Here is a 57671-nt window from a genome sequence, read left to right as displayed (position 1 = left end):
TTCGTCTTCAATCTGAATTTAAAGGTGATGATATTGCCTTTTTTAATCGACTGAAAAAAGCACAGCTATCCAATTATTGCGCCTATATTCACACAGGAGAGCACTCTATCTTATCTGCATCTCCTGAATTGTTTTTCCATTTAAAAGGAAATAAAATTACGACACGTCCGATGAAAGGTACTGTAAAAAGGGGACGTACCTATTCAGAGGACATTGAACAACGTGAATGGTTAAGAAATTCTGCAAAAGATCGATCTGAAAATGTCATGATCGTTGATTTATTACGCAATGATTTAGGGATGATTTCAGAACCAGGTACTGTGAAGGTAGAGCAGTTATTTACTATTGAACAATACCCTACTGTTCATCAAATGACTTCCACTATCACGTCCACGCTCTCTGAACATACGTCGATGATAGATATATTTAAAGCCCTTTTTCCTTGCGGTTCAATTACAGGAGCGCCAAAAATTAAAACGATGGAGATTATCTCGGAATTAGAAGAAGAACCACGGGAAATTTATTGCGGAGCGATTGGCTATATTACTCCAGATAAAGAAGCGATATTTAATGTTCCGATTAGGACGGTTTGGATAGATCAAAAAGAAGGCACTGCAACATATAGTGTCGGTGGAGGCATTACTTGGGATTCTACCTCAACAGGAGAGTACAATGAAGTTGTTGCTAAGGCAAGCTTTTTGAGAGAAGAGAGGAAAGAGTTTCAATTATTAGAAACGCTTCTTTTAGAAGAAGGTGAATTTTTCCTCCTTGAGGAGCATCTGCAAAGATTACGTTCTTCAGCCGCATTTTTTGGATACTCCTTTGCCTATGAAAACTTACGAGAAAATCTGGTAGAGTTGGCAAGTAGCAAATGTATTGGGAAGTGGCGAGTCCGGCTTCTTTTACAGGAAACTGGGGAATGGACAGTTGAGTTTTATCCTATTGAAGATACTGGCATGAAAAATCAGCAAGTGGTTGTTGCGGATGAATCTGTAGATAATGCTAACCCATTTTTATATCATAAAACAACCAATAGAAGTGTATATGCTTATTTTCAAAATAAATTTCCTAATGCCTTTGATGTCCTTTTATGGAATGAAAAAGGGGAAATTACGGAATTTACGAATGGAAATGTCGTCTTAGAGATTGAAGGAAAATGTTGGACACCGTCAGTAGAAAGCGGTTTGCTTGCGGGAACTTTTCGAAGGAAGTTATTAAGCGAGGGAATCATTGAGGAAAAAGTTCTCACAAGAGCTGACTTAAAGCTAGCTACGAAAATCTGGTTTATTAATAGTGTGAGAAAATGGGTGGAAGTCCAGCTTAATAAAGAATAGAGAGAAGACGAGGTCGCACACCTTGTCTTCTTTTATTTAGGTTCTTTTTAACAAACATTGTTGTTATTAAGTCATAGATAGGAGAATAAAGCCCTATTATGACTCGTTAAATGAGTACCCAGTAAGCGAAAAGTACCGCCCAAAAATAATATGTGTTCTAAAACCTCATTTACGAAGAAACCAACATCATTACGAAAACAGCGTTTATTTATAAAAAATAGGAGTAATAAAAAGAAACTCTACTAATATACTAGAGTGTAAATAGTAAATATTACGATTTAATAATGATAGATTTATTGATCGTGTTCGTACAAGAAATCGACAAGATATGCATTGAACTCTACTTTTTAACAAGGAGATGAAGCAATTGTTCAAGCCACAATCACTTTTACTAGACTTTACAGGTTTGATCGTAATCTGTTTTGTTGTTTATATGGTTATGTTTAGTCAGTTTGCCGGTGATGAAATGGCCACTCAAATTCCTAGTTCATTCCTACAGCTAAATACAATTTTTCTAAGTATCCTAATAGAAGCGATTCCTTTTGTCCTAATAGGAGTGCTCATCGCAGGTTTCATTCAAATTTTTATTACGGAGGAACATCTTCGAAAATGGATTCCAAAAAATAAGTGGCTAGCAATTGTTATGGGGTGTGTGGTGGGAGCATTGTTTCCTGCTTGTGAATGCGGGATTGTACCAATTATTAGAAGATTAGTAGAAAAAGGCGTTCCCATCTATGTAGCAACTGGTTTCTTGCTGACAGGACCACTCATTAATCCGATTGTCATTTTATCTACGTATATGGCATTTGGAAATGATCTGAAAATGGCTTTACTCCGTATGGGAGTTGGTTTTGTTGCTGCACTTATCATAGCGATAATCATTGCTTCGTTTTATAAATCAAACCAAGTTAAACATTCGTTAAATCGATTAGCAACAACCCATCATCATGCGAGCGGGAGTACATTCATACAACGTCTTGAAGGAATGATGAAGCACTCGATTGATGAATTTTTTGATATGGGGAAGTTTTTGATTATCGGGGCATTCATCGCTGCTTTTGTGCAGACGTATTTAACTTCAGATTCTTTATTATTGTTTGGAAATGGAGTAGTTGGATCGACAATTGTCATGATGGGACTCGCTTATTTTCTTTCTCTTTGTTCAGAAGCAGATGCTTTTATTGGGGCATCGTTTATGAATCTCTTCCCAGCAACATCGGTTCTAGCGTTTTTGATTTATGGTCCGATGATAGATTTGAAAAATACAATCATGTTATTAGCTGTGTTTAGGACAAAGTTTGTTCTCGTATTGCTACTTACGATAACAGCTGTTGTGTTCATATTAGTTAGCATAGTTGGAGTTTCATAGGAGGGAGAGAAATTGATTCGAATACATTTTCAACATTTCTTAAAAGCTGTTCTGTTAGCATCATTCGCATTATTTTTCATTAAACTTCATGTAACGGGCAATATTGCCAATTACATTAATCCAAAATATGATTTAATGAGTTTAATTGCAGCATGGGTTTTTATTATCCTTTTCTTCATACAATTGTTTCGTATTTGGGAAGGAGAACATGTCCATGAGCATTGTTCTCCGTCCTGTTCACACGACCATGATGGTGGAGGAATAGCTAGAAAAATAATCAATTATATGGTGATCGTTTTTCCTTTGATCACTGGTTTTGCCTTTTCACCAACGATCCTGAATGCCTCAATTGCAGCTAATAAAGGACCGGTTCTTCCTCACTTAAGTCATGGTGAAAATCATACTGAAGTCATTGATAATGAAAACTATATGGTGGAAGAGGAATATGAGCAAAAATTAGCCAGTTTGGGTGATTTGGAACAGATTGAAATGACAGCAGATATGTTTTCATCTTATCATGGTGAAATGCTCTCAAATCCAGAAGATTTTGTCGGGCGAAAAATCAGATTAAGTGGATTTGTATATAGAGAGCAAGGAATTGCAGAGAATCAACTGATTTTATCAAGATTTCTCATAACACATTGTATTGCTGATGCAAGTGTTTTAGGAATGTTGACGGAGTTCAGTCAAGTGCCTGATTTAAAAGAGGATACATGGTTAGAATTAGAAGGAATTCTTGATATGAAAATGCTCAATGGAGTCGTCATTCCGGTTATTCATGCTTCGAATTGGAAAGTAATCGATGAACCACAAGACCCATATGTTTACCCGGTTTTAGTAAAAATCTTATAATTCAAAATATGGATATGGTAAAATGAGATGATTGAGAGGAGGAGGAAATTTGCAAGTTAATCAGCAAATCAATCAATCTATTAAAATCGTCACGAAAAAGGAAATAACGGTCAGGAAAGTGCTGAATATTTATGGTTGTTTTTTATTTATAGGGATGATCGTAGCTATATACACGCACCCAATCTCTATGAATGAAAATGGGGAGTTTTATCTCGACGAGAAAATCGTCATGTCGCAAGCAAAACAAGTGGAATTTATTTTATTCTTGCTCGGTTGTGCAGTCCTGTACTTTTTTATCGTTAATCTTTGGCATCGTAAAAAGTAAAAGCTCGGCCACTGAACCGAGCTTTCACTTTTTACGATTTCTACATGTTCAAATATCGATACTTTGAATAGAGCAGAATCATTCCACAGATATAGTCATCTGCTGTCGCAACATTGCCTTCAAAGATTTCTCCATTGAAATCATCAAAGATATTCCCATTTTTTATGACTAGATCAACTGGTTCCTTACCTTAAGCAATGGAAGTTATTCCTTTTATTTGCTCTTTCATGATTGCGACCACCTTAGTATTCGGTTTTAGTCATGGTGTTTTTCCAAATGGAGAAAGGCAAAATGTTCTGCTCCAGTGGAATTTGCATCATAGAGATCGTTCTTTCTTCCATCGGAAGGGCAATCTGTTCATATATAAATTGATCATCGAAACCGACTTTAGCTGCATCTTCTTTCGTTCCGGCATAGTAAACGGCCTTTGGTCGTGCCCAATAGATGGCACCAATGCACATTGGGCAAGGCTCGCAGCTCGTATAAATTTCGCAATTATCTAGCTGAAAGGTATTCAATGCTTTACATGCAGCTCGAATGGCTTGTATTTCTGCATGGGCAGTTGGATCGTTCGATGAAGTAACCTCATTCCGGCCAATAGCAATAATCTTCCCATCTTTTACGATGATTGCCCCAAATGGACCACCGCCTTTAAATGTAACATTTTCTGCTGCAATCTGTACGGCTTTTTCCATTAAATGAACTTCACACACACAAATCATCCTCTCCCGAATGCCAGTTATTTAAAAGTATTTTTACTATTATTCTATATCATATGTTAGATTGCTATCATTTTGTAAGAAAATCTGTCATCCTTTTTCAAATGGTATTCATTGTAAGAAAATATAACATGGCAAAACTAAATACAGCTTAGTTTTCTTTCTTTTTCAAAAGATACAGAAATGTAATATAAAAAAATGAAACTATCCTTTTTTTGGATCGTCAGTATAAGTAGGGAATTTTATTCTTTATTAGTTTTTTTCGGGGGAGATAGAGAATGTCAAAAAAGTCAACCATACTATTCATCCTTTTATTTGCGGTAGGCGGTTTGCTACAAGGTTGCGGAAATACAAGCGCTCATACGCTGAGTAGTGATTTACTTTATACAGAAAAAATATTGCCTACTAATTTCTATTCCATGTCTGAGCAAGGGGTTTTGGTCTATAAGGTGACAAATCAATCAGATTTCGATGAGTTATGGAAGCATTTTCGCTTAACAAATGATCCGACGAATATAGATTGGAATGAACAAACAGCTATTTTTCTTGGAATCATTGAGTCGAGTAGCTGCCCATTGCAATTTAAGACTGCACAATTAAATGATCAAAAAACAGAAGTGATGGTGTATTTAGATGGAACTTCTGGGAAAGCATGTACAGATGACGCAACACCTAGAACGATGGTTATCGCCATGGATGCGGTAGAGATGGATAATGTTAGTGTTTTGAAAATTGAGGACTATTTTGGAATCAACCCAATTGTGGAATTTCATAATATGACCGTTTCGAATGAGGATATCTATTAATGGAAAAAGAAGCTATCTACAAAAAAAGGCTGTATCTAGCTTCTATAAGTATAAGTATTCTATATTAAGAAAATGTTTTAATGCTTGTTGAAGGTTGCCAAATGTTTTTGTTTGAAAATCTAGTCTAGTCCCCATTTTTACTATTTTTCTTACAACTTCCGGCCGCAAGCCTGTGATGACTGTATTGCATCCCATTAAGGAAGCGCCATCAACGATTTTCATTAAATTATCGATAATAGCATTTTCCATATCGGCGATTCCAGAGAGATCCATAATAAGTGTTTGAATATGTGCTACTCCAATTTCTGTAAGGACCTTTTCCTCAAGAATCGATGTTCTTAACGAATCAATTGATCCAATCAACGGTAAGATGCAGACATCTGCTGTGATCGGTATGATCGGGACAGATAATTTTTCTACTAATTCTCGATGAGCTGTTATCAATGAGTCTTTATATGTAGAATAACTGATGAAAAATGAATTCAAAAATTGATCAACTTGATTATTAATTTGTTGTTCTAATTCAAAGAAATCACTTAGTGCTTTTTTATGGCTCATCTTGTAATAAATTTGGATAAATCTCCATAATGTCCTTCGAATTGCTTGAATCCATTCTAATTTGAAATTTAAGTCAATAGAATGAGTTGCCCAAGCTATTCCTTCTTGTTTAGCAAATAATTTGAGTTTTTCTTTTTCATCATCAATAATATAAACGACTAGTTTATGGGCGTTATTAACAAGATCAATATTGCCGATCGCAAGGATCTCATTTATTTTTTCTTTCACATTAACGGCTTCAGTTAAGAGCTTATTTTCAAATTTTTTACTGTTAAGTTCAATGAATTCTTTTAGCTGATATGAATCCTCATAATGGTATTCCATCTTAAGCCCCCAATTTTTATCTATAATCTTAAGCTTTATTACCCAATATTGTCATCTATTAAACCAGTGAATAGATTGGAAATTGTGATTTTTTTTGTTCATTTACTAGATTTCTTCGTTAAACGCTTACAAAAAAGAAAGGACCAGTTTTACGAATGGTTCGTTGACTGGTCTTTTCATATCGTTAGTTATTTCCGAACGAGTGCCATGACTCCTTTATAGATAAGGAAAAGAGAAAATACGACGATAGCTAAAACTCCAATAATATCCGTAACTGGAGCGATACTTGCTAAGAAGGTATCATCAAGAGGCACTCTTAGTAGGGCAAACCCCGCTAAAATACTTGCAAGCATTAAAAGAATAAATCGATCCATGCTTTTTGACCTCCTCTCGATATATTTTATGAGGTCATTGTGTGAAGTGTGCTATTGCAAATAAAAGAATGTAAAAATAGGTTTTTATCTTTTCTTGAATAGGAGAAGCGATGTGAATTTTGCTTTAAAATAATTAAAAATTTTTTAATAATCTATCTCTTTTTGGGTGAAGTTATAGTATTGTAGTAGTACTACTTTAATCCTGTTTATTTGGAGGTGAATGACCAATGAAAGAAAAACCTAATTATTTTGATGGAAGCGCTCACAATTTGGGTGGTTCCGAAAATAAGTCACAAACCATTGAATTTACAGAAGAAGTGAGAGCAACTATTAGTGCAAATCCTTTTTCATTTGAAAATGATTCAGAGTAATTAAATCTTAATATATTTTGTCTACTTTATCCAAACTACAAGGGGAAGGTTAATATGACAAGGATATTGTATATTACGGCGCATCCTCAAGGGAAGTACCGATTGAATCGGTACTTCCCATTTTGATTTACGTTAAAACCCAATAGGTTGCTCCGTCCCGATCCCGATCCATAAACCCATATTCAATTAAGTAACGTCTTAATGTCACATAATCATGGAAAATTGTTTTTAGAATATCATTGATTTCTTTTTCTGTGTACTTCTTTGTTACTTCAAATCTTGTTAAAATTTGTTGAAGAATAATGAGCTTTCTTTTCTCTTTGCTTGGAAAAGTATCTAATGGTCCGTCCACTCCGTGTTTAAAATAAGTTGTAAGTACTTTGTTTCTCTCTTCTTCAGTAATGGCATAGCGCTCATCCACCATTTTTGCCCCCTTATGAAATGAAATAAATTCCTGCTCTTTCACCTTACTTTGTTCTAATAATTTCATTATCGCTAGGAATACTTTTGCTTGCTTTTCTTTTTCCTTTAATTTAAAGCGATGATTGCGAATCGTAGAAGGGCTACCACCCAATTTTTGAGCGATCTCTTTATCGGAAAAATCTTGAGCAAAATGATGTAGAATCTCCTTTTGGATATCTGAAAGACCTGTAAACCGTTTGTCAAGCCCTAACAAATAGGAGAACATTGATTGATGAGCAAGTTCAATATGTTGAGAAATCGCTTTTTTTGCTTCAAGATAGTTGTCATTATATGTGCAAGGATAGATGACGCCATTTTCGAATTTCTCGCCACATATGAGACAAATAAATTTATCTTCTTCTTTGTCTAATACATATCCTTTAGAAAGAGTTTCAACAGATGCAGACCACATTAATTCGGTTCCAATCATTTTAAACACAACCGTTTCTTGTTTGTAATTATGTAGATATTTTATTAATTTGTTTATATTTTGTCAAGGGCATCTGAAGTCGTGTTTATAGGGATATACAAATTTCTTTATAAATATAAATTTTTCTTCTTTAAATTGAGCAACATACAGTTGTAAGAATTGGATACAGAAGAGATATGCGATAAAAAAATGAGGTGGCTTTGTTGAGAAGAGATAAGTGGATATTATACTCCATTTGGCTTTTTGCTGTTGGTTTATTGATTGTCTTTGTTCCCAAAAATCGATTGAGGGAAGGATTTTTAGCCTTTTTTATTAAGCAGAGCTTAACATGGGTGTTCGGTTTATTAGTAGCGGAAAAAGGACTAATTAAGTATCCAGTCCGACTGTTCAAGAAAGCTAACAAGTCGAGTTTTTCATACGAATATTTTTTCTATCCAGCATCATGTGTCCTTTTTAATTTGTATTATCCAGAACAGAAAAAATTTTGGATAAAAGCAATCTATAACATTCTTTATACAGGTCTTCTTACTGGAATTGAAGTTTTAGCAGAGAAGTATACAAAATTAATTAAGTATGTTAAATGGAAATGGTATTGGAGTTTTCTTACGATTTGGCTAACCAATTATACATCTCATTTATTTTATCGCTGGTTTTTCAAAGTTGGACAAAAAAATTAAAATAACTAGGAGAAACCGACAGATATTGATATGATAATGAAAAATACGGTGAATTTTGAAAATTCACTTTGAGGGATACAGGGGGCTTAAATGAATCCATTTTGGAGTCCAGAACGGGTTTTAACTGAAAAAGAAGCTGGAGGGTTAATCACTCTACAGTTTCCAGAATTGGAAATTTATAAAATCGAAATATTTGCTGAAGGTTTTGATAATACGGCATTTCTTATCAATGATCAATTTGTTTTTCGATTTCCAAGAAGAGAAATGGCTGGGGAATTGATTAAGATGGAAAATCGCCTTTTACCAAAGATTGCTTCAATGCTGCCATTGCAAATTCCAAATCCACAATTCATTGGAAAACCTTACGACGATTATAGATGGGCCTTTAGTGGATATGAAATTCTAAAAGGAAAAGTTCCGTCTAAGTTAACACGAAAACAACGTGTTTTGTCAGCGAAGCCAATGGCACTGTTTTTGCGGAAACTTCATGATTTTCCGGTACAACAGGTTGTGGGACTTGGAATTCCTTATGATAAATTAGGAAGATTGGATATTCATAAGAGGAAACCGTTACTTGAGGAGAGAATCGATACGTTAAAATATAAAGGACAATTGGATAAGCATCAATGGAAAACAATAAAGCACTTTTTAATGACTTTTGATCATCGTTTATGTGATGAAACGAAAACGCTTGTACATGGAGATCTACATATTCGTAATATGCTTATAAATGATCGCGGGGAAATATCCGCAATTCTAGACTGGGGTGATGTACATATCGGTACCCCAGCCATTGATCTATCAATTGTCTATAGTTTTTTTCCATTAGAGGGTCGAGAACTGTTTTTTCAATTGTACGGAAATGTAAGTGAAAAGATAAAGAAATTAGCTCGATTTAAAGCAATATACTCGTATGTTCTACTTCTTTTGTATGCTCATGATCGGGAAGATAGGAAGCTCGCAGACGATTGTCTTTGCTCTTTAAATCTAGCATTGGAAGAGTGAGTTTTGATGATTAAGAGAAATGTGAAAAAGATACCTATTATCGGTTCAGTTGGAAGTGGGAAAACTACGCTAGCTCGAAAGTTGTCTGCGAAATTGAATATTCCATATTATGTTAGATAATGTCGTATGGAAAAGAAGTAAGACGGGTGATATTCGGAGAACAGAAAGAGATGAGTATTTTGAGCAAATATGTGAATTATAGAAGGGGTTCACAATGAGGAATGGGTCAATCCAAGCTTTAACCATGCTGATGTCATCATCTTTTTAGATCTTAATTACAAGGTTAGAGCATATCGGATTATTAAACGATTCATTCTACACAAGGCTCGGTTGGGAGAAGGCAAATTATAAGCCAACGTTTCGTATTTTCCTTAAAATGTTTCAATGGAATCGTCATTTTGAAATGATAGGGAAGGTCAATTTTCTACAGAAGTATGGGGAGTCTCATCGTAAAACTATTGTTATACACCAGCAACGAGATGTTAATAGATTGATAGAGGAAATAGTGAATTAGAAAGCGATAGGAGAGTGAATGTTAATGATAAATATTTTCCGTTTTAGCGGATTTGTTGCAGGGACGCTCTCAATTGGATTGTGGCTATCATTTAATTTTTTCAATCTATATTCTCATCAAACTAGTAGAGACACAGTCTGCATAACATTTGTCATGCTTGCTTTACCAGCTCTTTTAGCGTGTTTTTCAGCTGCTAAGAATAAGAATATAATGATGCTCGTTTCATTTATTTGGTCACTTCCAATGAGTCTCTATCTTCTTTTGACTCCAGGGGTATACTGTCTATTTGGTGTGACAAGTGTTGCTTATCTTGCAAGTTTTCTATTCATGCGAAGGAAATCATAATTGAACTTAAAGGAGAATCATAATGAATCATCAAACGTACGAGATCAAATCTTTAAATATAGGGAGAGTTGAGACATTAACCTATGGGAAGCGAACATTTGAGTCGGCTATTAGAAAACAATCAGTTACAGAAGCGATTTATTTAAGTAAAACAGGGCTGAGCGATGATGAACATGCATACGAACACCATGGGGGAGAGGACAAGGCACTTTGTCTGTATCCATATGATCATTATCCTTATTGGAGGGATATTGTCCATCATTTCAGTGAAACGGCATTATTTGGAGAAAATATAACAGTAGAAGGATTAACGGAAGAGAATGCGTGCATTGGTGATACATTTACTTTTGGTGAGGCGATCATCCAAGTATCAGAACCTCGTAATCCTTGTTATAAACTTGCTGCCAAATATGAAGTTCCAGATATGGTAGTGAGAATGAGAGATACTGGTTATACGGGATTCCTGTTCCGCGTATTAAAAGAGGGGTATGTAAAACCAGGTGAACCTTTAGTTTTGCTTGAACGTGACCCTGGAAAAGTTTCGGTAGCGCTGATAAATGATGTGAAATTTTTTGATCGATATAATAAAGAAAAGCTGGAAAAGGTGTTATCGGTAAGAGCTTTGTCTGAAAGTTTTAGAAACAGTTTCTTAAAACAATATGAATCCTATACAGTGAATGGTTTGCACGAAAACGATTGAGAAGAGATGAGAGGAACTGCTGTCATGTCAGTGTAAAACGTTAAGAAAGGTGGATAGAATGTAATTGAAAAGCCCAATTCAAAATAAGATTAATTTAGTATTTATTCCGGTATCGAATGTTGAACGAGCAAAAGAATGGTATGGCAAGATTTTAGGGATTGAAGAAGGTGATGAATTTTTTGATCATTTATTTGTGGTTAAAATGGATGGCACTGGGTTAATTTTGGATTCAATGCCTATGTGGCGTGATAAAAATGGAGAACTTCCACGATTAAATGTTCCAGTTATCCAATTTGCTTCAGATGATATTTATGGAGCTTATGAGTTTATGAAGGCTAATGGTGTTGAACTTGTCACCAAAATTGAAAATGAGCAATTCTTCGTATTTAAGGATCTAGATGGAAACATGCTAATGGTGTGTGGAAATTAGATATTTAGACATCTTTGAAGGAGGAGCAGACAGTGTGGAATTAGATGTGAAACGAACGAAGGACAATCAACTCGCTGTCTTTCATGATTTTGAGTTATCGTGTCGAACGAATGAAGAGGGATCTCCGTCAGATTATACGATGGAGGAACTGAAAGAGGATGGAGTCGGTAAATAGCAAAGTGGTCCTTGTTGTAGGAGATGGTGGATGGTCAGAAGGGTTTGAGAAAGCAGAGGATTTAGAGCGACTGCCAGAAAACTTTGGAGGAGAAGTTTGGACGAATCGTATTGACCGTATTGCGCCGATCTTAAAATAGCATGATTTCTTTAAAGGACCTTTTTCAGTGAGAAGGTCCTTTTTAGTATTTAAGAATAATACAAGTTTTACTGTACATATGGATGAATAAGGCTGTTCCTGCCCAATGCACAAAAAATAAGCTTCCATAAGGGGCTGAATACGTGTTGAGAAGAAACAGAAATATGCCCATCGTTTTGTTATTAGGAGTTTTCTTGGTTTTATTCCTTATTGTATTGGCGATAAAACATATAAAGGTGTATATCGTTTTTAGCTCGGGTCTAGGTCCATTTTTCGTGATTGGCATCATTATATTGTTAATGGTCGTGATATTTATGAAGGGGTTATAATTTTTTAGTAGTCAGAAATGAATCAACAATACGTGGACTAAAATTCCTAAAAAGAAAAGGGTTTAACGGTTCGATTATCGAATTTTAAAAAGGAGGAGGTGTTTGCACATGGATGAAAGATTTCCAATAGGAACTTTTAATTTTAGTGAAGAAATGACAGAGGAACGCGTTATAGAATGCATCAAGGAAATTGAAGAATTACCTCGCCTATTGAAAGAAGTCCTTCAGAATGTAAGGGAAGACCAGCTTAATACAACATATCGAAAAGGTGGGTGGACTGTAAGGCAAGTCGTTCACCATTTAGCAGATAGTCATATGAATGCATACATTCGCTTGAAATTAGCCCTTACAGAAGATAAACCAATGATTAAGCCATACAATCAAGATGGGTGGGCGAAATTATCTGATAGCAAAGAGCCGATCGAGGTATCCTTAAATCTGTTAGATTCCTTGCATCATCGATTAGTTGTATTACTTCGGAGTCTCTCCTTTGAAGAGTTTAATCGAGTGTTTATCCATCCAGAGCTAGGGGAAGTTACGATCGGCAAAAATATTGGAATGTATTCATGGCATGGGAGACATCATCTTGCCCATATCTCATCTGTTTGTAAACAAACGGTGTAATTGCAGTTGATTTTACTCATTTCCGGTTTTCCATTCGTTGAAGAAGTCATCTAAGTATTGTTCCATTAAGCGATGTCTTTCTTCAGCGAGCTGTTTTGCATAGCCTGTATTCATTTTTTCTTTGAGCGTTAAAAGCTTTTCATAAAAATGGTTTATGGCACTTGAGCGCCCTTTTCGATACTCTTCCTTTGTCATATTTATTCGGGGTTTGAGTTCTGGATCATAGATTAGTTCACCTTTGGAACCAGCATAGGCAAAGGTTCTTGCAATCCCAATCGCACCAATTGCGTCTAAACGATCTGCATCTTGGACGACTTGTCCTTCAAGCGAGGTCATTTTAGGTTGACCACCGCCTTTGAAAGACATTGTTGAAATGATTGAGATGATTCTTTGAATTGTAGATGCATCTGTTCCGATGGAATTTAACCAGGTGATGACTTTTTGAAGCCCTGCTTCTTCTGATTCATTCAATTTTTCGTCTGCAATATCATGGAGAAGAGCTGCCATTTCACAAATAAACTCATCAGCATGTTCTTCAATAGCAATTGTTCGAGCCATAAAGGTCACTCGAGCAATGTGATACCAGTCGTGCCCACTACTTTCATTATGTAGCTCATTGTATACATATTCTTTTGTAAATTTAATCATTTTTTCTTTATCCAAGTGATTCACCTTCTATAAATAAAATCTTCCTTTAAAAAGGATAGCATGTCTACTATCTCAATGCGAGTGACCAATATAGAGACAAGAACTAAGGAGGCAATATGGAACGAAAATACAATGATTTAATAGGAGAAATATTAGAACGGTCAGGTGAAAAGGATAATTATCAAGGGAAGTGGAAGGGAAAACCAATCCCGAAAGATTATTTAAGTATGGACACTTTTCAACACTTTCAAAAAATAGCGAAGGATTCAGGGTTCTTACCACCATGGCTTAAATTACAAAAGGAAATATCTGCTCTTGTTCAAGCATGTACAAAGGAAGCTGAGATTAAAGCGATCAATAAAAAAATAAAAGCGTATAATAAAGTCTGCCCTCTTCCGATGCAAAAGCCAACCATACGATTTGAGAGGATTGAAGAAGCAAAAAGAGAGTGGTGAAAGGATAAGTAAAGGACTTTTTGTGAAATAGAAAATATTTACAAACCTAGTCTGATGTTATAAAATGGAAATAACAAATATTGGATTAGGAGAATTTGTATGAGTAGTATCATCTATGCGTTCCTATGGCTTTTAGCTTTATGGAAATGGGGAGACTGGAGAAATTGGGAAAAATATTATGCTACAATTCTCTTTTTTATAATGGGGGATTTTATCTACTTATACTTACTATCAGATCACTTTCCCATGTGGAAGTATGATCCATTAACGATTGATAGTGGTTTTGGGTTTACAAGCTCACATATTTCATTAATAATCATGTACATAAAGTATCCGGCAACAATGCTCATTTACTTAGCAAATTTCCCTAAGAGCAATAAATTGAAACAGTTTTTATACTTTACAGGTTGGGTAGTCTTTTATTCAATAAATGAAGTCATCGATTTACATCTTAAATTTATAAAACATTTCAATGGTTGGAATATATGGTGGTCAGCACTATTTAACGTTGTTATGTTTTTCATTTTGTTGGTTCATTTCAAGAAGCCGCCAGTCGCATGGCTTCTGTCTATCTGCTTTATCTTATTTTTGTGGAATTGGTTCGAGGTTCCGTCAACCGTTTTTCGTTGATACGATTAAAGACTGGATGTCTCGCCGATGGTACAATTGGACGAGCCATCCGAATTATTTAATTGCTGAAGCTATTTCTTACCTTCGTGAAAATTTGGAAATGAAATAGAAACTCTTCTAGTCGTAATGATTGATCATCACCAATTTCATAAGTAAGCAAGAAATCCTCAAGTAATTCTTCTTCTGCATCAAATCCTTTTATCCAGAGTTTATAAGAAAGAGAATCACCTAATTTTCCTAGTGAACATCGTTGAAAGATCTCTTGTATATCATTCTTATTCATATACTCATCCTTTTTCAAGTTTACTATTGCTAGATTTGCCTTTTCATAAGAGCAATATTCAATGGTATATATAGGAAATATGTAAATACTGTGTAAAGTAATATGACAAAATAATGTTGTTTTTTACATTCTTAGGGCATAATCACTATATAGCGGGATTAATTTGGGAGGATTTGTTAGTGAAGATAGAGAACAATAAAAGAGAATTATTCAAAGATATTGAAATGCTAAGAACAAAAATGGTTATTTCTGGGCATCGTAAAGGCCTTTTAAATTCAGAAACAATAAAATTCAGTCAACAGCTGGATCAATTAATATATAAACAACAATGTTTAAAAAAATAACTAGAGGTTTCCAATGGACTCAGATTAACTGACAAATTGGAGGCCTCTTATTTTATGAAGACAAATAAGAACGCTTACATAATATGGAGTAAAAAATATAGTACTTTCGAATCATTTTTTAATATTATTTTGTTTGAAGTCGTAGTATGATGGTGTATACAACTAAATATTTTATATATAGAGAGAGATTAATATGGAGATAAATTGGAGGAGAATAACATGTTTAGACATCATAGGGGAAAAGCAGGAAAAAAGAAGAGTTGGCGAAATGAAGAACCTATTTCGGAGCGAATAATCGTTTCTCATCCACTCGTTAATCAAAAGGTGAAAATGCTCCAGTTAACGAAAGAAGATTTATATTTGATCGCATATGTGAAGCCTTTGGTGGAAGGCCATATTGAAACCCTCGTAGACGAATTTTATAAGACTATTTTACAAGTAGAAGAGTTAAAGCACATCATTGAAACTAATAGTAGTATTGAGCGATTAAGGAAGACGCTACATGTCCATCTTGTTGAACTATTTAACGGGATGATCGATGAACCATTTATTCAAAATCGTCTTGTCGTGGCGAAGGTGCACTATCGAATTGGTCTCAACCCGTCATGGTATATGGGGGCTTTTCAAAACTTGCAGCATTCATTATTTCATGTCATCTTTGAACATATGACAGAGAAAGACGAGTTCAAGAAGACTTGGGGTGCCATTACAAAATTATTGAGCTTAGAACAACAGTTAGTTCTCGAAGCATATAATCAAGAAAATGATCAAAAACTTGAGTCTACTTTTTTAGAAGGACAAAAGGATTTACAACAACGTATTTTAGAAGTGAGTGATGGTCTAATTACGGTTTCAGAAGAAACCAATGCTTCCGTAGAGTCACTCATATCAAGTAGTCATGATGTCAGTCAATTAGTTGTAGATAGCTATGATAAAGCGAAAAAGATACGCGAAGAGGTACAAGATGGTCAGGAGTTGCTCACTACACTTGTTAGTAGTATGAAAGAGATAGAAAATGATACGCAATCGATGAGAGAAACGGTCCAACAATTGGAAGACTCATCAGAAAAAATAAGCAAAGTGGTTGAAATCGTTCATGCGATTGCCGATCAAACGAATCTTTTAGCCTTAAATTCAGCCATTGAAGCAGCACGTGCAGGAGAACATGGAAAAGGCTTTGCTGTCGTCTCCCAAGAAGTTAAAAAACTGGCAGAGCAAACGAAAAATTCGATTGGAAACATCCAACAATTAGTGGTAGATTCCCAAACTTTTACGGGTAATGTAACGGAAGTGCTAACGAGAGTGGAAGCGACAGTCCAAAAAGGATCGCAGTCTTCTAATAATACAAATGAAACATTCCAAACGATCAGTCATTCCATCGAGGAAAATGAGAATAATCTCGGCATCATGGATGAACGGATGGAAGAACTCGTCAAAGTGATGGAAGAAATAGGTGAAGCGACTGAGTATGTCGCAGCATCTGCTGAGAAACTTAATCAAGTTTCGAAAATAGGATAAATAAAAAGGATTACAATTCATATAAAAAAGGATTGTAATCCTTTTTTTGTTATAGGAAATCATTGAATTCACAGTTGTGTCTAACTTTATGACTGAGTGGATCTATGTCTAGAGTAAGCTGCCATAACCTCACAAATTTGATGACCTCTCCCTATGATAAGTCAAGTGGAGAATGCTTGCACCGTAGGTTTCCTTTATCGAAAGAACTGGCTCTATGTGTTAATACGGCGATGATCAAGGCGCCCTAGGTTTTTCTTCTTTCAACATGAAACATACGCCAAAAAATAAAGGTAGAAAATCTAACAATAGTATAGAAGAGTAAAAAAAAGTATGTTACCTTTACTAACATTAAGTTAGTTTGTAAGAAGGAGGTTAAATGATGGGGACACTTGCTTTAACTATTCGCCAATTGTTGGAGACCCCTTGTTTTTCAAAAGCATCAGTGATTGCTGGTGAACAAGGATTGGAACGGGTTGTAAGATGGGTTCATGTGATGGACGTACCAGAAATAGGCTCCCTATTGAACGGTAATGAATTAATCCTTTCAACTGGGGTAAGCTGGGATTCTCCTGAAAAAGAAATCGATTATTTACAACAATTAATTGATGAAGGAGCATCAGGGCTATGTGTAGAGCTTTGTAAATATAGGCATGAAATTTCTTCTGAAATGATTGAGTTAGCGAATGAGCATCATTTTCCGATTATTATCTTTCATCGTGAAGTGAAGTTTATCGACATTACTCAATCTATAAATATGTGCCTGATGAATAATCAATATAAAATTCTTACTGATTTAGAAGAGTTTTCGAGAAAGCTTAACCAGACATTACTATTACCGAACGCCTTTAAGCGAGTATTAAATCTATTATATGAACATTTGAACGTACAAGTGGTTTATCTTTCGAAAAATAGAGACGAAGTCATTTTTGCACCAGTTTTAAGGAAAATGGAACAAGAATATTATTTAAAGTTAGTCGAATCCCACAAAAAAGAACGAATCGTAAATCAAAATAAACAGTTTCAAATTCCTAGTGGTGTCTATGCAGGTCAATCGATTCAAACGCTTGGCCATAAATTTGCAGAACTAATTATTTTTCCACAGGATAAAGTCATAAGTGAAGTTGATTTAGTCGTTTTAGACCGCTGTGCAACGGCTATTTCTCAAGACTTATTACGTATTTTCTATGTGGAAGAGCAGAATAAATATAAGGAGATACAGTGGATTAAAGAATGGTTGGACGGAGAGCTTTCAACAGAACAAATTGATAAAAAACTGCAAACGATCACACCAGCTGTTACGCCAATAGGTGCGACCGTTTGTGTATGTGAGTTAAGTGAAAGCATAGATGAATCAACCTATTCTTACTATAAAACGATTTTTCGAAATATTTTTCAGAACTCTGGTTTGTATCTATATACAGTGGATGAACAGAAGGAATTGTATTTCATCCTATTAAATCTTAGAGACGAACATTGGAAAAATCGAACCAGTCAGGCTATTAATCAAATCCTTCAAACAGATTTATTTAAACATACATCCCCTACATTTGGAGTTGGCAAATACACAACGAAACTTCATCGCCTTTCAGAAAGCTTTCAAACAGCTAAGGAATCCCTAAAAATACAGAACAAGTTACAGATGACAACTGAAATTTTCTACGAGAACTTACATATTTTTCGTCTTGTGTCCTCGATGGACAAATACGGACAGTTAGAAGATTATATGTTCGAATACATTGGTGAGGTTATTGAGCATGACAAAAATCATAATAGCGAACTTTTAAAAACATTGGCTGTTTTTTTAGAGTCAAATGGATCTAAAAAAGTGGCGGCAAAAAAACTCTTTGTCGTACGGCAAACCTTATATCATCGTCTTGATAAGTTAAAGGATCTGCTCGGTGCTGATTTTATGGTGCCTTCTAAACGAACGGCCATTGAGTTCGCTCTTTATGCTTATCAATATTTAAATACGAATGATAAAAAGGGCGTGAATCTTAAAGCAATTCTTTAGATAGGATTTTACATTATGTCCATTGAAGCAAAAATGTTCTGTCTCTATAATACTAATTATCAGAAAAATATAAATTTTCTACAAAAAGGAGGACGGAGATTTGTGTAGTCTAAAAAGAATGTCATATGAAGATTTAGCCGCAAACTTTGAAGAGGTTAGTCCGGGACTATCAAGTACAGAAGCAATAGAAGAAGCAAATCGTTGCCTCTATTGCTATGATGCTCCTTGTATTCAAGCCTGTCCGACAGGGATAGATATCCCTGCTTTTATAAAAAAAATTGCCTCTGGTAATTTAAGGGGTTCTGCAAAAACGATTATGTTGGCAAATCCTGTTGGAGCGAGCTGTGCTCGTGTCTGCCCAACAGAAGAATTATGTGAGGGGGCATGTGTGTTAAATCATGCAACGAAGCCGATTATGATTGGGAGTCTTCAACGTTATGCGACCGATTGGGCTATTCAAAATCAACAACAACTGTTTAAGCAAGGAAAGAAAAACGGCAAATCAATTGCCATTGTAGGGGGAGGTCCAGCTGGCTTATCCGCAGCTAGAGAACTCGCCCTACTTGGATATGAAGTAACCATTTTTGAAGCAGAGGAAAAGGCTGGTGGATTAAATATGTATGGAATTGTTTCCTTCAGGCTTCCCCAGTCCGTTTCTTATTGGGAGGTCAAACAAATTGAAAGCTTGGATGTTGAAATCAGGACCAATACAAGAGTAGGTACGGACGTTCCTGTAGAAGAACTACTTATGAATTACGATTCCACTCTATTATCGATCGGAATGGCAAATGTTCCTGATTTGGAGATAGATGGAGAGGAATTGGATGGAGTGTATGATGCTATTGATTTTGTAAAAGAAACAAAAATAAAGCCTATTTCAGATTGGCTTGTAGGGAAAAAGGTAGTCGTTATTGGAGCTGGAAACACAGCAATTGATGCGGCCACTTGTTCCGTACGTATGGGTGCTGAAAATGTAAAAATCGTTTATCGCCGTACAATTGAGGAAATGAGTGCTTATGATTTTGAATATGAATTTGCGAAACAAGATGGTGTTGAATTCCGCTGGCTCACGACTCCATCGAAAGTGTTCGGAAATGAAAAAGGGCAGGTGACTGGACTGGAGTGTATAAAGATGACCTTAGGAGAACCAGACAAAGATGGAAGACGTCGACCAGTTCAAATTGGTGGTTCTGAATTTATCCTTGATGTGGATGTAGTCATTAAGGCGATTGGCCAATCGAGGTATATTGAATTGATCGAGCAATTTAAGATTGCCCATGATGGAGGAGTTGTGAACATTAATCCCGACACGTACCAGACATCCAATGAGAAAGTTTTTGCTTGTGGGGATGTCATTTTTGGTAAAGGGCAAGGTGAAGCGATGGTTGTTTCGGCTGCTCAACAGGGAAAGGAAAGTGCTTATGCGATGCATAAGATATTAAGTCCCGTGATGGAAACAGTTTGAGAATAAATGGATAGGAGGTTTATAATGGCAGATTTACAGATAAATTTAGCAGGTATTAAATCCCCGAATCCTTTTTGGCTTGCCTCGGCACCTCCAACGAATTCAGGATACCAGGTCCAACGTGCTTTTGAGGCTGGCTGGGGAGGTGCAGTATGGAAAACACTGGGAGACCCTATTATCAATACGTCTTCGCGATTTGCTGCGGTAAGCTTTAATGGGCAAAGGGTTGCTGGCTTTAACAATATTGAATTAATAACAGATCGACCGCTTGAAGTAAATTTAAAGGAAATCTATGAAACAAAGAAAAGATTCCCTAATCACGCAATTATTGTCTCACTCATGGTAGAACCAAAGCAGGAAAAATGGCATGAGATTGTAAAAAAAGTCGAAGCAATTGGCGTTGATGGACTCGAATTAAACTTTGGTTGTCCCCATGGAATGGCAGAACGGGGAATGGGTGCGGCTTCTGGGCAAGTACCTGAGCTTGTAGAAAAGCAAACCTATTGGGTCAAGGAAGTCGCCAAAACACCTGTCATCGTCAAGCTCACTCCAAATATAACGGACATCACAGCAACCGCTGAAGCAGCATGTCAAGGTGGAGCGGATGCGATCAGCATGATCAATACGATTAATAGTTTAGCTGGTGTTGATATTCATTCTTGGAATACGATTCCCCATGTCGCAGGAAAAGGCGCTCATGGAGGCTACTGTGGACCAGCTGTGAAACCAATTGCCCTTCATATGGTCGGCGAATGTGCGAGAAATCCAAGAATTAATGTCCCGATTTCTGGCATAGGTGGAATATCAAACTGGGAAAATGCAATCGAGTTCATGCTTATGGGTGCGACTGGCGTCCAAGTCTGTACCGCTGCCATGCATCATGGCTTTCGGATTGTTGAAGATATGATAGATGGGCTGAATCACTATTTAGATGAAAAAGGGATTGCTTCTGTACAAGACCTAGTTGGTAAAGCCGTTCCGAAATATTCTGATTGGGGCGATCTCGACCTAAATTATAAAGTGGTTGCGCGAATTAACAATGATGTTTGTATTAATTGTAATAAGTGCCATATCGCCTGTGAAGATACATCTCACCAATGTATTGATCGGCTTACGGATCAGTCAGGAACCCCTAGTTTAAAAGTGCGAGAAGAGGATTGTGTAGGTTGTAATTTATGCTCCATCGTCTGTCCTGTAGACGGTGCGATTGATATGGTGGAATTACCGAGTCAGCTTCCACCCATGACTTGGAATGAACGACAAGCAACACTTGGATCTATAGCATGTCAGATAGATGTAGTGAAATAATTTTTTAGGAGGGAAAGAAATGAAGAAAATCATTACAAATGGCATTATCGTAACGGCCAGTGATACATATGAAGCAGATATATGTATGGAAAATGGAGTCATTACACAAATTGGAATGAATCTTTCAACAGACGGTGCAGAAGTAATCAATGCAGATGGTTGTTATCTTTTTCCAGGAGGAATCGATCCACATACCCATCTCGACATGCCCTTTGGAGGTACGGTCACGAAGGATGACTTTGAAACGGGTACGATAGCAGCTGCTTTTGGGGGGACAACAACGGTCATTGATTTCTGTTTAACGAGTAAAGGGAAGACTTTGCAAAGTGCGATTGATACATGGCATGCAAAATCCGAGGGCAAAGCGGTAATTGATTATAGTTTTCACCTTCAAATTGTCGAAACCAATGAGGAAGTCTTAAATGAACTCCCTAAAATAATGGAGAAGGAAGGAATTACTTCCTTTAAAGTTTTTATGGCCTATAAAAATGTCTTTCAAGCCGATGATGAAACATTATTCCGAACCTTGATTGCTGGAAAAGAGCTTGGGGCACTTGTGATGGTCCATGCTGAAAATGGTGATGTGATCGATTATTTAGTCAAAAAAGCGTTATCAGAAGGGAACACGGAGCCGATTTATCATGCGTTAACAAGGCCACCTGAAGCAGAGGGTGAAGCGACTGGTAGAGCGGGGACTTTAACTGCATTAGCAGATTCCCAACTTTACGTCGTTCATGTGAGCTGTGCTGAAGCTGCTAGAAAAATTGCTGAAGCGAGAAGTAATGGTGTTGATATATGGGGTGAAACATGCCCCCAATACTTAGTGCTTGATCAAACGTATTTAGAAAAAACTGGCTTTGAAGGAGCGAAATATGTGTGGTCACCTCCTTTACGTGAAAAATGGAATCAGGAAGTGCTATGGAATGCATTGAAATCAGGTACACTGCAAACGATTGGATCTGATCAATGTTCTTTTGATTTTAATGGTCAAAAGACGTTAGGGAAAGATGATTTTTCCTTAATCCCAAATGGTGGACCGATCATTGAGGATAGAGTCAGTATTCTGTTTTCAGAAGGGGTGGCAAAAGGGAGAATCACCTTAAACCAATTTGTTGATTTATCGTCAACTAGGGCTGCCAAGCTTTTTGGACTGTACCCGAAAAAGGGAACGATCGCAGTTGGAGCAGATGCTGATATCGTCATCTTTGATCCATCAGTTGAGCGTGTGATTTCTGCTAATACACATCATATGGCGGTTGATTATAATGCATTTGAAGGGATGAAGGTGACTGGCGAGCCCGTTTCTGTATTATCCCGAGGTGAGTTTGTTATTCGCAACAAGCAATTTGTAGGTCGTGTTGGTGCTGGAAAATATTTAAAGCGTGTTAGATATGGGAAGGAGAAAAATGTAAAGGAAGTGGATTCAATCGTACTATGAGGGGTGGAGGCTTTATGTCGGATTACCAGCAATATTTACAGGAACGGAGTCGAATCGATTATTTATTCGACGAAGGGTACAAAATCGCCCATGTCGAGGAAAATTTGTATGGAGCGATGGTCGAATTTATACGAGGGAAGGGGGAAAGAGAGACACTCCATGTGTTAACCGCTGAAGGGCGAAAGTATTTTTCCGTTAAGGTAATCCAGCAGCATCAAAAATAAGGAGGATGAAGATGGAAAAACAAAAGCTTCTTATAAATGGAGAACGGTTAAAAAATACAATTGAGGAATTTGCCAATTTTGGGCGAACAGAAAGAGGAGGTGTTACAAGGTTAGCGTTGACAGAGGAAGACCGATTGGCACGAGATTATTTTTGCAAATGTTGTCATGAGCTCGAGATGATCGTGAAGGTGGATGATATGGGGAATATTTATGCAACGATGGAAGGTGTGGACCCTTCAAAGCCACCGATCGTCATTGGCTCTCATTTAGACTCCGTTAAAAAAGGCGGGAGATTTGACGGAGCATTAGGTGTTTTAGCAGGTTTAGAGGTAGCTAGAACATTGAAAGAGAATAATGTGAAGCCGAGTGCTCAACTTGTCGTAATGAATATTACAAATGAAGAGGGAGCGAGATTCGAACCTTCGATGATGGCATCTGGTGTTCTCTCTGGAAAATTTGATAAGGATAAGATGTTAGCAAAGAAAGATACAGATGGACTCACTTTCGAAGAAGCGTTAAATAAAATAGGCTATGTGGGCGAAATAGAGGCGAGGATTAAAGAAGCGACCGCATTCTTAGAAATACATATTGAACAAGGTCCAATTTTGGAACGGGAAAACTTATCCGTAGCCGTTGTGGAAAGTGTATTAGGAATGGTCTGCTATGAAATTGTCGTCACAGGAGAGTCAGATCACGCCGGAACAACTCCGATGGATATGCGAAAGGATGCTCTTTTCGCAGCCACGAACATGATTGTAAAAGCACGTTCAAAGCTACGTACATTAGATAGTGCTTTAGTATTTACAATGGGTCGTATTAATGCTTTTCCTAATATCCATACGGTTATCCCAAATAAAGTGGTCTTCACCCTGGAAGCAAGGCATAAGGACCCAGCCATCATCCAAAAGGTCGAAGAGATTATTTTAGCCTTGCCAGAAATATCTGACCATGAAGGCTGCACCATTACAGCTGAAAAACTTTGGGATCGCCAAACCGTTTTTTTAATGAAGAATTGTGTGACAAGGTTGAGGAGGCTTGTAAATCTTTAGGTTTTCCGTATAAACGAATGGACAGTGGAGCCGGACATGATGCACAGTTTTTCGCAAGCTTTCTTCCGAGTGTGATGATTTTCGTCAAAAGCATTAATGGAAAAAGTCATTGTGAAGAAGAACTCACCACTTGGGAGGACTGTGAAAAAGGCGTCAATGTATTACTGGAAACGGTGCTGTCATTGTAATGATCTACTATTTTAGTAGATTTTTTTTTGAAAAAGGAGAACGATTTTACAGGTTGTCTAATGTATGTTTGTTCTATCTCACAGATAATGGAACTACGTTAGGTATCTTGAGCGAGAAATATAAATGAGGTGGGTGAATGAATGGATTTACTTCAAAGGGAAACGGAAATATTAAAGAATTTTGTTAATGGGGAATGGGTTGAAGTACAAAGTAATGAATTTTCTGATGTCATAAATCCTGCTAGTGGTGAAGTGGTGGCAAAAGTTCCATTATCAACTAAAGAGGATGTAAATCATGCGGTAGCTGAGGCAAAAAAAGCCTTTATAGCTTGGAAAGGTATGCCAGTACCTAAGCGAGCTAGAATTCTATTTAACTATCACTATCTGTTAACCGAAAACCATGAAAAGCTAGCAAAGCTCATTGTTCAGGAAAATGGCAAAGCATATAAGGAAGCATATGGCGAAGTTCAACGTGGGATAGAGTGTGTCGAGTTCGCTGCAGGAGCACCCACGCTATTAATGGGTGAGACTTTATCGACCATTGCACCGGAAATTGATTCTGAAATGTTTCGTTTTCCATTAGGAGTTGTCGGCGGCATTACTCCTTACAATTTTCCAATGATGGTGCCGTTATGGATGTTTCCGTTAGCCATCGCTTGTGGCAATACGTTCGTATTAAAGCCTTCCGAGCGAACACCGTTGCTTGCAAATGAACTAGCTCGACTTTTTACAAAAGCAGGTGGGCCAAAGGGAGTTCTAAATATCGTTCATGGAGCACACGATGTAGTAAATGGACTTCTCCAACACCCAGATGTGAAGGCGATTTCCTTTGTTGGTTCCCAGCCGGTCGCAAAGTATGTTTATGAACGGGCAGCAGCTGCCGGAAAAAGAGTGCAAGCTTTGTCAGGTGCGAAAAATCATCATGTTGTGATGCCAGATGCCAATATGGAAAAGGCTGTTGAGAATATTATTAGTTCTGCTTTTGGAAGTGCAGGACAAAGATGTATGGCATGTAGTGCGGTCATTCTCGTTGGAGAAGGTGAAGAGTTTGTTGAAGCTCTGAAGAATAAAACGGATCAACTGGTGATTGGTAACGGCTTATACGAAGAAGTATTGCTTACGCCAGTTATTCGTGAATCTCATCGGGCAAAAGTACTTGACTATATTGAAACGGGTCTTGAAGAAGGAGCGTGTTTAATTCGTGACGGAAGAACGGAAATGGAAAAGTTACCAGAAGGCTATTTTCTTGGTGCCACCATTTTCGATCATGTAACACCGAAAATGAAAATTGCTAAGGAGGAAATTTTTGCTCCTGTTCTCAGTATTTTACGAGCTAGCGATTTAGATGAGAGCTTGGAATTGATAAGGATGTCCCGCTATGGAAACGGGGCAACGCTCTATTCAAAGGATGCTCGTGCAGTAAGACAGTTTCGAGAGGAAGCAGAAGCGGGCATGCTGGGTATTAATGTTGGAGTCCCAGCGACAATGGCCTTTTTCCCATTTTCAGGGTGGAAAGATTCCTTTTATGGTGACCTCCATGTCAATGGCAAAGATGGCGTTAATTTTTACACGAAGAAAAAAATGATTACGTCTCGGTTTGATTATTAATGCTCAAACAGCCGCAATGAATATTGAAAGATGCGTAACCAAGACCAGCATACCCAACGACAATCCAAATATATCGCATTTTCACTAAAGGAGTGAAAGGAAAATGGTCGAAATCATGCCTGATATTAATTATAAAACGAAGGATCGAGAATATGTGTGGCATTCAATGAAGCCTTATCAACCGGCTCATACGATGATCGCTACGAAAGCTGATGGATCGTGGGTCACGGATGATACGGGAAATAGATTTCTAGATGCAATGGCAGGACTTTGGTGTGTAAATGTTGGTTACGGACGAAAGGAACTGGCTGAAGCCGCCTACGATCAATTAAAAGAGATGGCATATTTTCCTTTAACCCAAAGTCATAAGCCTGCGATTCGTTTAGCGGAGAAATTGAATGAAATGCTGAAAGATGAATACGTCATATTTTTCTCGAATAGTGGGTCTGAAGCCAATGAGACGGCATTTAAAATCGTTCGGCAATACCATCAGCAAAAAGGAGAGGGACATCGCTATAAGTTTATCTCTCGCTATCGGGCTTACCATGGTAATTCGATGGGAGCACTAGCTGCAACAGGTCAAGCGGAAAGAAAATATAAGTATGAACCGCTTGCACCAGGATTTTTAAAGGTGTCCCCTCCCGATCAATATCGCTGTCCAGAGGATGATAAGACGCCCCCCCTTAAATTGAAATCGGTACAAGAAATCGATCGCATCATGACATGGGAAATGAGCGAAACGATGGCTGGAGTAATTATGGAGCCAATTATTACAGGTGGAGGGGTAATTATGCCACCAGAAAATTATTTAAAAGGTGTCGAAGAAGTTTGTAAAAAGCATGGTGCCTTAATGATTATTGATGAGGTGATTTGCGGCTTCGGTCGAACAGGAGAAGCATTCGGATACATGAATTACGGAGTAAAACCTGATATCATCACGATGGCAAAAGGGATTACAAGTGCATATCTACCATTGTCGGCAACCGCCGTTAAAAAGGAAATATATGATGCTTTCAAGGGAACGGAACAATATGATTACTTCCGTCATGTCAATACGTTTGGAGGAAATCCAGCAGCCTGTTCCCTTGCATTAAAGAACTTAGAAATCATGGAAAAAGAGCAATTATTTGCACGATCAAAAAAGCTAGGGGCGTATTTGCAAGACTCATTGGCTAATCAGTTAAAGGAAAATCCGTATGTCGGTGATATTAGAGGAAAAGGACTTCTTGTTGGAATAGAACTCGTCTCCAATAAAGATACAAAAGAGCCGATCGAAGTTGCGCTCGTGAACAAGGTTATGGGTCATTGCAAAGATGCAAGGATCATTATTGGAAAAAATGGAGCCACTGTAGCTGGATTTAATAACGTCCTTACCCTTGCGCCACCTCTAAATATAAAAGAGGAGGACATTGAATTCCTCATCGAAACGTTAGTTAAAGAATTAAACTCCCTTATGTAATGAGGGGAGTTTTTTTGTGAGAAAAACTAACAATATTCATTTCATTCCATGTAAGTTTTGACACTATGTCTAATGTAATCGAAATAAATCAACGCTAAAATGTAATAAAACATGACAATGTTAATGAAAAAATTGACCATTTTTCAAGCAGGGAGGGCATTGATGATGACCTTAACGCAAAATATTAGAACAGAAATAGAATTGGAACATGTTAGCATGCGCTATCAAACTGACAAGTCAGAGGTTTTAGCTCTTGATAATGTCACTGTTGATATTCGTAAGGGAGAATTTGTCTCTCTATTAGGACCTTCTGGCTGTGGGAAAACAACATTATTAAGAATTATGGCAGATTTGATTCAGCCAACGAGTGGGGAAATTAAAGTGGCTGGTGGAACTGCAAAGGAAGCTCGATTGGCTCAAAAATATGGAATCGTTTTTCAAAGTCCTGTCTTGTATGACTGGAGGAAAATAAAAAATAATGTTTCCCTTCCACTGGAAATGATGGGAGTGGATAAGAATGAACGTGATAAAAGAGTTGCTAACTTACTAGAATTAGTCGGTTTAAGTGATTTTAAGGAGAAATATCCGTGGCAGTTAAGCGGAGGGATGCAACAAAGGGTCGCGATTGCGAGAGCCCTTGCAATAGAACCGGAAATTCTCCTCATGGATGAACCTTTCTCTGCATTAGATGAATTTTCAAGGGAACGACTTAACGAAGAATTACTATCCATTTGGAGTAAAGTGAAAAACACGGTCGTGTTCGTCACACACAGTATTCCTGAAGCCATCTTTTTATCAGATCGAGTGTTTGTTCTATCACCACATCCAGGGAGACTTTCGACGGTTGTAGAAATTCCTTTGTCTCGTCCAAGAACAAAGGAAATGCGCAACAGTTACGAATTTTATGAACTTATCTCAAACATTCGCGATAGTTTCGAGGGAGTGTAGCAAATGAAAAATATAGTCGTCAATCATCGTGTAACACCCTTACTTTTCTGGTTTCTCGGGGTGATACTTCTCTGGCAATTGTTGTCATGGTTGTTACTCGAAGTATTGGAAGTACCTTTAGCTCAGTCAAAACTCCCATATCTACATGAACTAGCTGCTACTTTTCCAGGATATGCAAATATTTTATTAGTAGAAGGTTGGGTGACGTTTGCCAATGCAACTTTAGGGTTTGTATTTGGGGCGTTAGCGGGAGTGTTGTTAGCTGTTCTGATGAGTGTATCGAAATGGGTAGAACAATTGACATTCCCATATGCGGTTGCTTCGCAAATGATTCCAATCCTTGGATTAGCCCCGATTGTATATGGAATCGTACATGATGACCAGCTAGCGCGAATATTGATTGCAGGCTATATTACCTTTTTTCCAGTGGCCCTCAATATGCTTAGAGGATTACGCAGTGCAGAGCCAACTGCAGCGGAGTTAATGCAATCTTACGCGGCGAAGCCTTGGACGATATATTGGAAGTTACGATTACCTTCATCCCTCCCTAGTTTATTTAGCGGATTGAAAATTGCTGCACCACTCGCTGTAACCGGTGCGATTTTAGTAGAGTTGATGGGAGCAACTAAAGGGATTGGAGTGATCATGCTTCGTAATTTATACTACGGTCCATCTCATAATTATATGTTTTGGCTCACGGTTTTAGCTGGTGCTTTTTTAGGAATCATTAGTTATTTTATCATCAGTCTCATTGAGCGATTGGTAACTCCTTGGCAGCCTGAATTTCGAAAGATTAGGAGTGATGAGTAGATGGCTGGAAAACCAGCAGAAAAAGAAATGACGTGGGTCCAGCAGCCTGTCGCAGTAAAAGGTGTAGGGAAATCTTCGAGGAATGCAAATATACGTAATAGCTATCAAAAAGTACTTCTACCTGTTGGAGCGGGCATCCTTTTTATGTCATTATGGCAATTGGAAGTGTTTCACTTCATTTTACAATTGCGAACTTATCAGCTACCTTTGCCATCAGCGATTGTAGAGGCGACCATCGAAAATTTGGACATCTTGATAGCCTATATGGGATATACCGTGTCTGAAGCTGTTCTTGGGATGCTTATAGGCTCTTCGCTCGGTTTCGTCTTTGCCTTAGTAGCAACCGTCTTTCCGAAATGGGGTCAAGGTGGTTTATGGATTGTCGTTGCGTTAAACGCTGTTCCAATCGTTGCTTTAGCGCCGATTATGAATCTTTGGTTTGGAGATGGAATTGCTTCTCGTGTTGCCATTGTTGTTGTAGTGACCATGGCTGCGATGGCAATCAATGCCTATAAAGGGATGACAAATGTCAATCCACTCGCCCTTGATTTAATGCATTCCTATGCGGCGAGAAAACTGGATGTGTTACGTTTTCTACGGGTCAACAATAGTCTCCCATACGTCTTTACCGCATTAAAAATTAATACAACGGCGAGCATGATTGGTGCGATAGTTGGCGAATTCTTCTTTTCTTCGAAAGGTCTCGGTTATTTGCTATCCAATTCTATTAAAGTAGCAAAAATGCCACTAGGATGGGCTTGCATCGTTATGGCAGCGATAGCAGGAATCCTTTTTTACCTAATCATAGAAGGACTAGAGAAAATCTTCTTAAAATGGCATTCCTCAGCTAGAACATAGGATAGGGTATTCTGATTTTTTGCAGGAGCGAAAATCTTAATATAGTAAAAAGTTCAAATCATCTTGTCATGCATCTAATAGTAAAGTATATAAGGGGGAAAGCGAGTGAAGCAAACGCTTGGAAGATTAATGATTTTAGTAGTAATGTTGACAGGGATTTTTTTAACAGGGTGTGGAAATGATACATCCTCAGGTTCATCAGGTGATCTAACCCCGGTTAAACTACAGTTAAAATGGGTTCCGCAAGCTCAATTTGCTGGGTACTTTGTAGCTTTAGAAAATGGCTATTTTGAAGATGAAGGTTTAGATGTTACGATTGTTCCTGGAGGGCCGGATATTGTCCCTGAACAACAGGTTGCAAACGGTGCTGCTGATATTGGAATTGGGTGGGTAGCGAGCTTACTGCCCCATCAAGAACAAGGTTTACCACTCATACAAATTGCTCAAATCTATCAAAAGAGTGGATTGCTGTTAGTGTCCAAAAAAGAAGCTGGAATTAACTCTGCTGAAGATTTAGCAGGCAAAAATGTAGGCAACTGGATGGGTGGAAATGAATTCGAGATTTTAGCATTATTTGATAAGTATGGACTTGATCAAAATAAGGATCTATCATTTGTTAAACAAGGTTTCACGATGGACCAATTTTTAGGTGGAGAAATTGATGCCGCCTCAGCAATGACTTACAATGAGTACAATGTCGTCCTTGCAGAAGGCATTCCTGAAAGCGACCTTAATGTTATCGACATGAATGATGAAGGAGTAGCCATGCTTGAGGACAATCTTTTTGCTAATAAGGAATGGTTAGAAGAAAATAAGGAAGTAGCCGCTAAATTTGTTCGTGCATCTATTAAAGGATGGCAGGCTGCGATTGACGATCCAAAAGCAGCTGTTGATGCGGTCATGAAGGAAGCGGAAGAAGGAAGTAGCACGAGAGAGCACCAATTGAAGATGATGGAAGAAGTAGCGAAGCTTGTTGTACCAGAAGGATTTGCTCCTGAAAATATTGGTATGATTGACGACGAGATGTTCAAACAGACGGCAGATATTGCCCATCAGTTTGGGGTTATCCAGGAACCAGCCAATTTAGATGAAGCTTATACTCATGAAATTATGGAGATGGCGTTGGAGTAGAAAAGTAATGGAAGAGCCCGTACCTCTGTTTTAAGCAGTAGGTGCGGGCTTTTTTTTAGTTACACTCAGTTGTTGATATTTATTACAATAAATTTGCAAACTAGCTACTCTGGAGGGTATCTTGCTGTACTATCTCGAAAAATAGAATATGCAATTATTTCAAAAAATGAAACCAAAGTAGAACTCAATCGTCTTAGCTATAGGTGAGAATGAGGGGTGTGCGTGTAGTGGAGAGAAGAATGGGGGAGGAAAAAAATTATGAAGAAACTAGGGATAAATGGTTTGAAAATATTATGGACCAATATGGTGATCGATTAACAAAGCTTTCTTATAACTATTTAAAGGATTGGAATCTTGCTGAGGATATTGTTCAAGACGTATTTATCACTTGTTATAAGAAATATGACAAGATGAGTGAAGTTGTCTCTTTTAAGGCATGGATTTATCGGATCACGATTAACAAGTGCAAAGATATGTTAAAGAGTTCATTATTTAAAAAGGTTATCATTAATCCTGATCTATTTAAACGTATCATTTCTTCTGAGGTTACCCCTGAAATGAGGGTTATGAAGAAAAACGAAGAAGAGTATCTATCTATTTGCGTCTTAGAACTTCCTTTAAAATATCGGGAAGTAATCACATTATTTTATTACGAAGAACTACCAATAGATGAAATTAGTGAACTATTAAAAATTAAAAGAAATACGGTCAAAACAAGATTGAGTAGAGCAAGGTTAAAGTTAAAAACGAATTTGGAAAGGGGGAGGTAAAATGGAGAAGAACCTTCGTAATCTTCGAAAAGCAATGGATTCTTCTACACATAAAGGATTACGGTTTACTGAAGTTCAGAAAGAAAAAATCAGGTTCTCACTATTTGAGAGTAAAATGATCGGCTCAAAGAAATCTCAATTTCATGTTTACGTTCTTACATCTCTAGCGATATCATTTTTCTTACTCGTGTTTTTTATAGATATAAAAGAACACGTTATCTTAAATGATGGAGTACAGCAGGGAACTCAGGAAACGTTGCAAAACGAATGGGAGGTTCGATATAGTTACAAAAAAAATGGCAGGGAATTATTTGCTGTTTTTCCAGATCCTTTTTTAACGGCTGGAAAACCTTTTGGTTATATATTCAGTTTTAAAGAATCTTTTGATACTTACAAGGGAAAAGAGATTGAAATTGACATCATTCATCAAGAAACTGGTGAGCGAATTAATGTGTTACCTTCACAAAAGATCACTGAACCAACACCAGGATACTCTAGTTTAAATAGATTTACAACGGAGTTTATCGTTCCAAATACTGGCTTGTGGAAATATGAGGTTTATTTAGATGAGAAATTGTATGGAGATGTCATAGTTTCTATTGAGAGCGAAGAAATTACTCCTATTTTTCTACCTGAAAATATCCCGGAATTTGTCCAGAAAAGAGATTTTGAGCAAATTGATTGGGAGAGAAAAGCGATTGATATAGGGGATAATATGATTGGGAACGTAGATAAGTCAGGTGTCATCGGAGCTGATATGCCCAGTGTTAAAATGAGTCAAAAGTGGATGTGGCATCTATGGGGAATCGAAAATCCATTGAATATGGAACTAACGGTAGTTGGCTTTCATAAAAAAGAGAGAACTGCCTACCCAATCCTTAATGGAGGGTGGAATTTAAAACTAGGAGGAGAGAATAACGGAGCAGATGCCCACACCCCTTCCAGTGTAAAACTTCCAATGACTGGTGAATGGGCAATATTGTTGTATGTTAATGGGAAATTATTTGATACATTGATTCTTAATATCCATTTATAATATTTTAGGGTGGGGCTGTTACAAGCCCCATAGCGTATCATCCTTTTTGCCGCAAGTATTTTTTATCATGCATAAATAAACTCCAAAAATAGATAAACCCTGGGAAAAGTATCGCAAATCCGATGATATAGGTGATGAAAACAGCGCGAAAGGAGTTCGGATCGGTAAAGGCTGACTCAATCGTAATGTTTGGATAAATGATATAGGGCAAATGAGCCTTTCCATATACATAACTTGCGATCAAATATTGTGCAATGGCTGCAATGACGGCCAAACGAGGCATTCCTGTTACATCTTTTTGAAAAAAGGATGGTGCATATAAACCGATTCCGATAATCAGAAAGCATCCAACAGATATCAGTAGAAGAGGAAGATCTTCCATCATCCGTTCATATAACCATTGAGCTTCATTGCGCAAGGTAAACATAATGAAAATCGCAAAAAATAGCGTTAGTGGACCTAAATAACGTCCATCTCGTAAATACACATTGTAAGCTTCACGCTCATTTGAGACATTTGAGTAATCTGCTAACAATAAAGAAGAAAGAAATAAGGTACTTGAGATCGCAAACCCAATAAAAACATAGACATTTGCACTACTGAGTAAGCTAGATAAGTGCAGATTGGCGATGCCATTTTCATACTCAACAAGCTGTCCATGTGTAATAGGTAGAACACTTATTAGCAATCCTGGAATGATAATCCCTGTAATTCCTGAAATATAGGTTAGAGGTTTCTTATACTCTGTGGCAATATTAGAAAACACGAGAAAGGCACTACGTAATGCCAGTAAGAGAAGAATTGCACTTCCTGGAATAAGTAAGATCGTTCCAAGACTATAAGCTGCCGTTGGAAAAAGACTGTAAATGGCAACTACTAAGGCGACGATAAACGTGTTCGTCACTTCCCATGTAGGCGATAGGTAACGATTGGCGATATTGGTTGCTCGTGTTTTTTCTTTATTCATGTAAACCATCGACCAAAAACCAGCACCGAAATCCATTGTCGCCATGACGGCATAAATAAAGACAAATCCCCATAAAACAGTTATTGCAATAAGTGCATCAGTCATATCTTAGCTCCTCCTATGTATTTGTACTAAAGAGTGGTACATCCTTCTTTTCTGCCCGCTCAATATCATCCAGGACACTATTTTTTCGAAAGAAGTACAATAAAACGGCAACAACGGCAATCCCTAAAACAATATAAACGGCAATAAATAAGATGAACAATGTAGCTAAATTTGTGGCAGTTGTTGCAGATTCTGCGGTGCTAAGAATACGATAAATCACCCATGGCTGCCGTCCGGTACAAGCAAACACCCAGCCGAATTCAATCGCAAGTACAGCTAATGGACCGCACATGACGAGTGTCCAGAGTAACGGTTTTGGATAAGTCTTCCTTTTGAGAATTTTCCTCCAAGCAAAAACTAAAAGCGGGATTAGGATAAGTAGAGTTCCGATGCCAACCATTCCATTGAAAAGGGTATGGATAAATAATGGTGGCCAATATTCTTCAGGAAAGTCGTTTAGGCCAACAACTACTGTGTCAAAGCTGTTTCCAGAAAGAAAGCTGAGAGCCCAAGGAATTTCAAGTGCCCACTTCACTTCCTGCGTTTCTTTATCTGTAAAACCACCGATAGCAAGCGGGGCATGTGATTGTGTCTCGAATAAGCCTTCAGCAGCTGCTAATTTTTCCGGTTGGTATTGATGCAAATATTGTGCGGCAGAATGTCCATTTAAGGCAGTAAATAAAGCAAAGAGACAGCCGATCACTAAGCTTAAATGGAGCGCTTTTTTATGAAACAAATACTCTCGTGAACCAACGGATTGCTTTCTAATTTTAAAAGCTGCAACTGCTCCTACGACGAATGCGCCGACTACATATGCGGATAGAGCAACATGGCCCGCGGTCACAAAAAAGCTCGGATTAAAAAAGGCAGCCCACGGATCGATCTCAAGATATTGTCCATTTTCATAACGAAATCCTGCAGGAGTCCCTTGAAAGGCGTGGACATTTGTAATAAGAATGGCAGATGCTATGGCTCCTAATGCAACGAATATTAAACTGGCAATCCGCATCCATGGTGCAATTCTCTCGGCAGCATAGACATAAATGGACATAAACAGTGCTTCAACGAAAAAGGCATAGATTTCAATTTGAAAAGGTAAAGGCATAACCCGACCAATCACTTCCATAAATCCGGGCCATAATAAGGAAAGCTGAACACCTGCAATCGTTCCGGTAGGGATCCCAACACCAAGTAGAACAGCAAACGCTTTTGTCCATCGTTTCGCCATAACTACGTAATCAAGATCTTTTGTTTTTTGATAGAGTAACTCCGCAACTAAAATCATAAACGGTAGTCCAACACCGATGGTGGCAAAAATAATGTGAAAGGCCATCGTAGTGCCAAATAAGGACCGTGCAATTAATAAATCATCCACATTCGTTCGTCCTCTCAGAAAATGTTGTCTACATATTTATTTCCAAAAGGATCAATTATATGTAAAATTTGGCTTTAAGAAAGTCCCGGATTTTAGCCTCAAATCGCTATAAGCACCAAAGAAAATCATGTATGGACTTCAAAACTGAACCAGTTCCAAAAATCGCTTATTTAGAAGAATAAAAATTGACTCAAAACACATCATAACGATACATGTTAAAAATTGTGAAACTTTATTTGCAACATAAAACTTCAAAAGGAGATAAAAAATGCGAAAACAACAACTAAGAATACTGGCTATTATCGTATTCATTTTTGGGGTTATTACGAGCGGAGCTTTAAGCACAAGCGCTCAGGTTGAACAAGTGCCAACAGCAGGGATCTCCATTAATGGAAAAATAGTAAATGGGATTAATCCAATAATCATTGATGGTGTTTATTATTTACCGTTTGTTCAATTAGCGAAAATTCTCGGATACAATAGTATTAAGTTTGAAGAAAAGACATTAACGTATGAAGTGACTGATGGATCTACAGCAATTCGAACGACGATGGGTGGTACTCAGGCTAAAAAGGGGAATGAATATGTAAATATAAAAGCTCCTCGATGGATAAATAATACAGCTTATATTTCATTGCATGCTGGTGGAGCAATATTCAATACGTATATTACATTTAATAAATCAAATGGCTCCATTCAAGTTCAAAAACCAGCTCAACAATATGTCGTCCATTCAGGCGATTCATTATGGAATATTTCTCGCCTACATCACACCACAGTGGATGATTTGAAAAAAGCAAATAACCTGACGTCAAACATTATTAAAGATGGACAAATTTTAAAGTTACCTGACGGTGGTACTCCAAAAGAAATGGAGCCTGTTAAAGAACATGAACCTGTAAAAAACAAGAACCAAACGTCTGTAGCAGCTCAAAGACAGAAAGTGTTAGAGGTTGCGAAAAAATATATAGGTGCTGGATATAAATTTGGGGCAACATTAGCCGAAGCGCCGAAACTATTTGACTGTTCATCGTATACTCAACTCGTCTTCCAACAGGTTGGCATTAGCATTCCAAGGGTTTCACGTGACCAAGCAAGTAAAGGAACAACGGTTACGAATCTACAGGCTGGAGATTTAATGTTCTTCACTATAAAAGATTCTTATAGTGATGGAAGAGTCGCACATGTTGGCATCTATATGGGGGATGGAAGTATGATTCATGCTTCAACTTCTCTTGGTGTAGCAATTACAAAAAATGTAATGCAAAATAGCTACTGGTCAAAAAACTACTTATTTTCAAAAAGAGTTATTCAATAAGGCTCTTTTCGCAAACATTGTTATTAAATGAGAATCAAGTAAGCAAAAAGTGCCGTGCTAATCTGTGTTCTAAAACCTCATTTGAGGGGTAAATGTCAGCCTCAGATTTTTTTCAGAGAAAAAAATGTGGACATTTACGAAAAAGCCATAATCATTACGAAATCAGCGTTCAATAAAAAGAGATAGTCGCTCGATATGGGCGACTATTTTTAACGTTGTTGTTGCATTTTGTTGAAAAATTTTTCCTATACTTATGATAGAAATCTGCTATAATTTTGAGGATTGGGTTGTTTCTTGCGACTCGTATAAAGTAGAGGTTGTGATTGAATGGAAAAATGGAAGAAAGACATTATCCTTTTTTTAAGTAGTCAAACGATTTCGCTCTTTGGATCATCGCTTGTCCAATATGCGATCATGTGGTATATAACTTTGACGACAGAATCAGGGATGATGATGACGTTATACATCATTTGCGGTTTTATTCCTACATTTATTTTGTCTCCTTTTGCTGGGGTGTGGGCAGACCGTTTTAACCGAAAGATCCTTATCATTGTAGCCGATGCTTCGATCGCTTTCGCTACCCTTATTTTAGCGATCGTCTTTTTAATGGGGTATGAAGCGACATGGTTACTCTTTGTAATGGCTGCGATTCGTGCGCTTGGGACAGGAATCCAAACACCAGCGGTAGGGGCGATTTTACCACAGATTGTGCCGAAGGAGCAGCTTACAAAAATCAATGGGATAAATGGAAGTATCCAAGCTGTCATTATGTTTGTATCTCCTATTGTCAGTGCGGGGTTATTAACATGGGCGACACTCGAAATGATTTTCTTCATTGATGTCATTACGGCAGCAATTGCGATATTTACATTGCTCGTATTTTTCAAGATTCCAGTCCATGCCAAGGCTGCAGTCAAACAAACGACAAGCTACTTTAGTGATATGAAAGAAGGATTAGCTTATATTAAGGAGACGAACTTTTTAAAAGTATTCTTCTTATTCTTTGCGGTTTTCTTTGTGTTGATGGCTCCTGCTGCATTCTTAACTCCGTTACAGGTCGTACGTAGTTTTGGCGATGAAGTATGGAGACTAACAGCGATTGAGATTGCTTTTTCCGTTGGCATGATGGCAGGCGGAGGAATCATCGCAACATGGGGTGGCTTTAAAAATAAAATTTACACGATGACTTTTGCTAGCCTTTTAATGGGAGCTTGTACCTTTGCATTAGGAGTGGTTCCAATCTTTTGGCTCTATTTACTCTTTATGGCTATCTTTGGGGTGGCGATGCCAATATTCAACACGCCAACGATGACCTTAGTTCAAGAAAAAGTCGAAGAGAACTATTTAGGAAGAATCTTCGGAGTATTTGGGATGATTTCGACTTCCATGATGCCAATCGGGATGCTTATTTTTGGTCCGATTGCAGACTTCATTGAAATTGAAATTCTTCTTATAGGAACGGGAATCCTTCTTGTATTACTTTCATTTTTATTAGGAAAAAACAAAACTTTAGTAGAAACAGGAAAACCTGTAATGACTGAAACGACTTAAGAGCACAATCTAACTGTGCTCTTTTGTTATAATGTTGGAAAAGGTGGTGACAGAGATGGAAAAAGTATATCTTGATTTCAATGCAAGTACCCCAATAGCCCCAGAAGTAGTGGAAGCAATGACTCCTCTGTTAATGGATTATTATGGGAATCCATCGGCATTACATTGGGCTGGGAAACCTGTGAAAGAATTACTACATAAAGCTAGAAGTCAGGTTGCGAAGCTTATTGACTGTAAAGAAAATGAGATCATTTTCACGAGTGGTGGAAGTGAAGCAAATAATTTAGCGTTAAAAGGAATTTGTTTCCATAATTTCGATAAAGGCAATCATATTATTACTTCAAGAATCGAACATCCGGCGATTATGAATCCTTGTCGCTTTCTTGAACGATTAGGGGCAAAGGTGACGTATGTAGGAGTAGACGAATACGGCAGGGTAGCACCAGAAGAAATTGAAAATGCGATCACGAAGGAAACGATTTTGATTTCAATAATGCATGCCAATAATGAAACAGGAACATTACAACCGATTAAGGAAATTGGAAAAATTGCATCTAAACATGGGCTCACATTTCATACAGATGCTTCACAATCACTCGGCAAAGTAGAGGTGAATGTCGCAGATCTAAATGTCGATATGTTAACGATTGCGGGTCATAAGCTGTACGCCCCTAAAGGGATTGGTGCTCTTTATGTAAGAGAAGGAATCAAACTTGAACCACTCATTCACGGAGCAAGTCATGAAAATGGCATGCGCGCAGGAACTGAAAACACATTACTTGCCGTCGGGTTAGGAAAAGCTTGTGAGTTAGCGAATAAAACGACTTTAGGCGTTCAGGAGCTGACTCACTATTTTTGGCACAGATTAGAAAATGAATTCGCTGAAAGAGTACAGTTAAATGGGCATCCAACGGAACGATTGCCTAACACATTAAATGTGAGCTTTGTTGGAAAAGTGGGGCAAGAGCTATTAGATGAGATTCCTTATTTAGCCGCCTCGACAGGATCCGCTTGTCACGCAGGTAGTGTAGAGCTTTCGCCTGTTTTAAAAGAAATGGGTGTGACTGAAAAGGTCGGAATGGGAGCCATTCGTTTCAGTCTTGGGCGCCATACAACAAAAGAAGAGATTGATAGAGTGGTAGATTCATTAGTAGCAGTTGAAAAGGGATGAGAAGATAAAACTGAAAGTAAATCAATTTCGTTTGACATAAAGAATAGTAGAAAAGAATATTGAACAGGAAAGAGGGAGTAAATCGATGCTTACAATCGATTTACTCCCTTTTTAATTTAGGAAGGTAACATATAGACTTCATAGGAAGGCAACTCAGAAAGCTGTGTTTTTTTCAAGCGACCTTCTTCTAAAAGTTCATTTACTCGCTCTTCAATCTCTAACGGATTTACTCCAAATAAATCTGCCATTTTAACGGTTGAGAATGAAACATATTTTGGGCTATTGGTAGATGAAATGATCATGGTTTCGATTCGTTGATATAACATTTCTTTATCCATATTCATTATATAACTCCTTCCATCCAACTTCTTCTGAAATTATCCATTTCCAATTTTGTTCAACATCATGCATTTTTTTCCTCATTTATGAAATTCTAATATCATGTTCGAAAATGAATAAATGATTTTTATATTGAAAAGGAGGCGGAGAAATGGGGTTTCATCAGCCGCAAAGAATTGCTGAATTATCCGTTGAAGCAGGAAATCGTAAGGCGAACTTGCCACTTGTAAACATGCTTGTATTAGGATTTCTAGGAGGCGCGTTTATCGCAATGGGGTATTTATTAGATATTCGAATTGTGGCTGGGTTACCACATGAATGGGGAACATTTAAGAGTTTTTTAGGCGCAGCTGTATTCCCTGTAGGATTGATCCTGCTAATTATTGCGGGTGGAGAACTGTTAACGGGAAATATGATGGCTGTTTCTATTGCCTGCTTAGCGAAAAAAGTGAAAATGCAACAACTGCTCAATAATTGGTTTTGGATTACGATTAGCAACTTTGTTGGTGCGATTTTCATTGCCTATTTCTTCGGGCATCTTATCGGTCTTACAGGTGTTGAGCCCTATTTATCGAGTACAGTTTCGATGGCTGAAGCGAAAATCGAAGCTAGTTTTTGGACATGCTTGATCTCTGGAATCGGTTGTAATTGGCTCGTCGGGCTTGCGGTGTGGCTCTCGTACGGAGCTGAGGATATCGCAGGAAAAATATTAGCGATTTGGTTCCCAATTATGGCATTTGTAGCAATCGGTTTTCAACACGTTGTTGCCAATATGTTTGTCATCCCAGCAGCTATTTTTGCCGGTTATTTTAGTTGGATGGATTACATTTGGAATTTTATCCCTGTTTTTATTGGGAATGCAATTGGCGGTGGAATATTTGTCGCAATGATGTATTGGATTGCTTATATTGGAACATTGAAACCTGCAATGACAGAGGGGAGCAATCTGTTAGAAATGAAAAGTAAACAAAAAACAAGGAGGTAAACGATGGAAAACGGAGCATTTACGATTCATATCAACGGCAAGGAGTATTCCGCAAAAGAAGGTCAAACGATCTTGGATGTAGCTCAGTCACAAGATTATATGATTCCAAGTATTTGCTATCATCCGAATTTGGGGTCTATTCAAACATGTGATACTTGCTTCGTTCAGGCAAATGGGGAGATGGTTCGAGCTTGTACTCACAAAGCAGAACCGGACATGTTGGTTGATACCCAATCAAAAATGGTCAAGGAAGCTCAAAATGAAGCAATGAGCAGAATCCTAAAAAATCATGAGCTTTATTGTACAGTTTGCGATAACAATAATGGCAATTGTGTCGTTCATAATACCGCTGAGTATTTGGAAATTGAGCATCAAAAATATGAATTTCAACCAAAGCCGTATCCGCCCGATAATTCCCATCCTTTTTACCGCTATGAGCCGGACCAATGTATTTTATGTGGGCGTTGTGTGGAGGCTTGTCAGGATTTACAGGTCAACGAAACGTTAACGATCGATTGGAATAGAGAAGCGCCAAGGGTAATTTGGGACAATGATGTACCCATCGACCAATCTTCCTGTGTATCTTGTGGTCATTGTGTAACCGTCTGTCCATGTAATGCTTTAATGGAAAAAACGATGCTCGGCGAAGCTGGATTTCTAACGTCTATTCCACCAAAGATTTTAGAACCGATGATCGATATGACAAAAGAAGTAGAACCGGGCTATAAAGAGATTTTTGCGATTTCTGAAGTGGAAGCAGCGATGCGTAAATCTCGTATTAAACGAACAAAGACGGTTTGTACGTACTGTGGTGTTGGATGCAGCTTTGAGGTTTGGACAAAAGATCGAAAAATTTTGAAAATTGAGCCCCAAGCTGAAGCACCTGTCAATGGTATCTCTACCTGTGTTAAAGGAAAATTCGGTTGGGATTTTGTTAATAGCGAAGAGCGTTTGACAAAACCATTAATTCGGAAAGGGGAAGAGTTTGTTGAGGCAACATGGGAAGAAGCGTTGCAATTAATTGCATCAAAGTTGTCAGGAATTAAAGAAGAGCATGGTCCAGATTCGATCGGTTACATCGCTTCATCCAAATGTTCAAATGAGGAAAATTTTATTTTCCAGAAGTTTGCTCGTTCAGTGATGGGGACGAATAATATTGATAACTGTTCCCGTTACTGTCAATCTCCGGCAACAACAGGTCTTATGCGTACGGTTGGAATTGGTGGTGACTCTGGGACAATGCGTGATATTGAAAAGTCGGAGTTAATCATTGTTATCGGAGCGAACCCGGCTGAATCCCATCCCGTGCTTGCTACAAGAATTAAAAGATCGCATAAGCTACACGGTCAAAAAATAATCGTTGCTGATATTCGCAAGCATGAATTAGCGGAGCGAGCGAATCTTCATATTCATCCGAAACCGAGCACAGACCTCGTTTGGCTGTCTGCTGTCACGAAATATATTTTTGACCAAGGTTGGGAAGATAAAGAATTTTTACAATCACGAGTCAATGATGTGGAAAAATACAAAGCATCGTTAGATAAATTCACGTTGGATTACGCAGAGGAAATAACGGGATTGTCTCAGGAGGAAATTATTCAATTAGCGGAAATGATTCATGAAGCAAAATCAGTCTGTATTTTATGGGCGATGGGAATAACTCAACATTTAGGTGGATCAGATGGTAGTACAGCCATTTCAAATCTATTACTAGTTACAGGAAATTATGGACGTGAAGGAACAGGTGCTTACCCGTTAAGGGGTCATAACAATGTTCAAGGAGCTTGTGATTTCGGTACAATGCCTGCATGGTATCCAGGGTATGAGCCAGTACAAGATAAAGAAGTAAGAGAACGGTATGAGAAAGCATGGGGCGTATCACTACCAGAAAAACCTGGGATGAATAACCACCAAATGGTAGAAGGTATTCAGGATGGGAAAATAAGAGCGATGTATTTATTTGGAGAAGATATGGCAATCGTCGATTCCAATTCAAATCATGTGCATGATGCATTTGAAAAATTAGAGTTTTTCGTCGTTCAGGATGTCTTTTTTTCCAAAACCGCTCAGTTTGCAAATGTCGTCTTGCCAGCAGCCCCAAGTCTTGAAAAAGATGGTACATTTACCAATACAGAAAGAAGAATTCAACGTTTCCATAAAGTGTTTGAGCCACTTGGAGAAGCAAAACCAGATTGGCTTATTTTCCAAGAGTTAGCCAATCGCTTAGGTGCCAAATGGAATTATAAGGACCCAAGTGAAATTATGGCAGAGGCAGCATCCCTTGCACCGATCTTTTCCGGTGTGAGCTATGAACGTTTAGAAGGTTGGAATACGTTAATATGGCCAGTTAAAAAAGATGGAACCGATACTCCCCTTTTATATGAAGAGCGTTTCTTTTTTCCAGATGGGAAAGCGAGACTTTATCCAGTAGATTGGACGCCACCGTTTATAGCAGGAGAAGAGTACGATCTTCACTTAAATAATGGTCGCTTGCTTGAACATTTCCATGAAGGAAATATGACGTATCGTTCAGAAGGATTGACTCATAAAGTTCCCCATCCATGGCTTGATGTATCAACAGAACTCGCAAAAGAAAGGGGACTTGAGGACGGTTCTTTAGTTCGTTTAACTTCTCCATATGGACAAGTCAAAGTAAGAGTAATGGTTACTGACCGGGTAAAAGGAAATGAAATCTATTTGACGATGAATTCAAGTGAAGATTATGAAGCGGTTAATCGCCTGACGAGTAGCTATCACGATAAAATCACCCATACACCTAACTATAAGGAAATGGGTGTGAAAATGGATGTATTAGAAGAAAAGGGTGAGCCACCACTGCCAAAGGTGAATCATCGCTTTGGTAATCGTATACCTCAGCTTAGTGTAAAAGTGGAGGAAAAATGGAGAAGAGTAGATTTTACACCAATACCAGAATGGATAGAGGGGGAGCACTATGGCGAAAGCGATCAGGCAAATTAGTAAAAGTGTACCGAACCCAATAGATGAACAAAAGGAGTCGATCGCAACCTTACTTCAAGCTATTGGAGATAATCGTGAAGCTTTAATGACGACGCTTGATATCATTAAAGGCTTACATGAAATGGGCGTCCTCGATGCAGCCAAATCAATGCTTGAGCAACGTGAAGATATTGGCGCCATTGCCATGCAACAAGCAAATCAGACAGGTGTTCATAATATCGTAAAAAATGGAATGACGGCGATCCAATTCGTCGGTTCAATTAATCCTGAACAATTGCAATCGATTTTACAAGGATTATATACGGGTTTTGAGCGGATGTTAGATGTCGTCAAAACTGGGGAGCAGAAAAGTTTAATTAAATTAGGTTCAAGTTTAAGAGATCCAGATGTAAAGGTATCACTAACAACGATGGTTGAATTTTTGCATGGAATGGGAGAAGCGTTTAAACGGGAAAATGAAAAAGTCAATTAGAGGGTGACTAGATTGGAAAGAGGAAAAATCACACTACAAGGAATTCGTTCTCAAGAAGATGCAGACAAGATTCTCCATGCCTTAAACGAGGTATGGGGAGTTCGTAGTGCAGAAGTGAATGTAAATAGCAAGGAAGCAGTTGTCAATTTTGACGAGAAGGCAGCTTCCTTACAGGACTTTGAACAAGCGATTATTGATTCTGGTTATGATCTACACAAACAATAAGAAGGAGGCCATGGCATGAGAGTCTGTGAGGTTTGCGGTGTTGAAGAAGAATGGAACCCAACTGAAATAGATGGGGACAAAATAGAAATGGGCTTTCTCCATGTATGTGAAGCTTGTCAACAAGATCGAAAGTTCCATCTATACGAACCAATGGAATAATGAGAAAAACGGAAGGAAGATGATATGAACCCGATTGAAATAAAGCGAAAGATCATGCGATTTCAAGACGGAAATCTAGCAGCGAAGGATGATCCGATCGTAACAGAGTACCCTCTTACAGTGAAATTAAATGGTAAAGAATGGGTAACGATGGTCTGTTCACCAGAATATATAGATGATTTAACGATCGGTTTTCTCGCATCTGAAGGTGTAATTAAAAAATATGAAGACATTGAAGAAATTTGGTTTCAAGAAAAAGAGGGCTTTATTCATGTTAAGACGAAGGAAGTGAATCCCTTTTATGAAAAGCTCCAAAACAAACGATACATCACGTCCTGTTGTGGAGCGAGTAGGCAAGGGTTTGTGTTTGCTACCGATGCTTTAGGCACGAAGAAAGTCGATCGCTTGAATGTGAAGTTAGCGATAGAGGATTCTTTTCGCCTTATGAGTGAAATGGAGAGTCGTGCGAAGGTATTTCAAGAGACTGGTGGTGTACACAATGCGGCACTATGCGATAAAGATGGGATCCTTTTAATGCGGATGGATATCGGTCGTCATAATGCTCTAGATAAGATCTATGGTTATTGCCTAAAAAACAATATAAAAATTCATGATAAAATCATTGCCTTCAGCGGAAGAATCTCTTCGGAAATAGTAGTAAAAGTTGCCAAAATTGGATGTGAAATCATCCTCTCTAAATCAGCGCCAACTCAATTAGCTTTGGAACTCGCCGAACAACTTGCGATCACAACGATTGGGTTTATTAGGGAGGATTCACTAAATATTTATACTCGTCCAGAAAGAATTAAGGTAGCTAAGGGACTACATGAAGAAATTGTAAGTAAAGAGGAATTGTTCAATAAAAAAAAGAGCATTTGATTGCTCTTTTTTATTGTTTCTTTCTTTGTAAAGCCTTCTCTGCAAGGAATAAGCCGATGGTTTTATTTCTCTTCCAAATCGATGGAAAATTATCGAGTGGAAGGCTATTATTTTCAATTAAATGACCGATTTCTACAGTGAATGCAGGTTTTTCAAACTCTTCCACAAACCAATCGGTAAATCCACCACCTTGCTGATGAAAAGCCGGTTCTTCTAATTCATAATTTGTTATATCTGCGATTTTTTCAGCGATCGTATAATAATCATCTGTAAATTTCGTCGTATGGGTGAGTCCCCATTGATGGTATCCCCAAAATATTACATTTCCTGAAGAGTGATAGGCGGCAGCGATTTCTGGATTAATCTCACGGGTAAAAGCAACGAGCGCTTTTACTTCTTCTGCTTCTAACGGCATCGTACCTTTGTAGAATTGGTAACTTGGTTTAGAATTCACTCCTTTTAAATTTTCCCAATTAGCTGGATATTGACGATTAAGATCGATTCCGTGAATATTCGATTTCCATCTAGCAAAATCTCTTGAACCTTCATTCATATCCATTAGCGTTCTATGGGTATAAGCTGGAAAAGCATGGAGCCCATATTGTTGCAGGGTAACGCCATCAGGATTGACCATGGGAACAAACCAAATCGACACTTTATCAAATATTTTCGGGTTAAATCCCTCGATTGCTTGATGTTGATTATATGCCTCTAAATAGCGCTCAAGCATTCTCATTAGTAGAGCACTTGTCATCCATTCTCTTGCGTGATGAGCTCCATGCATTAATACAGAGGTTTTCCCATTGCCTAATTTGATTGCCCAAATTTTCCTTCCAAAGGTAGTGGTCGTCAATGTTTTGTAAGTAAAGAGGTTTGGATATTGCTTTGAAAGTTGATAAATATCTTCGGTTAATGCTTCATATGTATACATGACCTTTGGATTGACTTCATTGGCATGACAGGTTGAAGGAACAGCGATGAAGATGATAATTAGGGTCCATATTAGCTTTTTAAACATTTTCATATTACATAGTCTGTTTTAATCACCGTCATTTCATGAGATTTTTTTAAAAAAAGTTAGTAAAAATGAAGGCAATAAATAATTGAAATTTAGTTACTATTCAGTCTATAATAAGAATAATTAAATAGTTATCAAGAGTGACCGAGAGAACTGGCTCTAAGACGTCACAGCAACCTGTATGAACGCAAGGTGCTCCAACCAGCAAAGCGATTGCTTTGGATGATAAAACGGTCGAAACTCCTTTTGTATCCAAATTGCAAGAGGAGTTTTTATTTTTTTAGGGGAGAGATAGTGTATGAATATAAGTGGAATGGCAAGAAATTATATTGCAAAGTATTTCAGCAGCGAAGATTTTTTAGTCCATGTTTCGAAAACAGTAGAACGACAATTGCAAGAATGGAATACATCCTATGAAGTGATTGTCATGAAGGTGGAAAACTATCATTGGAATGTAAAAATTGACGAGCGTTATTATGAGCTTCATTTAACTGAGGAAGAAATTAAAGTTTTGCAAAAACGAGATCCATATGCACTTGATCGGAGAATATGGAAGGAGTTGAAGGCACAAGGACTTCCGATTAAATATGGGGATGGAAACTATTTAGATTTGGTTTTGTAATTTGTCATAAAAAAGCAGTCACATTTTTGACTTCCTGTCATATATTATTTTCGGTGTGAAATATGAGATGGAAGGAAGTATGGACAATGAAAGAGAGTCAATTTACGATCAAAAGAAGTGACAATGTTACAAATGGAAATGGATTTAAAGTTGTGAAAGTAGAGGTTTCAGCACCAGTCGAAAAATTATATGCAGTTTGTACGCCAGTAAATTTAAAATAAAGGAAATATTACTGCTGATTTAATCTTCAGTAATTTGACAATTATTTTATTTTTTGTCGAAATGCTATTATAATATAGCTTGTGATTATGCATTAGAATGGCTTTATTTGCTCCTTTTCTTAGCATAGTTTAATCAAAAGTGTCACTAGATAGTATTTCGCAAAATTTTTTAGTTTTTTAAACCTATAGTTGAATATTTACATGCTTGAAAGACTATGTTACTATCAGTCATGCTTTGATTGTTAGGAAAACGAAATTTTATCCTTCAAAGCGAAGCATATTATTTTCAACGGGGTGTAGGTTAGATGAAAGAACAGATTTTTGTTCCGTTTGAAAATACGGAACTACTTAAAGAGATAAGTATACTACGTACGAAAAAGAGTGAATTGTATCACAAAAGTGGCCCTAATAGTCCTGTGTATCTAGATCTAGCACTAAAGCTTGATTTTCTAGAAACAAAATACATCGAAGAAAAAATAGATCATCTTATTAATATTTAACTTTTTTTGTCAACTAATTTTGACGAATGAAAGTATCGAGGTTTTCATCCATAATGTGGGCTTTATAATTGTGTAATGTAAGGGTATCGATAAAAGATGCTCTTTTTTTTATAGGGAAGAGTTAGAATAAAAAGAAAATTAATAATGAACGACCATTCATTTTGTGGTATCTTACATATAGGTGGTAAAAATAGGTGGTGATCATTTGCTTGTAAAAAGGAGGTCCATTAAGGGCAGACAGGAGAATGTACGTTATATTCAAGGATTGGTTTCCCTTCATAATGTTCAGTTAAATGTGTATTGTTTTGAAGTGGATGGGCTACTTGTGGATACAGGTGCTCAAGTACTATTAAACGAGTTTAAGCCTTTTTTTGCAGAGGCAGATGTCGAGCAAGTGGTGATTACCCATTTTCATGAAGACCATACTGGCGGTGCAGCTTTTTTACAACGAGAATATCAACTGACAATTTATCAGAATGAAATGACGATCGAAGAGTGTGCTAAGAAAGCTGACTATCCTTTGTACCGTAAGATATTTTGGGGCAAAAGGAAACCCTATGAAGCAATTCCAATCGGTGAGACATTTACATCAAGAAAGGCAACATGGGATGTCATTCCCACACCCGGTCATGCTAAAGATCATCTCGCTTTTCTAAATCGTGAGACAGGACAGCTTTTTTCAGGAGATTTATATGTGACGCAGAAAACGAAGCTTGCTTTACGTGAAGAAAGTATTCCATCCATTATTCAATCATTAGAAAAGGTATTGACGTATGATTTTACTGAATTATTCTGCTGTCATGCTGGTTTTATCAAAGATGGACGTAAAGCTTTGACTAACAAGCTTCATTACTTAAAAGAATTGCAGGAAATGATTGTCACTCTTCAAAAGGAAGGATTGAATGAATTGGAGATACAAGCGAAATTGTTTAAAAAGAAGTATCCGCTCACATTTTTTTCTTCAGGAGAATGGGATTCGATTCATATCATTCGTTCTATTTTACGATAGTGTCATTTTATGAGATTAAAAGGAGGAAATTAAATGTCAAGGATACCAGCAATATTTCAAAATTTACGTATTCCAGTCATAGGATCACCACTTTTTATTATTAGTAATCCAAAACTAGTGATTGAACAGTGTAAAGCGGGAATTGTCGGTTCGATGCCTGCATTAAATGCCCGACCTGCTTCCCAATTGGATGAATGGCTTGCAGAAATTACGGAAGAATTAGCTTCCTATAATGCGAAAAATCCGGATCATCCTGCTGCCCCTTTTGCGATTAATCAAATTGTTCATAAGTCTAATGACCGCTTAGAGGCGGATATGGAGCTATGTGTAAAATATAAAGTTCCGATTATCATCACGTCTTTAGGAGCGAGAGAAGAAGTGAATATTGCCGCTCATAGCTATGGGGCTGTCGTCTTTCATGATGTTATCAATAATCGTTTTGCCCATAAGGCGATTGAAAAAGGAGCGGACGGATTAATTGCAGTAGCCACAGGTGCTGGCGGTCATGCAGGGAACAAAAGCCCCTTTGCGTTAGTACAAGAGATTCGAGAATGGTTTGATGGACCCCTTTCGTTAGCAGGCTCGATCGCAAATGGAAACGCTATCTTAGCTACCCAAGCAATGGGGGCAGATTTTGCCTATATTGGCTCACCTTTTATTGCGACGAAAGAAGCGAGGGCGGCTACAGAATATAAGCAAACAATCGTTGAATGTACTTCTGATGATATTGTTTATAGCAATCTTTTTACTGGTGTACACGGGAACTATTTGGCACCATCCATTCGTGCTGCAGGATTGGATCCAACTGCTCTCCCTGAGAGTGATCCTTCAAAAATGAATTTTGGTGGTGAAACGAATGCGAAAGCATGGAAAGATATTTGGGGGAGTGGACAAGGGATTGCGGCTGTTAAAGAGATTACATCAGCTGCAGAATTTGTAGAAAAACTTCAGAAAGAATATGTTGCTGCAAAAAAGAAGTTATGGGAGGTGACTCATTAATTTGAATAAAAAAAAGGAGCTTGCGAAATGTAAGCTCCTCTACTAGTTTTAGTTATTCGTTGAGCCTTCAATAAGCGTTCCTCTTTTGTAGTGATTCATTTCAGTTAATTCAATGATATACTCGTAGTTATCGATGGCACTTTGAATTTCTTCTTTTTGTTCTTTTAAAAGTGTTGGATCCTTTAATTTATCCTCTAGGTGATGCTTCTTTTCTTCTAATGTTTGTTTGATTTCTTGATAGTTCATCATCAACACCCCTTTGTGAGCTTATTTTCGTAAGCGCTTTCTAAATCTAGTATACAAGAACTTATTATCTATTAATCCGTAAAAATATTAAGAATTTGTGAAACATTGCTACAGTTATCGATTTTTGGTGAGAGAATAATTTTTAACTTTTTTCATTTTTTTATAGCATTTTTAAATGATTGTTGTTAATATAGTGAATGAATTATTAATGGAAAGCAGATAGTCAATATCAGGGTCTTTCCAAGCAGATAATTTTGACCACTTTTTCTTTTGGAAAAAGTTAAGGCATCGGTTCGCCGGGTCAAATGCCGATTGGCAACGTAGTTGCCCTATTGATTGAGTTAAAAGCTCAAATTTTATAAGTTGGTTACTTTACAACCAGTGTGCGGGATGCATATCAACTTGTGAAACGGTCAATAAGAGTGGTAAAAGTAATTATTTGCTATATAGACTCTGAACCTATTGATATATTTAAATATTAAAAAGCTTTCCATTCATGATCTGGATTATACATACTATTCTCATGTCTTTAATTAGCTTTTTTAATATTTATATTTATATCTCAAGCAAGTGATGCGCATGTTGATGCGTTTTTTCACTTGCTTTTTTATTTGTTCTTTGACCGTGAGCAAAACCACAAAATCTTATGGAAAAGGGGAATGAAAAATGGGGAAAGCACTTATTATTGGTTGTGGTGGAGTGGCATCTGTTGCCATCCATAAGTGTGTTCAAAACAGCGAGGTCTTCGAAGAAATTTGTATTGCGAGCCGTACAAAGTCCAAATGTGATGATTTAAAGGCAAAATTAGACGGTGGCAAAACAAAGATTACGACGGCACAAGTAGATGCAAACAATGTTGAGGAATTGATTGCTTTAATTGAAGAAGTAAAGCCAGATGTGGTTATGAACTTAGCATTGCCATACCAAGATTTAACGATTATGGATGCTTGTCTAGCAACAAAGACACATTACATGGACACAGCAAACTATGAGCCAGAAGATACGGCAAAATTTGAATATAAATGGCAGTGGGATTATAAAGAGCGCTTTGAAGAAGCTGGAATTACAGCACTTCTTGGTAGTGGATTTGATCCTGGTGTAACAGGGGTGTTTACTGCTCATGCGTTAAAGCATCATTTCGATGAAATCGAATATATCGATATCCTTGACTGTAATGCTGGAGACCACGGCTATCCATTCGCAACAAATTTCAATCCTGAAATCAATATTCGTGAAGTTTCTGCCAATGGCCGCTATTGGGAAAATGGCGAGTGGATTGAAACAAAGCCAATGGAAGTCAAGCGTGTATATGATTTTCCTGAAGTTGGTCCAAAAGATATGTATCTACTTTACCATGAAGAGCTTGAATCTCTTGCGAAGCATGTTCCAGGACTTAAACGCATCCGTTTCTTCATGACATTTGGTGAAAGCTACTTGACTCATTTAAGAGCTCTCGAAAATGTAGGAATGACGTCAATCGAACCAATTGAATTTGAAGGCCAACAAATCATTCCCCTTCAATTTTTGAAGGCTGTTTTACCAGATCCTGCTTCTCTTGGACCACGTACAAAAGGGAAAACGAATATTGGATGTATCTTCCGTGGCAAGAAGGACGGCAAAGAGAAAACGTACTATGTATACAACGTATGTGATCATGAAGCATGCTACGCAGAAGTTGGTTCTCAAGCTGTTTCATATACAACAGGTGTACCAGCGATGATCGGAGCCATGATGATTATGACTGGCAAATGGAATAAGCCCGGCGTATTCAATATTGAGGAATTTGATCCAGATCCATTCATGGAAGCATTAAATAAATGGGGGCTTCCATGGCAAGAAAGCTTTAACCCCGTTCTTGTAGATGCTGATGAAGTGGCAAAAGAACCGGAGTTTGTTGGCTAAAATGCGCTTCGAAGAATTACCAACACCCAGTTATGTAGTAGATGAAGCACTTTTAGAAAAAAATCTTCGGGTTCTTAATGGGGTTATGGAGAGAACCGGAGCAAAAATCATTCTTGCCCAAAAAGCGTTTTCCATGTACTCGATGTATCCGCTTATTGGAGAGTATTTAAGTGGTACGGCAGCAAGTGGATTATACGAAGCAAAACTTGGATTTGAGGAGATGGGAAAAGAGAATCACTGCTTTTCCCCAGCATACCGTGAAGATGAAATCGATGAGATTATTTCTTACTGTGACCACATCATTTTCAACTCTTTTTCACAAGTTGAAAAATACCGCGATAAAGTGTTAAAAGCGGGAAAAAAAATAGGTCTTCGCATCAACCCGGAATGTTCGACACAAGTAGGTCATGAAATCTATAATCCATGCGCAGTTGGATCACGTTTTGGCGTAACCATCGAACATTTTCGCCCAGAGCAACTAGAAGGAATTTCTGGTCTTCATTTTCATACATTATGTCAGCAAAACTCTGATGACTTAGCGACGACGCTTGATGCAGTAGAAGAAAAGTTTGGTCCTTGGTTGTCGGAGATGGAATGGATAAATTTCGGTGGCGGTCATCATATTACTCGGGAAGATTACGATATTCCGTTATTAGAGGACTGTATTCGACGAATGCAGCATAAATATGGTTTGCAAGTGTATCTTGAGCCAGGTGAAGCAGTTGCCTTGAATGCGGGGTTTTTGATTACGACGGTTCTGGATACCCTCCAAAATGGAATGGATATTGCGATTCTTGATACGTCCGCATCTTGTCATATGCCAGATGTGTTGGAAATGCCTTACCGCCCACCATTACTTGGTTCTGGTGAAGCAGGGGAGAAAGCCTATACTTATCGATTAGGTGGGCCGACTTGTCTTTCTGGCGATAATATTGGCGACTATTCTTTTGATGAACCGTTAAAAAATGGTGAGCGCCTCGTGTTTGGTGACATGGCGATCTATACAATGGTCAAGAATACGACATTTAATGGGATGGCGCTACCTTCCATTGCAGTTCGTGATAAAAACGGTGACTGTCGTGTATTACACAAGTTCGGATATGAAGATTTTAAGATGAGATTAACGTAATTCGTTGATGAGGACCACTTTTCGTTGAGTGGTCCTTTTGTGCTGTTTCCGGAATTGTTGTACGAAGTTACGGAATTAATGCTCAAAGTTACGGAATTATGCTCGAAAGTTCCGGAATTAATTTCATTTTTCCGGAATTATGCCCGAAAGTTCCGGAATTCCTCATTCAGATAGTAGACACGGCCCTTTGTGGAACCTGAATGAGGCAGATTCATAGATTTCAGCAAGTAATTTACCACATCTGGAGAGTGAATATGGAAGAATTTACGGAATTCCTGGTTAGTAATGGTGGGTTTAACTAAAAATGAGTAATCTTTAAGGGATTCTAGATGGGCATCTTTACATTTTAGTTGGCATTTCGGACATTTCCAGGTGCCATAATGATGAATCATTCTTATATTTCCACACGCTGGACAACGAACTCCTGTTAATAGTTCTTCTTCCTTAATCCCATATTTTTTCAACAAATCAAATGACTCCTGGGTAGTTCTTTTTAAAAGAAGTCTAGATATTTTTCGGGTTGTTTTCTCATCATAAAGGGGGTTTTTACATGTATGATTTACTTCATCAATGCGCTCCAATAGACTATGACCATGAACGACCTTATTAAGGGCTTGTTTGTTTTGAGGACTCGTTTTGATGATTGTAGAGGGATTGCTTATGACCACATAATAGTCAACAGGGAGATTAAAACCATTGGACCTGAGCCAATTCGTCAGTTGTTGTTGGTGCCATTTTGCTTGAGAGAGGGGATCTTGGAAGCCTTCTTCCTTATCGTTCGCAGTGCGGATTAGTTGCTTGAAAGATTCATCGAAATAGAGAGTTCCGAAGAAATTTTTACATTCAAGGATTAGGGCAAAGCGAGAGGTGAGGAGGAGAAAATCAATTTGGAAAAAGTGGTTCTTACTTGGTAGTCGGAGAGAGTGAAAAATGAAGAAATCTTTATCTGGGAGGAAGTCAAGATAATAGGATACGGCTTTTTCACCTTTGTATCCTGCTAGAATTCGAATTAAATCTTGTTGAATTTCTAGTGTTTTCGGATGGTTTTCTAGTAAACGTTGTTGTAATTTTTCGAGGAAGGTGGCTCGAATTGGCTTTGAAAGTTCTTTTAAATACAAGTGCAACACTCCTTTTTAGTGATTTTTCGGAAGTATGAGTCGTTTTTCAGAAAAAAAGTGAAAAGTTCCGGAATTAATTTGATTTTTCCGGATTTATGCCCATAAGTTCCGGAATTAGCGAAAAAACCATCATCTTTGTGATGTTATTCACTTGCTATCATATCATAATTTCAGAGGAAAATAATGCAAAAAAATGCTAGAAGATAGGTTCCTAGCATTCATTTTGTTTGATCAAAAGATTTTTTCGACCAGGGTCAAGACGATTTCAAAGAGGATTAGGATGACGATGACCCATTCGACAAAAAGGCCGCGGATCGAATGACTAATATCAGAAAAACCACCCATAATATTGTAGAGGATTTCCGTCTTATCTTTGAGAATTTTATGGCGATCGCTTAGCTCGAGGAATTCAAGCATGCTTTCATAAAAATCGTTTGCGTCGCTTATTTGCCAAGTAATATCTGGTTTGTCCAAAATCATTATATAAGAAATCGTATTGTACTCGTGGCGAATGATTTTTGCCATCGTTCTTGCCAATTCCTTGTTGCCAATCCGCAGCTTTCCTTTTTCCAACCGGTCAATCATCATTTCTAGTTTATCGTGGATTTTTTCAAGCTGTTCCTCTGTTTTTTCTAACGCCACGGATTTTGCTAAAATCGTGGAAATTAGCTCAGGGTAGTAGACCTCATAATTCGGCGCGATGACATATTCGTCGGTTAGTTCAATTGGTTCATTTTCAGTAAAATGTAGGCTGTAATCATCCATATAGCGTTCGACATGACTCAGATCAAGTTCTGGTTCAAATGAGCGAATGAACTTGAAAAAAGTAACCATGTCTTCTTCTTTTGATACGTTAATAAAAACGAGGCTACCAAAGGAGAAAACGAGAACTTGTTCCATTTCCGTAGATGACTTTTTAAGAATGCTCTGGAGAATATCTCCTTTTAGAATTAAAGGTTCTTCCCAAGTAAATTTTTTTCGTATTCCACAGTGAGTCGCAATTTTGTTCAAATTAATCTCGTTTGTAATAGCAAATGCTTTGAAGGAAATAGCTTTCATATTTCTCACTCTTTTCGGCGTATTTGTACTATCTCAATCGTATTCAAATACGCACCTGAACATGCAAAAACAAAAAGAAGTCTCGAAAAATCAAGACTTCATGAGCAATTATCGATTATCAATTTTTTCTGGATTAAGGTCATGGTTCATTAAGCGATGCATTGCCATTTCCTCAAATTTTGTACCAGGTTTTCCATAGTTGCACCATGGATCAATGGAGATGCCACCTCGTGGAGTGAATTTTCCCCATACCTCGATATAGCGAGGGTCAAGGAGTTTAATTAGATCATTCATGATGATGTTGACACAGTCTTCATGGAAGTCACCGTGGTTTCTGAAGCTAAATAAATAGAGCTTTAATGATTTGCTTTCCACGATTTTTTTATTAGGAATATAAGAAATATACATGGTGGCAAAATCGGGTTGGGATGTGATCGGGCATAGACTTGTAAATTCAGGACAATTAAATTTCACGAAGTAATCACGATCAGAATGCAAATTGTCGACCGACTCCAAAACTTCTGGTGCATAATCAAACGAGTATTTCGTATTTTGATTTCCGAGTAATGTTAAATCATTTAAACCTTGTTCTTTATTTCGACCTGACATGAAAAATCCTCCTACAATAAAAATAAACCATGCCCAATATGGACATGGTGAACGGTCATGTATCCATAGTTTTTTATAGAGGGTGTATGCTATGAACCTCTCAATTCAATTATTCCTCTTTATATATTATAGAACACTTGTCCATTTCGTCAATGCTCTTTTCAAATTCGTGTAAAATGGTGTTCAATTACGCAATCCTATGTTATGATTTTTGAAGGAAAAATAACGGAAGAGGTTCTAGCCTACCCTCTATAAAAAACTAAGAAGAACAGTCATCCTTTCTTAGGTGACTGTTTTTATTTATTCTTTCGAACTTTTTCCAAAAAATCATCTGAGGTGTTTACTTTGAGAATCATTCTATATTTGCTTTCGATTATAACGGCGAATGTCGTGACAGCAGGATTTGCACCACTTGAATTAGGGGTTTTCATTGTACCGATGGGAACTTTTTTAATCGGTGCAACCTTTATTTTTCGAGATCTAGTGCAAAACAAATATGGACGTAAAAAGACGTATATATTCATTGCCGTTGCCTTAATTTTGTCAGGGGTTGTTTCCTATCTGTTGGGAGATTCATTATGGATCGTTTTTGCGTCAGCAGTATCTTTTTTAATTGCTGAAACGACCGATACAGAAATATACACAAGATTGAAGTTGCCCATGAATCTACGTATTTTATATAGTGGATTAGTAGGTGGATTATTCGACTCGATCCTTTTTGTGGTCCTTGGTTTAAGTCCACTTGGAGCAGGATTCCTACCTTGGGAGGCTGTTCCTGCAGCGATTGTAGGTCAAGTAATTGTGAAAACGCTCATTCAAGGGTTAGGGGCAGCTTTAATCAATCCCATCCATGCGCTAGTAAAAGGTCATTCTGTCACAAATTAATATCAACAAATAAAGAGGGTGCTCCATTGTAATTGGGGCACCCTCTTTGACCTGATCCGTACTTAACGTCCGAAGCCTTTAAATCCAGGCTTGCGGAAACCAGCTGAACCAGGAGCAGGCATGTTTGGAGACATGGCACCTGCAACTTGACCAGGAGCAGGCATGTTAGGATCAAAAGCACCTGCAACTTGACCTGGCGCTGGGCCTGGTGCAAATGCACCTGCTACTTGTCCGGGCATTGGTCCAGGCATTCCTGGTCCTGGTGCAGGCATGAACGCTCCAGCAACACTAGGTCCTGGACCCATATTCATGTTTGTAGAAGTTACATTATTCACTGCAGATTGAGTTTGAGGAAAAAAGTGTTGGTTTTGAATGTTAGTATGATTTACATGAGTTGTATGAGTTGGATGAATGTGCGGCTGTACTACGTTATTAAAAGAGTGTGTTGTACAACATTTAGTCGGGTGTACAATCGCAGGTAATACTTGAGACGGCTGTTTACAATGCATAATTTATTCCCCTTTCTTTTATGATTCACTAATACAATATGTAAAGAAGGGTGAGTTCGTATTAGTACAAACACCTAATTTTTAGGGAAAAGCCATGATTTAGAGAAGATAATAACCTGAAAATGGATAAAATACGTGTCTTTTATATAATAAAAAGAATATTGACTTTATTAGATTAGAAGTTTAAGATAGGTGTAACCGGTTACATAAAAGTTCGGTTATTTTTTAAAGTCTTTGTGTAACCGGTTACACAAGAATTTTAAAATACATAAATGTGG

63 protein-coding genes, 2 pseudogenes and 3 riboswitches (1 of these 68 only partly in view) are annotated in these 57671 nt (G+C 37.8%); of the genes and pseudogenes, 50 read left to right on the top strand and 15 right to left on the bottom strand.

The features are described from left to right. The 4 genes from pabB to BMSHG_RS00955 form a co-directional block, all read left to right on the top strand. Positions 1-1334, top strand: the 3' portion of a protein-coding gene (pabB, locus tag BMSHG_RS00970) for an aminodeoxychorismate synthase component I (protein WP_019152557.1). It extends 424 nt beyond the left edge of the window; only the last 1334 of its 1758 coding nucleotides appear in the window; its start codon lies beyond the left edge, outside the window; its stop codon occupies positions 1332-1334. 358 nt (positions 1335-1692) lie between these two features. Beyond that, positions 1693-2703 (top strand): permease, encoded by a 1011-nt coding sequence (locus BMSHG_RS00965; protein ID WP_034658328.1) that lies wholly within the window; start codon positions 1693-1695, stop codon positions 2701-2703. A gap of 12 nt (positions 2704-2715) precedes the next feature. Further along, positions 2716-3555: a TIGR03943 family putative permease subunit gene (locus BMSHG_RS00960; protein ID WP_019152555.1), complete on the top strand. Its 840-nt coding sequence runs from the start codon at positions 2716-2718 to the stop codon at positions 3553-3555. 49 nt (positions 3556-3604) lie between these two features. Next, a complete protein-coding gene (locus tag BMSHG_RS00955; protein WP_019152554.1) occupies positions 3605-3880 on the top strand; it encodes a hypothetical protein in 276 nt (91 codons plus the stop codon). Between the two features lie 242 nt (positions 3881-4122). On the opposite strand, the gene BMSHG_RS00950 is transcribed toward BMSHG_RS00955, so the two are convergent. Continuing rightward, positions 4123-4602 (bottom strand): nucleoside deaminase, encoded by a 480-nt coding sequence (locus BMSHG_RS00950; protein ID WP_087946615.1) that lies wholly within the window; start codon positions 4600-4602, stop codon positions 4123-4125. A gap of 275 nt (positions 4603-4877) precedes the next feature. Between BMSHG_RS00950 and BMSHG_RS00945 the strand changes: the two genes are divergently transcribed. Then, positions 4878-5405 (top strand): hypothetical protein, encoded by a 528-nt coding sequence (locus BMSHG_RS00945; RefSeq protein ID WP_019152552.1) that lies wholly within the window; start codon positions 4878-4880, stop codon positions 5403-5405. A 42-nt stretch (positions 5406-5447) separates the two neighbouring features. Here the strand turns inward: BMSHG_RS00945 and BMSHG_RS00940 are convergent, their stop codons facing one another. Both BMSHG_RS00940 and BMSHG_RS00935 read right to left on the bottom strand, forming a co-directional pair. Then, a complete protein-coding gene (locus BMSHG_RS00940; RefSeq protein ID WP_019152551.1) occupies positions 5448-6287 on the bottom strand; it encodes an STAS domain-containing protein in 840 nt (279 codons plus the stop codon). Positions 6288-6475: 188 nt separating this feature from the next. Continuing rightward, complete coding sequence (locus tag BMSHG_RS00935) at positions 6476-6661, bottom strand: hypothetical protein (protein WP_019152550.1); 186 nt, start codon at positions 6659-6661, stop codon at positions 6476-6478. Between the two features lie 227 nt (positions 6662-6888). Between BMSHG_RS00935 and BMSHG_RS28095 the strand changes: the two genes are divergently transcribed. Further along, positions 6889-7032, top strand: coding sequence for a hypothetical protein (locus tag BMSHG_RS28095; RefSeq protein ID WP_019152549.1), 144 nt, complete (start codon positions 6889-6891; stop codon positions 7030-7032). A gap of 127 nt (positions 7033-7159) precedes the next feature. Here BMSHG_RS28095 and BMSHG_RS00925 read toward each other — a convergent pair whose 3' ends face one another. Further along, positions 7160-7924: a DUF2087 domain-containing protein gene (locus tag BMSHG_RS00925; RefSeq protein ID WP_019152548.1), complete on the bottom strand. Its 765-nt coding sequence runs from the start codon at positions 7922-7924 to the stop codon at positions 7160-7162. Positions 7925-8127: 203 nt separating this feature from the next. Here BMSHG_RS00925 and BMSHG_RS00920 point away from each other — a divergent pair, with 203 nt between their 5' ends. The 9 genes and pseudogenes from BMSHG_RS00920 to BMSHG_RS00885 all read left to right on the top strand — a co-directional run bounded on the left by BMSHG_RS00920 (position 8128) and on the right by BMSHG_RS00885 (position 12861). After that, a complete protein-coding gene (locus BMSHG_RS00920) occupies positions 8128-8601 on the top strand; it encodes a CBO0543 family protein (RefSeq protein ID WP_019152547.1) in 474 nt (157 codons plus the stop codon). 90 nt (positions 8602-8691) lie between these two features. Beyond that, on the top strand, positions 8692-9606 hold the full coding sequence (locus tag BMSHG_RS00915; RefSeq protein ID WP_019152546.1) for a phosphotransferase: 915 nt from the start codon (positions 8692-8694) through the stop codon (positions 9604-9606). 6 nt (positions 9607-9612) lie between these two features. Beyond that, positions 9613-10120: pseudogene (locus BMSHG_RS27330) on the top strand (DNA topology modulation protein FlaR). A gap of 18 nt (positions 10121-10138) precedes the next feature. Continuing rightward, positions 10139-10465 carry a hypothetical protein gene (locus BMSHG_RS00910; RefSeq protein WP_026073277.1) on the top strand — a complete coding sequence of 109 codons (327 nt, stop codon included), beginning with the start codon at positions 10139-10141 and terminating at the stop codon, positions 10463-10465. 22 nt (positions 10466-10487) lie between these two features. Then, the gene (locus BMSHG_RS00905; RefSeq protein WP_019152544.1) at positions 10488-11165 is read left to right on the top strand and encodes an MOSC domain-containing protein; all 678 of its coding nucleotides are present in this window, start codon (positions 10488-10490) and stop codon (positions 11163-11165) included. Positions 11166-11229: 64 nt separating this feature from the next. Then, on the top strand, positions 11230-11595 hold the full coding sequence (locus tag BMSHG_RS00900; RefSeq protein WP_019152543.1) for a VOC family protein: 366 nt from the start codon (positions 11230-11232) through the stop codon (positions 11593-11595). Positions 11596-11629: 34 nt separating this feature from the next. Next, entirely contained in the window at positions 11630-11770 is a 141-nt protein-coding gene (locus BMSHG_RS29390) for a glycerophosphodiester phosphodiesterase family protein (protein ID WP_316245656.1), read from the top strand. Next, positions 11754-11909, top strand: a complete 156-nt coding sequence (locus BMSHG_RS29385; protein WP_316245655.1) for a hypothetical protein — start codon at positions 11754-11756, stop codon at positions 11907-11909. The genes BMSHG_RS29390 and BMSHG_RS29385 overlap by 17 nt, the downstream gene beginning before the upstream one ends. Positions 11910-12345: 436 nt before the next feature. Then, positions 12346-12861 carry a YfiT family bacillithiol transferase gene (locus BMSHG_RS00885; RefSeq protein ID WP_019152542.1) on the top strand — a complete coding sequence of 172 codons (516 nt, stop codon included), beginning with the start codon at positions 12346-12348 and terminating at the stop codon, positions 12859-12861. A gap of 12 nt (positions 12862-12873) precedes the next feature. On the opposite strand, the gene BMSHG_RS00880 is transcribed toward BMSHG_RS00885, so the two are convergent. Continuing rightward, positions 12874-13524 carry an HD domain-containing protein gene (locus BMSHG_RS00880; RefSeq protein WP_019152541.1) on the bottom strand — a complete coding sequence of 217 codons (651 nt, stop codon included), beginning with the start codon at positions 13522-13524 and terminating at the stop codon, positions 12874-12876. A 101-nt stretch (positions 13525-13625) separates the two neighbouring features. Here BMSHG_RS00880 and BMSHG_RS00875 point away from each other — a divergent pair, with 101 nt between their 5' ends. Together BMSHG_RS00875 and BMSHG_RS00870 are read left to right on the top strand one after the other, a co-directional pair. After that, on the top strand, positions 13626-13964 hold the full coding sequence (locus tag BMSHG_RS00875; protein ID WP_019152540.1) for a DnaJ family domain-containing protein: 339 nt from the start codon (positions 13626-13628) through the stop codon (positions 13962-13964). 99 nt (positions 13965-14063) lie between these two features. Continuing rightward, entirely contained in the window at positions 14064-14594 is a 531-nt protein-coding gene (locus BMSHG_RS00870; RefSeq protein WP_019152539.1) for a CBO0543 family protein, read from the top strand. Between the two features lie 58 nt (positions 14595-14652). On the opposite strand, the gene BMSHG_RS00865 is transcribed toward BMSHG_RS00870, so the two are convergent. Next, positions 14653-14877: a hypothetical protein gene (locus tag BMSHG_RS00865; protein WP_019152538.1), complete on the bottom strand. Its 225-nt coding sequence runs from the start codon at positions 14875-14877 to the stop codon at positions 14653-14655. Positions 14878-15056: 179 nt separating this feature from the next. On the opposite strand from BMSHG_RS00865, the gene BMSHG_RS27320 reads away from it, so the two are divergent. The 16 genes and pseudogenes from BMSHG_RS27320 (at position 15057) to BMSHG_RS00785 (ending at position 33042) form a co-directional block, all read left to right on the top strand. Beyond that, positions 15057-15221: an aspartyl-phosphate phosphatase Spo0E family protein gene (locus BMSHG_RS27320; protein WP_019152537.1), complete on the top strand. Its 165-nt coding sequence runs from the start codon at positions 15057-15059 to the stop codon at positions 15219-15221. Between the two features lie 219 nt (positions 15222-15440). Further along, positions 15441-16739, top strand: a complete 1299-nt coding sequence (locus BMSHG_RS00855) for a globin-coupled sensor protein (RefSeq protein WP_019152536.1) — start codon at positions 15441-15443, stop codon at positions 16737-16739. Between the two features lie 376 nt (positions 16740-17115). Further along, positions 17116-18750, top strand: coding sequence for a PucR family transcriptional regulator (locus BMSHG_RS00850; protein ID WP_083879182.1), 1635 nt, complete (start codon positions 17116-17118; stop codon positions 18748-18750). A 118-nt stretch (positions 18751-18868) separates the two neighbouring features. Further along, on the top strand, positions 18869-20215 hold the full coding sequence (locus tag BMSHG_RS00845; RefSeq protein ID WP_019152534.1) for an NAD(P)-dependent oxidoreductase: 1347 nt from the start codon (positions 18869-18871) through the stop codon (positions 20213-20215). Positions 20216-20239: 24 nt separating this feature from the next. Continuing rightward, on the top strand, positions 20240-21523 hold the full coding sequence (preA, locus tag BMSHG_RS00840; protein WP_019152533.1) for an NAD-dependent dihydropyrimidine dehydrogenase subunit PreA: 1284 nt from the start codon (positions 20240-20242) through the stop codon (positions 21521-21523). A 19-nt stretch (positions 21524-21542) separates the two neighbouring features. Then, positions 21543-22961 (top strand): dihydropyrimidinase, encoded by a 1419-nt coding sequence (gene hydA / locus BMSHG_RS00835; protein ID WP_019152532.1) that lies wholly within the window; start codon positions 21543-21545, stop codon positions 22959-22961. A gap of 14 nt (positions 22962-22975) precedes the next feature. Then, entirely contained in the window at positions 22976-23185 is a 210-nt protein-coding gene (locus BMSHG_RS00830) for a hypothetical protein (RefSeq protein WP_026073276.1), read from the top strand. An 11-nt stretch (positions 23186-23196) separates the two neighbouring features. Beyond that, a pseudogene (locus BMSHG_RS25555) lies at positions 23197-24422 on the top strand (allantoate amidohydrolase). A 141-nt stretch (positions 24423-24563) separates the two neighbouring features. Beyond that, a complete protein-coding gene (locus BMSHG_RS00820) occupies positions 24564-26030 on the top strand; it encodes a CoA-acylating methylmalonate-semialdehyde dehydrogenase (protein ID WP_019152530.1) in 1467 nt (488 codons plus the stop codon). A gap of 103 nt (positions 26031-26133) precedes the next feature. Continuing rightward, positions 26134-27489, top strand: coding sequence for an aspartate aminotransferase family protein (locus BMSHG_RS00815; protein ID WP_019152529.1), 1356 nt, complete (start codon positions 26134-26136; stop codon positions 27487-27489). 162 nt (positions 27490-27651) lie between these two features. Continuing rightward, entirely contained in the window at positions 27652-28437 is a 786-nt protein-coding gene (locus tag BMSHG_RS00810) for an ABC transporter ATP-binding protein (RefSeq protein WP_019152528.1), read from the top strand. Between the two features lie 3 nt (positions 28438-28440). After that, the gene (locus BMSHG_RS00805; RefSeq protein WP_019152527.1) at positions 28441-29247 is read left to right on the top strand and encodes an ABC transporter permease; all 807 of its coding nucleotides are present in this window, start codon (positions 28441-28443) and stop codon (positions 29245-29247) included. Then, positions 29248-30105, top strand: a complete 858-nt coding sequence (locus BMSHG_RS00800) for an ABC transporter permease (protein WP_019152526.1) — start codon at positions 29248-29250, stop codon at positions 30103-30105. A 105-nt stretch (positions 30106-30210) separates the two neighbouring features. Beyond that, positions 30211-31236, top strand: coding sequence for an ABC transporter substrate-binding protein (locus tag BMSHG_RS00795; RefSeq protein ID WP_019152525.1), 1026 nt, complete (start codon positions 30211-30213; stop codon positions 31234-31236). Positions 31237-31475: 239 nt separating this feature from the next. Further along, complete coding sequence (locus BMSHG_RS00790; protein WP_019152524.1) at positions 31476-32006, top strand: sigma-70 family RNA polymerase sigma factor; 531 nt, start codon at positions 31476-31478, stop codon at positions 32004-32006. A 1-nt stretch (position 32007) separates the two neighbouring features. Continuing rightward, complete coding sequence (locus BMSHG_RS00785) at positions 32008-33042, top strand: helix-turn-helix domain-containing protein (RefSeq protein ID WP_019152523.1); 1035 nt, start codon at positions 32008-32010, stop codon at positions 33040-33042. A 37-nt stretch (positions 33043-33079) separates the two neighbouring features. Here the strand turns inward: BMSHG_RS00785 and BMSHG_RS00780 are convergent, their stop codons facing one another. Continuing rightward, complete coding sequence (locus tag BMSHG_RS00780; protein ID WP_019152522.1) at positions 33080-34114, bottom strand: cytochrome d ubiquinol oxidase subunit II; 1035 nt, start codon at positions 34112-34114, stop codon at positions 33080-33082. Between the two features lie 13 nt (positions 34115-34127). Further along, positions 34128-35489: a cytochrome ubiquinol oxidase subunit I gene (locus tag BMSHG_RS00775; RefSeq protein WP_019152521.1), complete on the bottom strand. Its 1362-nt coding sequence runs from the start codon at positions 35487-35489 to the stop codon at positions 34128-34130. A gap of 268 nt (positions 35490-35757) precedes the next feature. Here BMSHG_RS00775 and BMSHG_RS00770 point away from each other — a divergent pair, with 268 nt between their 5' ends. The 3 genes from BMSHG_RS00770 (at position 35758) to BMSHG_RS00760 (ending at position 39529) form a co-directional block, all read left to right on the top strand. Next, a complete protein-coding gene (locus BMSHG_RS00770; protein WP_019152520.1) occupies positions 35758-36807 on the top strand; it encodes a C40 family peptidase in 1050 nt (349 codons plus the stop codon). A 327-nt stretch (positions 36808-37134) separates the two neighbouring features. Beyond that, on the top strand, positions 37135-38358 hold the full coding sequence (locus tag BMSHG_RS00765) for an MFS transporter (protein ID WP_019152519.1): 1224 nt from the start codon (positions 37135-37137) through the stop codon (positions 38356-38358). Positions 38359-38413: 55 nt separating this feature from the next. Continuing rightward, entirely contained in the window at positions 38414-39529 is a 1116-nt protein-coding gene (locus tag BMSHG_RS00760; protein ID WP_019152518.1) for a cysteine desulfurase family protein, read from the top strand. A gap of 116 nt (positions 39530-39645) precedes the next feature. On the opposite strand, the gene BMSHG_RS00755 is transcribed toward BMSHG_RS00760, so the two are convergent. Next, positions 39646-39873 (bottom strand): hypothetical protein, encoded by a 228-nt coding sequence (locus tag BMSHG_RS00755; protein WP_019152517.1) that lies wholly within the window; start codon positions 39871-39873, stop codon positions 39646-39648. Positions 39874-40019: 146 nt separating this feature from the next. On the opposite strand from BMSHG_RS00755, the gene BMSHG_RS00745 reads away from it, so the two are divergent. The 6 genes from BMSHG_RS00745 to fdhD are packed head-to-tail and all read left to right on the top strand — an operon-like array spanning position 40020 to position 45567. Continuing rightward, a complete protein-coding gene (locus BMSHG_RS00745) occupies positions 40020-40853 on the top strand; it encodes a formate/nitrite transporter family protein (protein WP_019152516.1) in 834 nt (277 codons plus the stop codon). Positions 40854-40856: 3 nt separating this feature from the next. After that, complete coding sequence (fdhF, locus tag BMSHG_RS00740) at positions 40857-43832, top strand: formate dehydrogenase subunit alpha (protein WP_019152515.1); 2976 nt, start codon at positions 40857-40859, stop codon at positions 43830-43832. Then, positions 43807-44304, top strand: coding sequence for a DUF1641 domain-containing protein (locus BMSHG_RS00735; RefSeq protein ID WP_019152514.1), 498 nt, complete (start codon positions 43807-43809; stop codon positions 44302-44304). The genes fdhF and BMSHG_RS00735 overlap by 26 nt, the downstream gene beginning before the upstream one ends. Positions 44305-44316: 12 nt before the next feature. Further along, positions 44317-44529, top strand: coding sequence for a heavy-metal-associated domain-containing protein (locus BMSHG_RS25550; protein ID WP_019152513.1), 213 nt, complete (start codon positions 44317-44319; stop codon positions 44527-44529). Positions 44530-44544: 15 nt separating this feature from the next. After that, entirely contained in the window at positions 44545-44688 is a 144-nt protein-coding gene (locus tag BMSHG_RS28090; RefSeq protein WP_019152512.1) for a hypothetical protein, read from the top strand. Positions 44689-44712: 24 nt separating this feature from the next. Continuing rightward, on the top strand, positions 44713-45567 hold the full coding sequence (fdhD, locus tag BMSHG_RS00720) for a formate dehydrogenase accessory sulfurtransferase FdhD (protein ID WP_019152511.1): 855 nt from the start codon (positions 44713-44715) through the stop codon (positions 45565-45567). Positions 45568-45577: 10 nt separating this feature from the next. Here fdhD and BMSHG_RS00715 read toward each other — a convergent pair whose 3' ends face one another. Then, positions 45578-46585, bottom strand: coding sequence for a M14 family metallopeptidase (locus BMSHG_RS00715; RefSeq protein WP_034658472.1), 1008 nt, complete (start codon positions 46583-46585; stop codon positions 45578-45580). A gap of 128 nt (positions 46586-46713) precedes the next feature. Beyond that, positions 46714-46817: riboswitch (SAM riboswitch) on the top strand. A gap of 66 nt (positions 46818-46883) precedes the next feature. Between BMSHG_RS00715 and BMSHG_RS00710 the strand changes: the two genes are divergently transcribed. The 5 genes from BMSHG_RS00710 (at position 46884) to BMSHG_RS00690 (ending at position 49936) form a co-directional block, all read left to right on the top strand. Continuing rightward, the gene (locus BMSHG_RS00710; RefSeq protein WP_019152509.1) at positions 46884-47207 is read left to right on the top strand and encodes a hypothetical protein; all 324 of its coding nucleotides are present in this window, start codon (positions 46884-46886) and stop codon (positions 47205-47207) included. A gap of 86 nt (positions 47208-47293) precedes the next feature. Next, positions 47294-47428 (top strand): hypothetical protein, encoded by a 135-nt coding sequence (locus tag BMSHG_RS29210; protein WP_019152508.1) that lies wholly within the window; start codon positions 47294-47296, stop codon positions 47426-47428. Between the two features lie 305 nt (positions 47429-47733). Then, positions 47734-47928: a hypothetical protein gene (locus BMSHG_RS00700; protein ID WP_019152507.1), complete on the top strand. Its 195-nt coding sequence runs from the start codon at positions 47734-47736 to the stop codon at positions 47926-47928. 205 nt (positions 47929-48133) lie between these two features. Next, on the top strand, positions 48134-48937 hold the full coding sequence (locus BMSHG_RS00695; protein ID WP_019152506.1) for an MBL fold metallo-hydrolase: 804 nt from the start codon (positions 48134-48136) through the stop codon (positions 48935-48937). 33 nt (positions 48938-48970) lie between these two features. Then, positions 48971-49936, top strand: coding sequence for an NAD(P)H-dependent flavin oxidoreductase (locus BMSHG_RS00690; RefSeq protein ID WP_019152505.1), 966 nt, complete (start codon positions 48971-48973; stop codon positions 49934-49936). A gap of 48 nt (positions 49937-49984) precedes the next feature. On the opposite strand, the gene BMSHG_RS00685 is transcribed toward BMSHG_RS00690, so the two are convergent. After that, positions 49985-50182 (bottom strand): DUF3896 family protein, encoded by a 198-nt coding sequence (locus BMSHG_RS00685; RefSeq protein ID WP_019152504.1) that lies wholly within the window; start codon positions 50180-50182, stop codon positions 49985-49987. A 666-nt stretch (positions 50183-50848) separates the two neighbouring features. Between BMSHG_RS00685 and BMSHG_RS00680 the strand changes: the two genes are divergently transcribed. Both BMSHG_RS00680 and nspC read left to right on the top strand, forming a co-directional pair. Continuing rightward, positions 50849-52084, top strand: coding sequence for a saccharopine dehydrogenase family protein (locus BMSHG_RS00680; RefSeq protein WP_019152503.1), 1236 nt, complete (start codon positions 50849-50851; stop codon positions 52082-52084). A 1-nt stretch (position 52085) separates the two neighbouring features. Then, entirely contained in the window at positions 52086-53213 is a 1128-nt protein-coding gene (nspC, locus tag BMSHG_RS00675) for a carboxynorspermidine decarboxylase (RefSeq protein ID WP_019152502.1), read from the top strand. Between the two features lie 137 nt (positions 53214-53350). Here the strand turns inward: nspC and BMSHG_RS00670 are convergent, their stop codons facing one another. From BMSHG_RS00670 to queF, 3 genes are all read right to left on the bottom strand, one after another. Further along, the gene (locus tag BMSHG_RS00670; protein ID WP_392397237.1) at positions 53351-54340 is read right to left on the bottom strand and encodes a nuclease-related domain-containing protein; all 990 of its coding nucleotides are present in this window, start codon (positions 54338-54340) and stop codon (positions 53351-53353) included. A gap of 222 nt (positions 54341-54562) precedes the next feature. Next, positions 54563-55390, bottom strand: a complete 828-nt coding sequence (locus BMSHG_RS00665; protein WP_019152500.1) for an RMD1 family protein — start codon at positions 55388-55390, stop codon at positions 54563-54565. 108 nt (positions 55391-55498) lie between these two features. Next, positions 55499-55999 carry a preQ(1) synthase gene (queF, locus tag BMSHG_RS00660; protein WP_019152499.1) on the bottom strand — a complete coding sequence of 167 codons (501 nt, stop codon included), beginning with the start codon at positions 55997-55999 and terminating at the stop codon, positions 55499-55501. Positions 56000-56058: 59 nt separating this feature from the next. Then, positions 56059-56105: riboswitch (PreQ1 riboswitch) on the bottom strand. A gap of 119 nt (positions 56106-56224) precedes the next feature. After that, positions 56225-56268: riboswitch (PreQ1 riboswitch) on the top strand. A 76-nt stretch (positions 56269-56344) separates the two neighbouring features. Between queF and BMSHG_RS00655 the strand changes: the two genes are divergently transcribed. Next, entirely contained in the window at positions 56345-56884 is a 540-nt protein-coding gene (locus tag BMSHG_RS00655) for a VUT family protein (RefSeq protein ID WP_019152498.1), read from the top strand. Positions 56885-56946: 62 nt separating this feature from the next. Here the strand turns inward: BMSHG_RS00655 and BMSHG_RS00650 are convergent, their stop codons facing one another. Next, on the bottom strand, positions 56947-57393 hold the full coding sequence (locus tag BMSHG_RS00650; protein ID WP_019152497.1) for a spore coat protein: 447 nt from the start codon (positions 57391-57393) through the stop codon (positions 56947-56949). Positions 57394-57671: the final 278 nt, after the last annotated feature.

This window comes from Robertmurraya massiliosenegalensis JC6, from assembly GCF_000311725.1.
Taxonomy (GTDB): Bacteria; Bacillota; Bacilli; order Bacillales; family Cytobacillaceae; genus Robertmurraya; species Robertmurraya massiliosenegalensis.
This window is presented reverse-complemented; position numbering and strand designations above follow the sequence as displayed.

What these genes read in the sequence shown, in the direction of transcription:
- BMSHG_RS00965 (WP_034658328.1), top strand. Translation starts at nt 1,693, where the DNA reads ATGAAGCAATTGTTCAAGCCACAATCACTTTTACTAGACTTTACAGGT.
- BMSHG_RS00950 (WP_087946615.1), bottom strand. Translation starts at nt 4,602, where the DNA reads ATGATTTGTGTGTGTGAAGTTCATTTAATGGAAAAAGCCGTACAGATT.
- BMSHG_RS00945 (WP_019152552.1), top strand. Translation starts at nt 4,878, where the DNA reads ATGTCAAAAAAGTCAACCATACTATTCATCCTTTTATTTGCGGTAGGC.
- BMSHG_RS00940 (WP_019152551.1), bottom strand. Translation starts at nt 6,287, where the DNA reads ATGGAATACCATTATGAGGATTCATATCAGCTAAAAGAATTCATTGAA.
- BMSHG_RS00935 (WP_019152550.1), bottom strand. Translation starts at nt 6,661, where the DNA reads ATGGATCGATTTATTCTTTTAATGCTTGCAAGTATTTTAGCGGGGTTT.
- BMSHG_RS28095 (WP_019152549.1), top strand. Translation starts at nt 6,889, where the DNA reads ATGAAAGAAAAACCTAATTATTTTGATGGAAGCGCTCACAATTTGGGT.
- BMSHG_RS00925 (WP_019152548.1), bottom strand. Translation starts at nt 7,924, where the DNA reads ATGATTGGAACCGAATTAATGTGGTCTGCATCTGTTGAAACTCTTTCT.
- BMSHG_RS00915 (WP_019152546.1), top strand. Translation starts at nt 8,692, where the DNA reads ATGAATCCATTTTGGAGTCCAGAACGGGTTTTAACTGAAAAAGAAGCT.
- BMSHG_RS00910 (WP_026073277.1), top strand. Translation starts at nt 10,139, where the DNA reads ATGTTAATGATAAATATTTTCCGTTTTAGCGGATTTGTTGCAGGGACG.
- BMSHG_RS00905 (WP_019152544.1), top strand. Translation starts at nt 10,488, where the DNA reads ATGAATCATCAAACGTACGAGATCAAATCTTTAAATATAGGGAGAGTT.
- BMSHG_RS29385 (WP_316245655.1), top strand. Translation starts at nt 11,754, where the DNA reads ATGGAGTCGGTAAATAGCAAAGTGGTCCTTGTTGTAGGAGATGGTGGA.
- BMSHG_RS00885 (WP_019152542.1), top strand. Translation starts at nt 12,346, where the DNA reads ATGGATGAAAGATTTCCAATAGGAACTTTTAATTTTAGTGAAGAAATG.
- BMSHG_RS00875 (WP_019152540.1), top strand. Translation starts at nt 13,626, where the DNA reads ATGGAACGAAAATACAATGATTTAATAGGAGAAATATTAGAACGGTCA.
- BMSHG_RS00870 (WP_019152539.1), top strand. Translation starts at nt 14,064, where the DNA reads ATGAGTAGTATCATCTATGCGTTCCTATGGCTTTTAGCTTTATGGAAA.
- BMSHG_RS00865 (WP_019152538.1), bottom strand. Translation starts at nt 14,877, where the DNA reads ATGAATAAGAATGATATACAAGAGATCTTTCAACGATGTTCACTAGGA.
- BMSHG_RS00855 (WP_019152536.1), top strand. Translation starts at nt 15,441, where the DNA reads ATGTTTAGACATCATAGGGGAAAAGCAGGAAAAAAGAAGAGTTGGCGA.
- BMSHG_RS00850 (WP_083879182.1), top strand. Translation starts at nt 17,116, where the DNA reads ATGATGGGGACACTTGCTTTAACTATTCGCCAATTGTTGGAGACCCCT.
- BMSHG_RS00845 (WP_019152534.1), top strand. Translation starts at nt 18,869, where the DNA reads ATGTCATATGAAGATTTAGCCGCAAACTTTGAAGAGGTTAGTCCGGGA.
- preA (WP_019152533.1), top strand. Translation starts at nt 20,240, where the DNA reads ATGGCAGATTTACAGATAAATTTAGCAGGTATTAAATCCCCGAATCCT.
- hydA (WP_019152532.1), top strand. Translation starts at nt 21,543, where the DNA reads ATGAAGAAAATCATTACAAATGGCATTATCGTAACGGCCAGTGATACA.
- BMSHG_RS00830 (WP_026073276.1), top strand. Translation starts at nt 22,976, where the DNA reads ATGTCGGATTACCAGCAATATTTACAGGAACGGAGTCGAATCGATTAT.
- BMSHG_RS00820 (WP_019152530.1), top strand. Translation starts at nt 24,564, where the DNA reads ATGGATTTACTTCAAAGGGAAACGGAAATATTAAAGAATTTTGTTAAT.
- BMSHG_RS00815 (WP_019152529.1), top strand. Translation starts at nt 26,134, where the DNA reads ATGGTCGAAATCATGCCTGATATTAATTATAAAACGAAGGATCGAGAA.
- BMSHG_RS00810 (WP_019152528.1), top strand. Translation starts at nt 27,652, where the DNA reads ATGATGACCTTAACGCAAAATATTAGAACAGAAATAGAATTGGAACAT.
- BMSHG_RS00805 (WP_019152527.1), top strand. Translation starts at nt 28,441, where the DNA reads ATGAAAAATATAGTCGTCAATCATCGTGTAACACCCTTACTTTTCTGG.
- BMSHG_RS00800 (WP_019152526.1), top strand. Translation starts at nt 29,248, where the DNA reads ATGGCTGGAAAACCAGCAGAAAAAGAAATGACGTGGGTCCAGCAGCCT.
- BMSHG_RS00790 (WP_019152524.1), top strand. Translation starts at nt 31,476, where the DNA reads ATGGGGGAGGAAAAAAATTATGAAGAAACTAGGGATAAATGGTTTGAA.
- BMSHG_RS00785 (WP_019152523.1), top strand. Translation starts at nt 32,008, where the DNA reads ATGGAGAAGAACCTTCGTAATCTTCGAAAAGCAATGGATTCTTCTACA.
- BMSHG_RS00780 (WP_019152522.1), bottom strand. Translation starts at nt 34,114, where the DNA reads ATGACTGATGCACTTATTGCAATAACTGTTTTATGGGGATTTGTCTTT.
- BMSHG_RS00770 (WP_019152520.1), top strand. Translation starts at nt 35,758, where the DNA reads ATGCGAAAACAACAACTAAGAATACTGGCTATTATCGTATTCATTTTT.
- BMSHG_RS00765 (WP_019152519.1), top strand. Translation starts at nt 37,135, where the DNA reads ATGGAAAAATGGAAGAAAGACATTATCCTTTTTTTAAGTAGTCAAACG.
- BMSHG_RS00760 (WP_019152518.1), top strand. Translation starts at nt 38,414, where the DNA reads ATGGAAAAAGTATATCTTGATTTCAATGCAAGTACCCCAATAGCCCCA.
- BMSHG_RS00755 (WP_019152517.1), bottom strand. Translation starts at nt 39,873, where the DNA reads ATGAATATGGATAAAGAAATGTTATATCAACGAATCGAAACCATGATC.
- BMSHG_RS00745 (WP_019152516.1), top strand. Translation starts at nt 40,020, where the DNA reads ATGGGGTTTCATCAGCCGCAAAGAATTGCTGAATTATCCGTTGAAGCA.
- fdhF (WP_019152515.1), top strand. Translation starts at nt 40,857, where the DNA reads ATGGAAAACGGAGCATTTACGATTCATATCAACGGCAAGGAGTATTCC.
- BMSHG_RS00735 (WP_019152514.1), top strand. Translation starts at nt 43,807, where the DNA reads ATGGCGAAAGCGATCAGGCAAATTAGTAAAAGTGTACCGAACCCAATA.
- BMSHG_RS28090 (WP_019152512.1), top strand. Translation starts at nt 44,545, where the DNA reads ATGAGAGTCTGTGAGGTTTGCGGTGTTGAAGAAGAATGGAACCCAACT.
- fdhD (WP_019152511.1), top strand. Translation starts at nt 44,713, where the DNA reads ATGAACCCGATTGAAATAAAGCGAAAGATCATGCGATTTCAAGACGGA.
- BMSHG_RS00715 (WP_034658472.1), bottom strand. Translation starts at nt 46,585, where the DNA reads ATGTTTAAAAAGCTAATATGGACCCTAATTATCATCTTCATCGCTGTT.
- BMSHG_RS00710 (WP_019152509.1), top strand. Translation starts at nt 46,884, where the DNA reads ATGAATATAAGTGGAATGGCAAGAAATTATATTGCAAAGTATTTCAGC.
- BMSHG_RS29210 (WP_019152508.1), top strand. Translation starts at nt 47,294, where the DNA reads ATGAAAGAGAGTCAATTTACGATCAAAAGAAGTGACAATGTTACAAAT.
- BMSHG_RS00700 (WP_019152507.1), top strand. Translation starts at nt 47,734, where the DNA reads ATGAAAGAACAGATTTTTGTTCCGTTTGAAAATACGGAACTACTTAAA.
- BMSHG_RS00690 (WP_019152505.1), top strand. Translation starts at nt 48,971, where the DNA reads ATGTCAAGGATACCAGCAATATTTCAAAATTTACGTATTCCAGTCATA.
- BMSHG_RS00685 (WP_019152504.1), bottom strand. Translation starts at nt 50,182, where the DNA reads ATGAACTATCAAGAAATCAAACAAACATTAGAAGAAAAGAAGCATCAC.
- BMSHG_RS00680 (WP_019152503.1), top strand. Translation starts at nt 50,849, where the DNA reads ATGGGGAAAGCACTTATTATTGGTTGTGGTGGAGTGGCATCTGTTGCC.
- nspC (WP_019152502.1), top strand. Translation starts at nt 52,086, where the DNA reads ATGCGCTTCGAAGAATTACCAACACCCAGTTATGTAGTAGATGAAGCA.
- BMSHG_RS00665 (WP_019152500.1), bottom strand. Translation starts at nt 55,390, where the DNA reads ATGAAAGCTATTTCCTTCAAAGCATTTGCTATTACAAACGAGATTAAT.
- queF (WP_019152499.1), bottom strand. Translation starts at nt 55,999, where the DNA reads ATGTCAGGTCGAAATAAAGAACAAGGTTTAAATGATTTAACATTACTC.
- BMSHG_RS00650 (WP_019152497.1), bottom strand. Translation starts at nt 57,393, where the DNA reads ATGCATTGTAAACAGCCGTCTCAAGTATTACCTGCGATTGTACACCCG.